Origin of the sequence: Pseudomonas sp. p21 (assembly GCF_001642705.1) — a bacterium.
In the GTDB taxonomy this organism is placed as follows: Bacteria; Pseudomonadota; Gammaproteobacteria; order Pseudomonadales; family Pseudomonadaceae; genus Aquipseudomonas.
In genome coordinates, this window is the sequence record NZ_LWBV01000007.1 from 286,232 (window position 1) to 342,697 (window position 56,466).

Here is a 56,466-nt window from a genome sequence, read left to right on the forward strand (position 1 = left end):
GGCTGCGCCAGCCACCCCGAACTGCGCCCCTACACCGCCGAAGAAACCCGTCAACTGCAACTGGAAGCGCTGCAACGCCGTGGCCTGTCGCTGGACGACTATGAGCAGCAACGCCGGGTGATCCAGCGTGCCGGCAACCTGCCTGTGGTGACCGAAGCCACCGACGCTGACCGTTCGACCAGAGGCTGAGTGAGTCGCCAGTGGTTGCCTCCCGTAACGGGCTCCGAGGTGAGGTTGATCCATTATAGTCAGCCATGCACTGCAGGCCTCGACAGGCATGCCCTGCCACGCCCCTCCCCCCTTCAACGGCGCGGCGCCAGCGCCAGGGCGATACCGCCCAGCACCACCACGCATGCCACCAGCAAGCGCAACGACAATGGCTCACCGATCAGGCCAACCCCGCCCAACGCCGCAATCACCGGGACGCTGAGCTGCAGGGTCGCCGCAGAAAACAGGAACGCGTACAGGAACAGGGCCAGGCCACCCCGCCAGCTGCCACCCATGGCGAGCGCAGGTTTGCGCAGGCGGAGCAACAGCAGCAGGAACAGCGCACCACTGGTCAGGCGAGTCAGGCGAACCACGGTGAAGGATGCCGGATCGATGGCCCCGTCCTTCAGCGCCAGCCGGCAGAACACCGAATTGGCAGCGAAGGCCACCAGGCTGAAAAGTGCAGGCCAGACCCAGGCCTTGCGGTCGGCGCGCGTGGTGGCGCCGGTGCTCATGGTGTGGTCACCTCTGAGATCAATTGTTGTTATAGCGGCCATGCTGATAGGGCCAGCACCGATATACAACACTGTGTTTAGCTGGCGCCACCACCGAATCGCCTACATCTACAGCGCTGCTACCGCCTCAATCTCCACCAGCATGCCGTCCAGCGCCAGCCGGGGTACCGGGATCAGCGTGCAGGTCGGTTTCATGGACGAGCCCCAGGCCTTGTCAGCCTCGATTACCCACTCACGCAGGCGCGTTTCGGAATGCTCGACGATCAGCAGGGTCAGCTTGAACACCTGGGCCAGGCTGGCGCCTTTCGAGGCCAGGGCAATCTCCAGGTTGGCCAGCGCCTGGCGCGCCTGCTCGGCGAACAGCGGCGACAGTTGCCCGTTGCGGTTCTCCCCGCCCTGACCGGCGATGAACAGCAGGCGGCTGTCGGCATGAACTTCGGCGACATGGGAATAGGCATTGCCGCTGGGGTCGTACAGGCCTTCGGGGTTGCTCAGCTGGAACGCGGTTGAATGACTCACGGTAAGCCCTCGATCAGTTGAAAGAACGACGGAGTATCGGACCTTGAGTTAACTTGAGGTCAAGCGCGAAAGAGACGGCTAACGCGAAGCGCGGCACCGCAGTGTAGGACGTTTCGCACAGCGCACTGGCTTTCGTGAACCACGCGTCTGTATGCGCAGTGGCCATCAGGCGCTAGATTACAAGACCCGGCATGGAGGCCTGCATGCAACAAGGAAAACACCATGAGCAAACATGAATTTCTACTCGCCTACACCATCAAGCCACGCGACCCGCAGCGGGACGAATACGATGCGGCACAGGCGCGCCAGCACCTGCGCGAGAACATCGGGCTGGACACCGTGGAACACATCGAAACCACCCTGCTCGGGCTGGTGCAGCTCGCCAGCATTTCAACGTCTGACAAGGCCCTCGAAGCCGAGAGGCTTGTCCGTGATCGCATCCACGAGGAGCTCAAGGGCCTGCGGGTATTGTCGAAAGTGAAGTTCTACGGCTGCCTGATGGTGGATGGGCTGGGGCCAGCAATCCGCTTCGACATTGCGTAGCGTATGTGCGGCATCAGGCCCACAGCCTGATGCCGCACACCGTCATTTTTCCTGCAGTACCGCCCTGCCCTTCACCGCGCGAGGCCCGCGCCAGGCCCAGAACAGCAAGCCGGGGAATGGCGCGTAGACCACGAAGACGATCCACAGCATCTTGCGCTCGGCGCGCCGGTCACTGCCGATGATGTGCCAGATGGCCCAGATTTCCAGCAGGACCACAAAGGCCGCGATGACGATCCAGATCGTTCCGATTTCCATGAGCGCTCTCCCATTTGACATGTAATGGGTTGGGTTGCAGAGGCTGCCGAGGGTTCAGATTGATTTGGCAGATCGTACGGCTCCAAGGCCGCTCCCACAGGTTGCGCACATGAGTGCCATCTCCACAGGACGCAACGCAGGGGCTTCACTCAATGCTGTGGTGCATTCTCCAGCGCCGCCTTCAACGCCGGCGCATCGGCAAACGCTCGCTGGTTCACCAGCTTGCCCTGCTCCAGTTGCAACCACTGCACCTGGCCATCCTGCCCGGGATAACGGCTGGCCACCCGCCCTTCACGGTCAAGCAGCACCCGGTAGTGGTAATCGCGCATGGCGGGGATGGCGAACAGCTTGCTGATCAGCGCCGGCATGCGCTGGATGTCGGCAACAAACACCGCATCGCGCGCTTCCAGGTAACCCTTGGGCTGTTCGGCCAGTGCCGCCTTCACCAGCTTGGCACCGTCCATGTCGCGCGCCACCAGCAGAATGTGTGTACCGGCGTCGAGGCTGTAGGCCTGGTCGTACTGGTCCAGCAGCGTCCACGGGGCGAGCTTGTCGCCGGGTTCCAGGGCACTGGCCAGCAATGGCATCAGACAAAGCAACAGGGCAGCGGCGTATTTCATCAGGGGCATCCTCAGTGACGGGAGCATCAGCATAGCGGCAACGTGCCAAGCCAGACAGGTTGCCTGAATACGACCTGGAATACGACATGGCCACCCGGGAGATTGTCTTTCCCCCGACCTCCCGCCACACTCTCCAGGCCAGCCAGGAAGCGGAGTCCAGAGTGCCCACGCCACGCCAGTTCAGCAAGAAGACCAGCACCAGCAACATGCTGCGGCTGAAGTCCACCAGCGCCAATGCCCAGGCCCCCTATCGGGTCGATTTCGTATTGCTCGAACACTTTTCGATGGCCAGCTTCACCGTGGCCATGGACGTACTGGTCACGGCCAACCTGCTGCGCGCCGACAGCTTCCAGTTCACCCCGCTATCGCTGGAAGGTGACCGCGTGCTCAGCGACCTGGGGCTGGAGCTGGTGGCTACCGAGTTGTCCGCCGAGGCGCTGAAGGAGCTGGACCTGCTGGTGATCTGCGGCGGCTTGCGCACGCCCTTGAAGTACCCGGAGCTTGACCGGCTGCTGGACGATTGCGCGGCCCACGGCATGGCCCTGGGAGGGTTGTGGAATGGCGCGTGGTTCCTCGGCCGCGCCGGGGTGCTGGACGACTATGGCTGCAGTATCCACCCCGAGCAGCGCGCCAGCCTGTCCGAGCGCAGCCCGCAAACGCGGATCACCCCGGCCAGCTTCACCCTCGACCGCGACCGCCTCAGCGCCGCCAGCCCCAATGGCGCCATGGAGCTGATGCTCGGCCTGGTGCGCCGGCTGTATGGCGACGGCCTGGCCGAAGGCGTCGAGGAGATCCTTTCGTTCTCCGGTGCCCGCTACCGCCAGGTCGGCCCGGGCGCGAAGAAGTCCATGAGCCTGCACCTGCGCACCATCGTCGAGCTGATGGAGAACAACCTCGAGGAAACCCTCAGCCTCGACCAACTGGCTGCCTACAGCGGGCGCTCGCGCCGGCAGATCGACCGCCTGTTCCAGGCTCAGCTGGGTACTTCGCCACGACGCTACTACATGGAGTTACGCATTACCAAAAGCCGCCGCCTGCTGCAGTATTCCGACCTGTCGGTGATGGAAGTGGCAGTGGCCTGCGGGTTTGTTTCGGTGTCGCACTTCAGCAAATGCTATGCGGCGTACTTTGGCTACCCGCCGTCGCGTGAGCAGCGCCTGGGTGAGTGAGGTTCAAGGCTTGTTGAGGTATCGCCTGGGCCGGCCCTTTCGCGGGTTTACCCGCGAAGAGGCCAGCCAGGCACTGGAAAACCTTCAGGGGCGGCGCTCGATCTGGATGTACCGCAGCACAGCATCACAAATCATGACCTTGTGACGCAGCTTGACCTGCTCATCGGACAGGTCGATCTGGAAGATCTCACCAAAGGTGTGGCGATTCGACACACGGTAGAAGCAGAACGAGCTCATCAGCATGTGCAGGTCGATGACCTCGATACCCGAGCGGAACACACCTTCCTGCACACCGCGGCGCAGGGTATTGCCCAAGGCCTGGAGCACCAGGCTGCTCATTTCGCGAATGGCCGGCGACTGCTTGACGTACTCGCCATAGTGGATGTTTTCGGTGCAGATGATCCGCACGAAATCGACGTTGCGGTCGTGGTGATCAAAGGTGAACTCCACCAGCCGGCGGATCGCCTGCTCGGCCGGCAGCGACTCCAGGTCCAGGCTTTGCTCGGTCTTGCGGATGTCGCCGTACAGCTTGATCAGGCACTCGCAGTACAGCTGCTCCTTGCTGCCGAAGTAGTAGTAGATCATGCGCTTGGAGGTGGCGGTGCGCTCGGCGATGGCGTCGACGCGGGCACCGGCCAGCCCTTGCTGGACGAACTCGTGGATGGCGGCCTGGAGGATGTCCTCGCGCGTTTTCTCGGGGTTGTTCTTGCGCGTCTTGCGCCCCCCTTCGGTTTCAGGCTGGCCGAGGCTGACTACGGAATCACTCATACCTACTCACAGGCTGTTTATTGGAATACGGGGATTATCCGCGAGCGCGGCCATGCAGGGAAGCGCGCTGTTGGTCGGGTAGCCATCACCCACGGCTGCTGGCCGGCCTTGAATTACTCGGCCACAACCCGCTAGCCTGCTTGCCTCCTGCCCTGGATGGACCCTGCCCCATGCAACCGCGCGACCTTGCCGCCTACCTGTTCCTGGCCATTGCCTGGGGCTTTTCCTTCCTGGTGGTGCTCAAGGTGGTGCATGCCTTTGGCTGGGTTGGCGCGGTCTGCCTGCGGGCACTAATTGCCGGTGGCACACTGGCCATCCTCGCCGCCCTGCTGGGCCGGGCGCTGCGCCTGCGCCCGTTGCTGGTCCCTTTGCTGGTAGTCGGTACCACCACCGTGGCCGGGCAGCTGATTGGCCTGTCATACGCCACTCCGCGCATCGGCACGGCAATGTCGGCAATTCTCGTCGCCACCATTCCACTGTTCTCGATGCTGATCGGGCGGGCCTGGGGGCTGGAGAAAATTACCACGCAAGGGCTGGCCGGGCTGCTGTTGGGCGTTGTCGGCATCGTCATCCTGGTGGGCTTCCCGGCCCGGCCGATCGATGACGACTTCATTCACGGCTGTATCGCCTCGCTACTCGGCTGCATCAGCGCTGCCTACGGCAGCAATTACGCCAGCCTGCACCTGCGCGGCCAGGACCCGTGGACGGTCACCGGCGGCGCGTTCCTGGCCGGCGGGCTGCTGACCCTGCCCCTGCTGCTGGTGGTGCCGGTACCCAGCGTGCCGCAAGCCAGCGACTGGCTTTACCTGCTGGTCAGCGGTGCGGTGATGAGCGCCACTACCTACGTGCTGTACTTCGGCCTGGTGGCACGCATCGGCGCCACCCGCGCCATCAGCGTGGAATTCGTGGTCACGCTGGTGGCCGTGCTGGTCGGCGCCTTGCTCCTCGATGAAGCCGTGAGCCTGTTGCAGGCCACCGGGGGCCTGGTGATCCTGCTTGGCTGCATGCTGGTACTGGGCCTGCTGCCCACCCGCAAACCGCGCCTGCCCAGCTAAGCGCAGGGTCAGTCGTGCTGGGCGGTATCGCGTTCCAGCGGCGGGCTCAGGTGCAGCACGCGGTTGCGCCCGCCTTCGGCTAGCAGGTATCCGCCTTTGCCATCAGCGACGATCGACTGGGGCGCCTTGAGGAACGACAGCATGGTCTGCCGCGTGCCGTCGGCGTCAATGCGCAGCAACCGGGCCCGGTGGGTGTTGTCTTCGCTGATCCACAAACCGCGCTGGTCGCAGAACAGGAACGTCGGGTTGCGCAGGCCATCGACCACCACCGGGTCCTGGCCATCGTCGGACAGGGCGCGGACCTTGCCGCTGGCCTTTTCGGTATACAGCAAACGCCCGTCACTGCAGCGGGTGAGGCCTTCGGTTTCGGTCAGGCCCGAGCGCAGCACATCGAGCTGGCCGCTGCGCCAGTCATAGCGCATCAAACGGCCATTGCCCTTGCGGTCCTCGATGGCGTACAGGTGCTCGCCGTCGTTCCACAGGCCCTGCACGCTCTCGCCGTCGAACAAGCGCGTGACCTGGCCATCACGGGCCAGGCTGACCGGGGCAAGCCCGCCTTCCTGGCTGAACACCCAGCCTCCCTGCGCTGCCACCATGCCGTCGGGCTTGGACAAATTGTCGATGACCACCACCCGATTGCCCTGGGCGGTAATCTTGAGGATGCTGCCACGGCCATCGTCCAGTTCGCGACTGACCAGCAGGCTGCCATCGGCTTGCAGCAACAGCGATGCGGCCTTGGTCACATCGCGGTGCAGCACCTCGACGCCCCAGCCGGAGGCGGCCTGGACCGGGTAGAAACTCTGCCAGGCGAAGAAGCCCAGGGTGGCTGTGAGCAGGCCGGCGGTGGCGGCCAGGGCGATGCGGGTGCTGCGCTTGCGCAGGATGTGCGGCATGTAGGGCTCCTCGGGAATGCCGGGGGAGCCTAGCAAGCGAATGTGAAAAAAATGTCGAAATGGACCAATCATTACAAAACAAAAGGATATAAAAATAACAAAACAATCTAACAAGCAGGAATATAAAAATTGAAAGCCAAACGCCACCTCCTTAGTCTGGGCACATCGCATCCCATCCGACTCAAGGAGCAATGCCCATGCCCACCCGTGCCTTCTCCCCCCTGCGCCGTCTGTTGATCGGCGGCTTGCTGGCCAGTGTCGCCAGTACCCTGCTGCCCTGGTCTCAAGCCCTGGCCGACGAAGCCAAAACCCTGCGCATCGGCTACCAGAAATTCAACAGCATCAACATCCTCAAGGGCAGTGGCGCCCTGGAGAAGGCACTGGCGCCGCAAGGCGTGAAAGTCAGCTGGCACGAGTTCGCCGCCGGCCCGCAACTACTCGAAGCCCTGAGCACTGGCGCCATCGACCTCGGCCATGCTGCCGACGCACCCTCGGTGTTCGCCCAGGCCGCAGGCAAGCCGGTGGTGTACCTGGCCGCCGAGCAACCCTACCCACGCGGCATCGGCCTGATAGTGCGCGAGCAGGACCACCTGGCCAGCGTGCAAGACCTCAAGGGCAAGCGCGTGGCCACCGGCCGCGGCTGGAACGCCCAGTACCTGCTGGCCGTTGCCCTGGAACAGGCCGGCCTCAGCTACCGGGACATCACCCCGGCCTACGTCAACAACGCCGCCGATGCCTTGGCGGCACTGCAATCGGGCAGCGTCCAGGCCGTGACCCTGTGGGACCCGTTCCTCGCCGCCGCAGAAAGCCAGCCAGGCCTGAAGAACCTGCGCGACGGCAGCGGCCTGTCCAACAACCGTACCTTCTACCTGTCCACCGCCAGCTTCGCCGACCAGCACCGCGCTTTGCTGAAGACCTTCTTCGCCGAACTGGGCAAGGTCAGCCAGTGGGCCAATGCCAAGCCTGCGGAAGTTGCCGCGCTGCTGGCCCCGCAGCTGGGGATCAACGCCAACGTGCTGCAAGTGGCCAGTGAGCGGCGCAACTACAACGCCGTGGCCATTACCCCGCAGATCGTTGCCGAGCAACAGAAGCTGGCCGATACCTTCCAGGGCCTGGGCCTGATTCCACGCAAGCTGCAGGTGGCCGACGCGGTCTACCCGGCTTCCGTGTTGCCTTGAGCGGAGCGCCCCCATGCCCCGCCCGATCCGCTTCAACGCCTTCAGCATGAACGCCGCCAGCCACCAGTCCCCCGGCCTGTGGCGCCACCCACGCAACACCAGCGTGGCCTTCAACCGCCTGGGCTATTGGACCGACCTGGCCCGCCTGCTCGAACGCGGCCTGTTCGACGCCCTGTTCATCGCCGATGTACTGGGCATCTACGACGTCTACCAGGGCGGCCCCGAAGCCGCTCTGCGCGGTGGCGTGCAGGTGCCGGTCAACGACCCGCTGCTGCTGGTGCCGGCCATGGCCGGGGTTACCGAGCACCTGGGCTTCGGCGTCACCTTCTCGCTCACCTACGAACACCCCTACCCGTTCGCCCGACGCATGTCCACGCTCGACCACCTGAGCAATGGCCGGGTCGGCTGGAACATCGTCACCGGCTACCTCGACAGCGCCGCGCGCAACCTGGGCCTGGCGCGCCAGCTGGGCCACGACCAGCGCTATGACCTGGCCGAGGAATACCTGCAGGTGCTTTACAAACTGTGGGAGAAAAGCTGGGACGACGACGCTGTGCTGCTGGAGCGTGACAGCGGGCGCTACATCGAACCCGCCCGGGTGCACCCCATCAACCATGTGGGCGAGCACTTCCAGGTGCCTGGCATGCACTTGTGCCAACCTTCGCCGCAACGCACGCCGGTGCTGTTCCAGGCCGGTGCTTCGGCACGCGGCCAGCAGTTCGCGGCACGGCACGCCGAATGCGTGTTCATCAGCGGGCCGACACCCACGGTACTGCGCCGCTACGCCGACGGCATCCGCGAGGCCAGCGAGGCGGCCGGGCGTGGCCGTGACGAGGTGCTGATCTACGCCCAGGCGCTGTTGATCGTCGCCCCCACCCGGGAAGAGGCCGAGGCGCGCTTCGCCGAGTACCGCCGCCATGTCGACCTGGACGCCGCCCTGGCGCTGCTGTCAGGCTGGACCGGCATCGACTTTGCCGACCTAGACCCCGATGCGCCCATCGAATACGTCGAGAACGATGCCGGTCGCGCAGCCCTGGCAGCCTTCACCGCTGCCGACCCGAACCGCCGCTGGACCGTGCGCGAAGCCGCCGAGTTCGTCGGCCTGGGCGGCCGTGGCCCGGTGCTGGTGGGTGCTGCCAGCGAGGTGGCCGACCAGCTGGAAAGCTGGCTGGACCAGACCGGCATCGATGGCTTCAACCTGACCTACGCGGTGCAACCGGACGACCTGGCCCAGGTGGTCGAGCTGCTGGTGCCCGAACTGCAACGCCGTGGCCGCTACCCGCTGAGCTATGCCGACGGCACCTTGCGCCACAAGCTGTTCGGCCAGGGCGACCGCTTGCAGGAAGGGCACGCTGGCCGTCAGGTTCGCATTCAGCCGGCAAATACCGGGTATTCCAACATTTAATTTGTAGATAGCGCGCGCTCGACCCTATTCTGTCGCCACATCCCCTGCGCCGCACCGGCCGGTGCGGTTCACGGCATGGGGAGAGAACAACAAGTCGAGATCGTCCATGTCGAACCATTCGTACTTCGCCCCCCACGGTGGGCACCCGGCTCAGACCGAGCTGCTGACTGACCGTGCCATGTTCACCGAAGCCTATGCCGTCATCCCCAAGGGCGTGATGCGTGACATCGTCACCAGCCACCTGCCGTTCTGGGACAAGATGCGCATGTGGGTCATCGCCCGCCCGCTGACCGGCTTTGCCGAAACCTTCTCCCAGTACATCGTCGAAGTGGCTCCGGAAGGCGGCAGCGAGCGCCCTGAGCTGGACCCGAACGCCGAAGCCGTGGTGTTCATCGTCGAAGGCGAACTGGACATCACCGTCGAAGGCAAGCACCACACCCTGGTACCGGGCGGCTACGCCTTCCTGGCCCCGGGCGCCGAGTGGAGCCTGCGCAACAACAGCAAGTCCAACGTCACCTTCCACTGGCTGCGCAAGCACTACCAGAAGGTCGAAGGCCTGGACGTTCCCGAGTCGTTCGTTACTCACCGTGACAACGCCACCGTCATCGAGATGCCGGGCACCGAAGGCCGCTGGGTCACCACCCGCTTCGTCGACATGGCCGACATGCGCCACGACATGCACGTGAACATCGTCACCTTCCAGCCGGGCGGGGTGATCCCGTTCGCCGAGACCCATGTGATGGAACACGGCCTGTACGTGCTGGAAGGCAAGGCGGTGTACCGCCTGAACCAGGACTGGGTCGAAGTGGAAGCCGGCGACTTCATGTGGCTGCGCGCCTTCTGCCCGCAAGCCTGCTACGCCGGCGGCCCAGGCAAGTTCAGCTACCTGCTGTACAAGGACGTGAACCGTCACGTGCACCTGACGCTCAACCCTAAGCGTTGATGCATTTGGGGGGCGCGAAGCCCCTCATCTTCGAAAGGCCGAGATGCACAGTTCGCTGTGGATGTCGGCCTTTCGGCATTTCACTGGCCATCACTTTAATAACCCCGCCAATATTTACCCTTCCAATCACGGCACATGGAACTTTATGTTTCGCCGCGCGATTAAACAGCCGGCCTATTAATAGGAAGTTTCTTACAGCACCTTCTGTTTTTACGCCCCACCGAATGAAATCGATTCTAAAGCGTATATTCTACAGCCTTATCTTGTTGTCCGACCTACAGCAAAACATGGACCGCGATACGATCAAGGGGATTTACACATGACCGTAAAAACCGATATCTCCTATAACAAGGACAAAGCAGACGCACGCGAATCGCCCCCACTCAGCGAACTGTTCCCTCATGTCGACGCGCTGGGGTTCGACACTCGCTCGAACACCACATTCCCCCTCTTCGACATCGCCTCTCCCCTGTTTGGCCTGGTCATTCGCCTGGAAGGCACCGAACACCATGACCACGTCGAGCAGTTGCATGCCCACGTCAAGAACATGATCCACGGCATGGTCGAGCAGGTACGTCAGCTTGAACACTGCGACGAAGGCGACCGCGTGGTGTTTTCCTACTGCTTGTGTTGCGTGGTCGATGAAGCCGTGATGACCACCCCCTGGGGGCGCGACTCGTCCTGGAAAGCCCAGTCCTTGCTCAGCGCCATCCATCAGGAAACCTGGGGTGGCGAGAAATTCTTCAGCGTGCTCGAACGCTTGCTGGACGCCCCCGAAAAACGCTACGACCTGTTTGTGTTCCTGTTCTGGTGCCTGGCACTGGGCTACCGCGGCAAGTACGCCAACCAGACCAATGGCGATGAGCAACTGGCCGCCTGGCTCAAGCGGGTCCATGACCGGATCGTTGAACTGCATGGCCCCGAAGCCGAATCGCAACGCCTGACCGATCCTCTCACCAATGTCGCGCCCCGGCATTACCGCATGAACCGCCAACTGCCCTGGTGGACGCCCTGGGCCGTAATGGGGGTGTTCTGCACGGGCCTGTATCTGTACTTCACCACCAAACTTGACGGCATTACCCAGCAAGTACTGGCGTCACTGCAGACGATGCTGCAGCAATAGATTCGGCAACGCCGAACTGACATGACTCAAGAGTCACTGTGCCGATGGGCGCAGCAAGTACGGCTTTGTCCAGAACAATATAGATACTGCATTTAGCGAAACTTCCTACAAGTTTTTAGGAAGCAGCTGTCACGACTAGGAATGGATTCCTCGCTACGGTCGTGAGTTCAACTTTCGCCTCGCGTTCTATAACGCATCCGCTTTATGAACCTGCCCGATGGGATGAACCGCAGGAGTACGCATGAGCAACTTGAATGATGTGCGCTTTACCTTCAGTACCCCAGCCGACGAAGCCATTCAGTTTGATGTCGTGTCGTTCAAGCTGACCGAGGGCGTCAGCCAGCTGTATCGCCTGGAAGTCGAACTGGTGAGCTTCGCTGACGATGCCGACTTCGCCACCCTGCTCGACCACCCCGCCGTGCTGACCATCTGGCAGCAGCAGCAACCGGTCCGTCACGTGCATGGCCTGATCAGCAGCTTTGAACAGGGCAGGACCGGCCACCGCCGCACCCGCTACCGCGCCATTGTCGAACCGCAGTTGGCCCGCGCCGGCCTGCAGTCGGACTGGCGCATCTTCCAGCACCGCCCCGTGCCGCAGTTGCTCGAGGAACTGTTCCGCGAGCGTCAGTGGGGAACGCTGACCCAGTATCTGGTCAAACCGGCTTCGACAAGGAGACCACTCACTACCTCTACGACAACGGCAGCAATCTGCCCACCCGCCGCGTGGATGGCGACCGGACCACGCACTTCGAATACGACCCCATGGGCCGGCTCATCCAGCGCAAGGCCGCTCGGCGTGGCGGTGACAAGTGGGAGGTTGAAACCTTTGCCTATGACGGCAATGGCAACCTGCTGGCGGCCAACAACGGTATCTGCCGGCTGCAATGGTTCTACGATGCTGCCGGCAACAACACGCGCGAGCATCAGTGGCTGGATTATCTGGTCAAGCCACAGGTTGCCGTGTTCAGGCATGAGTACGACGCCCTCAACCAACGCATCGCCACCACCCGCCCCGATGGGCACAAGGTCAGCTGGCTGACCTACGGCAGCGGCCACTTGCTCGCGCTCAAACTCGATGACCAGGAGCTGATCAGCTACGAACGAGATGATCTGCACCGGGAGATCGGCCGGGTGCAGGGCAATGGCCTAGTCCAGCGCCAGACCTGGAGCCCGAATGGCCAGTTGCTGGAACAGACGCTGGCTCGCCAAGGTGAATCCAGACGCATAGCGGCGCGCAGCTACCGTTATGACGAAGCCGGCCAGCTGTACCACATCAACGACCTCAACCGTGGCGACCTGCACTATCGCTACGACCCGGTTGGCCGTTTGCTTGAAGCCAGCCACAACTACGAGAAGGAAACCTTCGCCTTCGACCCGGCGAGCAACCTGCTGGACCCCGAGGCACCACCCAATCCTAATCCGCACTCGCCGCACAAGCTGATGGACAACGTGCTGCGCAGCTACTGCGGCACGCAGTATCGGTACGACGAGCGCGGCAACCTGCAGGAGCGGATTGAGAACGGCAAGACAGGCAAGTTTACCTGGGACCTGTATGACCGGCTGCGGCGCTACGAAGATGAGCGGCTGGTTGTCGAATTTGGCTATGACGCATTAGGCCGCCGTGTCTACAAGGATTCGCGCTCGAAGTACCGCAAACGGTTACAGGCTGGACCGGTCTGGAACGAGAATGCGCGGCGAGCGCTGGATGAAAAGCTGGGCTGTGATCTGACGCTGTTCATCTGGGACGGCGATACGCTGGCGTTCGAGCAGCGCGGGCGGGATGGGAAGGGGCGGACTACGCACTATGTGTTTGAACCGGGGACCTTTGTTCCGGTCGCGCAAGGGGTGATGAATCACATGGAGGAGATGCTGCATCAGCCGCACTACGACTTCCCATATACCATCGGCCGAGATCCGGTTTGGCAGCAGAAGCCAACACCGAAGCCGTTCGACTCATTTGCTTGGTATCAGTGCAATCACCTCGGTATTCCTCAGGAAATAACCAATTCAGTTGGTAGAATCGAGTGGTTGGGTGCCTACAAATCCTGGGGCTCACAACAAGCCCCTCAAATCATCCTCAACCCTCAGCCCCCTTCGCATTCCAAGGCCAATATATCGATACTGAAACAAAACTACACTACAATCGGTACAGGCATTATGAACCAACAACTGGGCGTTTCATAGGAAAAGACCCGCTTGGCTTCGCGGGTGGTCTAAACATATATAATTTCGCTCCAAACCCCATCGAATGGATAGACCCATACGGCCTACAGAGCTCTCTAAAGTGCCTGACACTAGCCGACTGCATAAATATCATAGCTGCATCGGGCCGAGACTCTGGGCCGTACAATCAAGTAGCGAAAGACTCCCACCACGTCATTCAGAAGGCGGCAATGCTAAATATTCCAGGGTACGGCAAAGGGGAGACTGCCTATTCTGTCCAATTAGAAGGACCGCCCAACATTCCAGGTACAGAGCACTATAATGCGACCCAGTCTCAGCGCCAGAAAGGAACAGGTGGAACCTACGGTTCTGAGCGAATAGTGGGATATCGAGCGCTTAGAAGGGCTGGCTTGAGCCCAGAGGAATCACGATGCCACATTATGTTTGCAGACGCCGACCTAACTAGACTTAACGTTAAACCAAATACACAAACCAGAATTCCTGGCAACCGAACCTCACGAGGTAGAAAAAAATGACAACGCCGCCCATCACGGAAGAAATAATTGAGACAATCATATATATTAACAAACTCATTGCACTCAATGAATTTGAAAGACTAGAGGAAGAAGAATTAATTACTCAAGTCAAACCAGAACACTTGAGAACAGCGCTCCGCGATTATTTTAACAGCAGCAATTGGCCATCCGACCTCTCCCACATATCACCACCAACCAAGGGATACATACTAACCGATTCAATCACGATATTCACAAACCCCAAAACACCATCCATATCATCCTGGATGATAGAGCTTGACATAATTATCGACAACAAACCAAGTGATCTAACCGCCATTTACAGCATCAGCACAACCGGCACAACGTCAAAAATAGATCTTTATGCAATTATCACTCAATAACTACCAATATTCCTGGCAAGACATGATCAAGGCCAAATAACATCAAACATATCATATAAAGCATTGCCCGGAGGAGAAATCGAAAATGAGTAACGTAGTTCGTTTAGGCGACACAACCAATCACGGTGGGCGGGTGCTCGAGTTCATCCCTCACACCAACCTCAACGGCAAACCCATGGCAGGTAAGGGTAACTTAGTGTTTTGCCCCCTATGCAAAGGAGAATTTCCAATCATCGAGGGCAGTGATACCTACCGCGTCAACGGAGTTCCTGTCGCGCTGGATGGCATGAAGACCGCGTGCGGCGCCAGCTTGATCGCCAGCGCATCACGCGGCAGCGTGCATCGCTGAGTCAGCCAGGCCAAGTGGAGCTGGCGAACAAGAGACATCCCAGCAGTATGTCTGTTGCCGCCGCTCCCGACCTAAAATTGAGAGCTGATACCTACAACAGCGACAACCTGCCTATCGCCATCAACGACGCCAACGCCAACGGCGGTGAGAAGAAGTAACCTATAACCCTGATGACTAGCGGATCTTGGGAGGGTCAAAAAAAAGCAGCAACCGATATAACAACAGGCACTCTCGAAATCCCATCCAGTCCCGAAAGGCGGCAACAATGAATGCGACTTTTGATGACCTCATTTTAATACTGAGCACTGATGGCTTTTGTAGCGAAATACTTGACACAACGACAAAGCACGAATCTCTAAAAATCAGAGAAATAGCGCGAAAAATCGTCAAAACAATCATTAACGGTGGCGACAATTATTACATGTGCGCGGACTTTTCCTGCCACCGTATAAAGAAAACTGAAAAAGATTTTTTTGAACTCGCCCAAAAAAGCAACATCCCCAAGCAAACGCTAGAAAAGATAGATAACCTTCACAAAGTCCTTAAGAGTAATTCCGACGAGACAAACACCGCCTCATATGCCATCAACTCAATAGCAAGCCGACTCTACTGGCTTGTGATCGACGAATTCAACACACCGATCACACCAGAGCTTTTGGAGCTAATTCCTGAAATCGAACCACTCGGATTGGACGTAAAACATTCCGCATGTGAATGGCGAGATGTTTGGTTAGAAAGCCAGTCCGATTGGGATAAGTATATAATGTCACTAATGGACGGCATAGACGAAGCCCCATACCTTACCTTCACAAAATTGAAGAGCAATTTAGCTCCGCTAGATTTTCTCCGCAAATGGAACACCCATCTCGGCCCGAAGAAATTTTCACACATCAAGAATTTCATTAACACCGAGGCGCATCATGAACTTGACAAAAAAATGCACGCGCAGCCGAAAAGATAGACACACTAATTAACTCACTCTAAACAAAGGACCGAATCAAACAACACGCCAACAATACATAGACCTCAACCACAATGAAGAAAATAGTTCGACTTTACGACAAAACCGACCATAGAGGTATCGTGATTGGCTCCATAGACAGTACAGGCCTTAACGGCAAACCGATGGCCGGCAAACGTAACATGGTTTTTTTCCTCAATGCGAAGGCGAGTTGCCAATCATCGAGGGCAGCGACTCCTACCGCGTCAATAGCACTCCTGTCGCGCTTGACGGAATGAAGACCGGCCAGCGCATCACACGGTAGCGTCCATCGCTGAGTCAGCCAGGCTAAGTGGAGCAGGCGAACAAGGGACATTCCAGGAGTGTGCCTGCTGTCGCCGCTCCGGACCTAGCATTCAATGCACCCAGGGCTGCAGGCCTTAGTGCCCCTGCGTCCAAATGCGCAGTCCTAAAGGCGAGAGGGTATTTGTCTGGTTTAGGCGCGGGATCGGCAACCTCAACCTCAGTCCCTTCAAAACGAAAAGGGTACAAATAATGAAAAAACAGAATCAAGAACCACTACTTGCTGCTCACAAGTTGATTACTCGATTTCTAGAACCGCTCTGCAAAAACGACTCAGATAAACTCTCCGAAGAGCTCAATGTAACTATGAAAATCATGATAGAAACAAGGAAATACCTAGATGACTACTTTGACCAACCATACCAAACACTTACCCCCGCCCCACTAGAAGAAATTACCAACAAAAAAATCAATGACGAATTATTTTTTATGCCCAACCTTGAAGAAGAAACTCACACATGGAGAATTTCATGCAGAATTTTCAGCGAACGCGGCGAAGAAGAAATTTCGGGAAATTTTGACTTAACTTTAGACACCAATAAATACACATTAGATTACCTTAATTCTTCCTGCTGAAGTTAATACATCAAAATTAGCACACCACAGCTCATCAACTTAAAGGAAGGCAAGCAAATATGAAAACTATAGTTCGCCTAAACGACACAACCACTCATGGAGAACAGATGCTAGGCTCCATCTCCCACACTAAGTGAGACCGTAGTAGCCTTCAGCGCACTGAGAGCAGCAGGGCTAAGCGCCCGCCCGCGGTCAATTATCACATTTTGGCGCCCACACAGGTACACCCACGCTAACCCTAAGATCTAGGAGAAAATGAAAATGCCAGCAAGTCTAGACACCAATAAGCACGCTTTATTGAGCGAATTCATTAAGGCCATCTCCGAGTTTGACACAAAAACTTTGTCCACTAAGTTCAGCCTACCGCATGCAGTCATTTTAGAGATTAACGACCTCCTACCAATCTATTTCCATGCAGGAGCAACACTGTCCGCACCACCATTAGGCAACCAGGACACTCAAGCTAACAAAGCACCATTAATAACCGTGTACGACACCGGTGATGGAGATATCGCAGTGGAATGTTTCATCCTAGAAAATAACGAACCTAGCGAAGCTATCCTTCATGTAAGCTTTTCCGCCTCCAATTCAAATACATTGAGCTATGAATTCATAGACTCGTAAAACTTAACACAGTAGAAGATACGAAAAACCATCATGAGAATATAATACGACTTGGAAATACCACTGATCACGGCGGAACCGTAATCATTCCGCATACCAATCTCAACAGCAACCCTATGGCCGGTAAAGGCAACATGGTTTTCTGTCCTCTATGCAAAGGAGAATTCCCAATCATCGAGGGCAGTGACACCTACCGCGTCAACGGAATTCCTGTCGCGCTGGATGGCATGAAAACCGCGTGCGGCGCCAGCTTGATCGCCAGCGCATCACACGGCAGCGTCCACCGCTGAGTCTGCCAGACCAAGTAGATCAGGCGAACAACAGGCACCCCAGCAGTATGTCTGTTGCCGCCCCTCCCGCCCCAAAGTTGAGAGCTGGTCAGGCTGTTCTCCAACACCCGCGACGCACTACACAATTATGTTCAGCCAGGCGATCGCCCACCCGCGACATGACACAGCCCTATCGCCCCGTGGCACATCGTCCTTCCGTCGCGCATACTGAAACACCCCCCCCCGCGCGGTACCAGCCATGAACCGCTGCCTGCTGCTCGCCACCCTGCTGCTCTGCACCCCCGCCCCAGCCGCCGATGACTGGAACCTGGCCTACGACCGCGAAGGCATCCGCGTTTACCTGAGCGCCGCCCCCGACTCGCCCTACCAGCAATTCCGTGGTGTCAGCACCATGAAAGCCAGCATTCGTACGCTCACCGACCTGCAGGAAAACCTGCGGGTGGCCTGCAAGTGGCTGTACGCCTGCGCCGAGATGCGCTTGCTGGATGTGCAAGGCGAAAACACCTGGGTGTACCTGACCACCAACCTGCCGTGGCCGACGATGCCGCGGGACATCGTGCTGAAGGTCACGACCGAACGCCTGGACGACGGCACGCTGCTGCGCCACCTGAGCGCCGAGCCCGGCAGGATCCCCAAGATAAAGGGGCTAATCCGGGTACAGCACCTCAGCGGCGAGTGGCGGATGAAACCACTGGGGGAGCGCAAGACCGAAGTGACCTACCAACTGCAGGCCGACCCTGCCGGAGATGTGCCGGGGTGGCTGGCCAACCGGTTTGTGGTGGATGCGCCAGTGGTGACGTTGCGTACCTTGCGGGCGGTGGCCGAGCGCCAGCCCTAGAGGGTATTGAAATGCCTGCGCCGGCCCGCGGTCCACCGCAAGTGAAAGTTTGCGCAATGCACCTGCCAGAAGGCTTGCCCCAGCGGTCACATCTTGTAGGTCGAGAGCAGGATACTGGTCTCGGTGTTTTCGATGTGCGGTATCGAGCGGATGGTGTTCAACGCCCGATCGAAGGCCTCCAGGGTGTCTGCACGCAGCTCTGCCATCAGGTCCCAGCGGCCATTGGTGCTATGGATGGCCACCACGTTGGGATGCCCGCGCAGCGCGTGCTTGACCTCTGCGGCGTGGTGGCCGCTGATGCCGATGCTGGTGATTGCCCGCACGCCCTGCTCCAGCGCATCGGCGCGCAGGCGTACCGTGTAGCCGATGATCACGCCCTGCTCTTCGAGCCGGGTGATGCGGTTTTGCACGGTTGCCCTGGCCACCTTGAGCTTCTTCGCCAGGGTCAGCACGGGGATGCGTGCGTTGTCGCGCAACAGCGCAATCAATTCCCGATCGATAGTATCCATGGATGCCTGCCAGATAATCAGATTGCCATGCTTGGGTGACAAATTGTCTAGAAAGCTGATGAAACTGGCAACCTGCTCTCTTCATCTTGACGCAGCCTGTCATCAAAATGCTCACGTCACTCCAACAATCTCAGGCGTTCGTCCTCCAGGTCAGCGGGGTGAGAGCGCAATAACAAGGTGCAAGAGCATGACGTATTTCATTGATGTTCCAACCATGTCGGACCTGGTACATGACATTGGCGTAGCACCCTTCATTGGCGAACTGGCCGCAGCCATTCGTGAAGATTACAAACGCTGGCAGGAGTTTGATAAATCCGCACGTGTTGCCAGCCATTCGGAAGTCGGCGTGATCGAACTGATGCCGGTCGCCGACAACTGCCGCTACGCCTTCAAATACGTCAACGGCCACCCGGCCAACACCGCCCGCGACCTGCATACGGTGATGGCCTTCGGCGTGCTGGCCGATGTCGACACCGGCTACCCGGTGTTGCTGTCGGAACTGACCATCGCCACCGCGCTGCGCACTGCAGCCACCTCGCTGATGGCAGCCCAGGCGCTGGCCCGGCCAAACTCACGCAGGATGGCGCTGATCGGCAACGGCGCGCAAAGCGAATTCCAGGCACTGGCCTTCCACAAGCACCTGGGCATCGAAGAAATCGTCGCCTACGACACCGACCCGCTGGCCACCGCCAAGCTGATCGCCAACCTCAAGGAGTACAGCGGCCTCACCATCCGCCGCGCCAGCTCGGTGGCAGAAGCGGTGAAAGGCGTGGACATCATCACCACGGTGACCGCCGACAAGGCCTACGCCACCATCATCACCCCCGACATGCTCGAACCCGGCATGCACCTGAATGCCGTGGGTGGCGACTGCCCGGGCAAGACCGAGCTGCATGCCGATGTGCTGCGCAACGCCCGGGTGTTCGTCGAGTACGAGCCGCAAACCCGCATCGAAGGTGACATCCAGCAGTTGCCGGCGGACTTCCCGGTGGTCGACCTGTGGCGCGTGCTGCGTGGTGAAGCCGAGGGCCGCCAGGGCGACAACCAGGTCACCGTGTTCGACTCGGTGGGCTTCGCCCTGGAAGACTACACCGTACTACGGTACGTACTACAGCAAGCCGAAAAACGCGGCATGGGTAGCAAGATCGACCTGGTGCCATGGGTGGAAGACGATCCGAAGGACCTGTTCAGCCATACCCGCGGCCGCGCTGCCAAAAGCCGCATCCGACGCGTTGCCTGACCCTGCACACGCCGATCTGCGATGGGCCGCCAAGCGGCCCCAACCATGTCAGATCCCGCCGCCTGCAAGCAATTGCGTCATCACCTCGGCCAGCGCCTTGACCATCACATCCGCCGTCGGCCGGTGGACGATGACGATTTCATAGCTGTCTACCTCCGGCAGCCCCTGTTCGGCCCCCAGTACCCGGTGCTCGCCAGTGGCCGCCCGTGGCGGCAGCAGGCTGACGCCCATGCCATCGGCGACTGCAGCCTGGATACCGCTGAGGCTGGAACTGGTGAAGCTGATACGCCAGCGCCGGCCGATACCTTCGATGGCCGTTATCATGTCGTCGCGGTACAGGCCGCGAGGCGGGAAGGTCACCAGCGGGATCGGGTCCAGCTCGAAGGCGGGCGTGCGCGCACTGTCGATCCACTGCAGGCGCTCGGGCCAGCAGGCCACACCTTCGCGGCTGTTGCGCCGCTGCTTGAGCAACACCAGGTCGAGCTCACCGTTGTCGTAGGCCTGGCTGAGGTCGCGGCACAGGCCGCTGGTTACTTCCAGCTTCACTTGCGGGTGCAGCCGACTGAACGCCGACAGCGCATTGGTGGTACGCCCGCCCACGAAGTCCTCGGGCACGCCAAGGCGCACGGTCACGCCAACCATCGCCCCGGCCAAGGCTTCGAGCATCTGGTCGTTGAGCGCCAGCATGTGCCGGGCATAGCCGAGCAGGGTCTGCCCGGCGTCGGTCGGCAGCACATCGCGATTGCCACGCACCAGCAGGCGGTGGCCAACCATATCCTCAAGGCGGCGCACCTTCTGGCTGATGGTCGATTGAGTGGAGTGCAGGCGGGCCGCAGCCGTGGTGAAGCTGCCGCAGTCGGCCACCACGACAATGGCGCGCAGCAAGTCGAGGTCGAACAGGGCCCTATTCGATTTCACGCTGATGGACATCTTGGTATTCGACTTCTGAATGACAAGACTGACTTCTATCACGCCACCTGCTGCACCGCAATGCGCCGGCTAGTCGCCGAGTGCCACACCTTCGCGCCGAGGATCGGCACCGCCCGACCAGCCCTCGCCACTGCGCTGGATGATCTGCATGCCACTGGTCATGGTCATCGGCGTCACCTCATGCCCCCAGGCCGCCAACTGCCGGATCAGCGTCGGGCTGGTCAACCCCGCCTCTACTTCGGTGCCGGCATTGCGGCTGCCGAAGTTGGGCAGGCCGGCGGCCTGCTGCGGGTCAAGCTGCCAGTCCAGCAGGCCGATCAGTGCCTTGTTCACGTAGCCGATGATCTGCGAGCCGCCGGGCGAGCCAAGGCTGGCCACCAGCTCGCCGGAAGCTCGCGAGAACACCAGGGTCGGTGCCATGGCCGACAGCGGCCGCTTGCCCGGTTGCAACCGGTTGGCCACGGGCTTGCCCTGCTCCTGAGGGATGAACGAGAAGTCGGTCAGGTGGTTGTTGAGCAAAAAGCCCTTGACCATCAGGTGCGAGCCGAACGCTGCTTCCACCGAGGTGGTCATGGCCAGGGCCTGGCCGCGGTCATCCACCGCGCTGAGGTGCGAGGTGGAAATGCGCAGTGGCGAGCGGTCAGGCGCCAGGGCCAGGTCGGCGCCCTGCGGCTGGCCCGGGCGGGCGCGCTTCATGCTGTACTCGCCAATCTGCGCGGCACGGCTGGCCAGGTACGCAGAGTCGGTCAGGGCCTTGAGCGGAACCGGCACGTAATCGCTGTCGGCCAGGTACTGAGCGCGGTCGGCATAGGCCAGGCGCTCGGCCTCGGCAACCAGGTGCACGGCCAGCGGCGGGGCCTCCAGCCCGGCCACGGACGAAGTGCGCAGCGGTCGCATGACGGCAAGGTCGCGTTGTGGCGAAGCCTGCTGCAGTGCTTCCAGGATGCCCAGGGTCTGCAGCACCGCCACCCCGCCCGACGACGGCGGCGGCATGCCACAGATGCGCCAGGCCTTGTAAGGGCCGCACAGCGGCTCGCGCGCCTTGGCCTGGTACTGCTGCATATCCTGCAACGACAGATAGCCGGCATTGGCATGGCTGCGCACCTTGGCGACGATGGCTGCGGCGATCTCGCCGCTGTAGAACACCTCGGGACCCTGCGCGGCAATCTGCTCTAAGGTTTGCGCAAGCTCAGGGTTGCGCAAGGTAGCCCCCACCGCCAGCGGTTTGCCCTGTTCATCCAGAAAGTAGCGGGCCATGGCCGGTGAACTGGCAATGAACGGGTCGCCCGCCACCAGGGTGTGAAGGCGTTCGGAAACCGGAAAACCGTTACGTGCCAGCGCAATGGCCGGGGCGAACAAGTCGCGCCAGGGCAGCTTGCCGTGCTGCTCATGGGCCAGCTTCAGGGCACGTAGAACGCCCGGTACGCCCACCGAACGCCCGCCAATCTGCGCCGCCCTGAACGGCATCGGTGAACCATCGGCTTGCAGGAACAGGTTTTCCGTCACAGCCGCCGGGGCTGCCTCGCGGCCGTCGAACGCCTGCACGCGCTGGCCATCCCAGTAGAGGATGAACGCCCCGCCGCCAATGCCGCTGGATTGCGGTTCGACCAGAGTCAGCACCATCTGCATGGCGATGGCCGCGTCGATGGCGCTGCCACCGGCACGCAGCATCGCCCGCCCCGCTTCGCTGGCCAGCGGGTTGGCGGCGGCTGCCATGTGCCGGCTGGCATGCACCGGCTGCAGGCCACTGCGGTAGCCGGAGGCCAGTTCCGGTGGCGCGGGCAGCACCTGGTCGGCACAGGCCCAGCCACTGGCAGCTACCAGGCACAAGGCGCCCATCAGGGGTGTGGAGAATGTCATCGTTGTGCTTCCTGCCATTACCTATACAGCTAGGCACTGTCGGTCATGCGCAAACTTGACTTCAAGCCCTGGCGTGTTTTTCCAGGATGCCTGCGCTGTACCGCGTCGCGAAAGGGCCGCAAAGCGGCCCCAGCAATTTGGCAGGAATGCGAAGATCCTGGGGGCGCTTCGCCCCCCTTTCGCGACACAAGGCCGCTCCTGCAGGTATTGCGCGTTGGCCAGGCTTTCACGTGCAGGTCAGGCAACTTCTTCGAACGGCAGCCCTACGTAATTCTCGGCAATGTTCACCAGCCCCGCCGGCGAGGTCAGGAAGTACTCGCGGTCGGCCTCCTGCATCTTCTGGTCCCAGGCGTCCTTGTGGCTGCCGAAATCATGCAGCAGCTGGGTCATGAACCAGCTGAAGCGCTCGCCTTTCCACACCCGGCGCAGGGCCAGCGGCGAATACTGCTGCAGCAGGTCGGTGCGCCCTTCGCGGAACACCTTGACCAGGATGCGGTACAGGTAATTGACGTCCGATGCCGCCAGGTTCAGGCCCTTGGCGCCGGTCGGCGGGACGATGTGCGCGGCGTCACCGACCAGGAACAGGTGGCCATACTGCATCGGCTCGACCACCAGGCTGCGCAGCGGCGCGATGCTCTTTTCCAAAGCCGGGCCGGTGACCAGACGCGCAGCCACGTCTTCCGGCAAGCGTGCCTTCAGCTCCTGCCAGAAGCGCTCGTCGGACCACGCCTCCACCTGCTCTTCCAGCGGTACCTGCAAGTAGTAGCGGCTACGGGTGTGCGAACGCTGGCTGCACAGCACGAAGCCGCGCTCGTGGTGTGCGTAGATCAGTTCGTGGTTGACCGGTGGCGTATCTGACAGCATGCCCAGCCAGCCAAACGGGTAGACCCGCTCATACTGCTTGAGGATACCTTCGGGAATGCTCTGCCGCGAAACACCGTGGAAGCCGTCACAGCCGGCGATGTAGTCGCAGTCCACCCGGTGCACCTGGCCGTCTTTTTCATAAGTCAGGTAAGGCCGTTCGCCCTTGAGCTCGTGCGGCTGGACATTGCTGGCCGAATAGATGATCGGCGCGCCGCTGGCTTCACGTGCCTGCATCAGGTCACGGGTGACTTCGGTCTGGCCGTATACCATCACCGTCTTGCCGCCGGTCAGAGCCTTGAGGTCCAGGCGTTGGCGGCGCCCGCCAACCAGCAGCTCGACACCTTCGTGGACCAGGCCTTCACGGTCCATGCGCTCGGCCACACCGGCTTCACGCAGCAGGTCGACGGTGCCTTGCTCCAGCACCCCGGCACGGATGCGCCCGAGCACGTACTCGGGCGTCTGCCGCTCGACGATGACCGTATCGATACCGGCCTTGTGCAGCAGTTGGCCCAGCAGCAGGCCAGACGGACCTGCACCAATAATTGCGACCTGAGTTTTCATTGTTTTTGTCTCTGTGCGGACGATGCCGCCCCTGGACTGGCAGTGGGGCGACATCTGCTGTTAGGGTTTGCCCTTGCATTTTTACTGGCAAAAACAGCCATTGAAGTGTGCTATTCCATGCATAACCTGCACTTTTACAAAAAACGTTCGATTAACGGACAGGTCAACCCGCATGAAATCCACTCTCCCCGGCGTCCCTTTGTTCAAGCTGTATGGCGAAAACCAAGCCTGGCCCGGCACCGACCTGCTGCACTGCGAGTCGATCCCGGCGCGTAGCCGCCTGCACCACTGGGAGATCAAGCCGCACCAGCATGCCGAGCTGTTCCAGTTGCTGTACGTGCAGCGCGGCCGGGCCGAGGTGGAGATCGAAGGGGTGCGCAGCGCCATCAGCGAGGCGGCGATCCAGGTGGTGCCACCGATGACCGTGCATGGCTTTCGCTTCAGCGCCGATATCCAGGGGCATGTGCTGACCTTCGGTACGGCACTGGTGGCGAACCTGGAGCAGCGCCTGGGCGCGCCGCTTGCAGTGCTGGCAAAAGCCGCGTGTTACCCGCTGGGCCAGGACCGGGTGCGCCTGCGCAACCTGATCGATACTCTGCACCAGGAGTACCAGGGTAACGCCCCGGCGCGTGCAGCCTTGCTCGAGGCACTGGTGACGGCGCTGATGGTGTGGATCAGCCGCCGCCAGCAGCTGGGGCAGGCGCCGCGCAACCGCGATGAGCGTGACCGCCAGTTGCTGGGGCAGTACCTGCGCCTGGTCGAGGCGCATTACCGTGAGCACCTGTCGGTGGAGGAGTTTGCCGCGCGGCTGAATATTCCGAGTTTGCAGCTGAACCAGCTGTGCCGGGCGCTGAGTGGGCAGACTGCGCTGCAGGTGGTGCACCAGCGGTTGCTGCTGGAGGCGCGGCGCAACCTGATTTATACGCGGATGAGTATCGGGCAGTTGTCGGATAGCCTGGGGTTTACCGACCCGACGTACTTTGCCCGGTGGTTCAAGCGGCTGAACGGGCAGACGCCGAATGGGTATCGGCGGGCAGTGCAGCCAGACTGATGTCTGGTTGCCAGTGCCGGCCTCTTCGCGGGCTCGCCCGCTCCCACAGGGACCGCGCCAGCCTAGAAATCGGTGCAGCTCTCAAGGCTCATGCAATACCTGTGGGAGCGGGCAAGCCCGCGAAGAGGCCAGTACAGACGACACACATTTCCACCCCTTGCTTGACGTATACGTCAACCTGCCCTCAGGATACCCGCATACCCCACGCCGAGCCCCAGCATGAGCACCCAGACCTACAGCATCTCCGACCTGTCCCGCGAGCTGGACATCACCACCCGCGCCATCCGCTTCTATGAGGAACAGGGCCTGCTGAGCCCCGAGCGCCGCGGCCTGGAGCGCATCTATTCGGCGCGTGACAAGGTCAGCCTGAAGCTCATCCTGCGCGGCAAGCGCATCGGCTTTTCACTGGCCGAATGCCGCGAGCTGATCGAGCTGTACGACCCCTCCAGCGGCAACCTCAAGCAGCTCAACAGCATGCTGGCGAAAATCGCCGAGCGCCGCGCCCAGCTGGAACAGCAGATGCTCGACATCCACCAGATGCAGCTGGAGCTGGACACCGCCCAGGAGCGCTGCGAACAAGCCCTGGCCGCCACCCTGAACAACAAAGACAACCGCTGAACGCCACAGGAAACCCGCCATGCCCTTGCCCAAACACGTCCGTCTGGTCGAAGTAGGCCCCCGCGACGGCCTGCAGAACGAAGCCCAGCCCATCAACGTCGCCGACAAGGTGCGCCTGGTGGACGACCTCACCGAGGCGGGCCTGTCCTATATCGAAGTGGGCAGTTTCGTCTCACCCAAGTGGGTGCCGCAGATGGCCGGCTCCGCCGAAGTGTTCGCCGGCATCCACCAGCGCCCGGGTGTTACCTATGCGGCGCTGGCACCCAACCTGCGCGGTTTCGAGGACGCCCTGGCCGCAGGGGTGAAGGAAGTGGCGGTATTCGCGGCCGCCTCCGAAGCCTTCTCGCAACGCAACATCAACTGCTCGATCAGCGACAGCCTCAAGCGCTTCGAGCCGATCATGGAAGCCGCGCGCAACCACGGAGTGCGTGTACGCGGCTATGTGTCGTGCGTGCTCGGCTGCCCCTATGAAGGCAAGGTCAGCGCCGAGCAGGTCGCCCCGGTGGCCCGCGCCCTGCACGACATGGGCTGCTACGAGGTATCGCTGGGCGACACCATTGGCACCGGTACCGCCGGCGATACCCGGCGCCTGTTCGAGGTGGTGTCGGCACAGGTGCCGCGCGAACAACTGGCCGGGCACTTCCACGATACCTATGGCCAGGCCTTGGCCAACGTGTATGCCAGCCTGCTCGAAGGCATCAGCGTATTCGACAGCTCGGTGGCCGGGCTGGGCGGCTGCCCTTACGCCAAAGGGGCTACCGGCAATATCGCCAGCGAAGACGTGGTGTACCTGCTGCAGGGGCTGGGCATTGAAACCGGTATCGACCTGGACCGGCTGATCGCCGCCGGCCGCCGCATCAGCAGCGTGCTGGGCCGCGACAACGGGTCGCGGGTAGCGCGGGCGCGCAGCGCGCAATAAGTCATACGGGTGTCACATACGTGTGGGTGGAGTGTTACCGCCCCCACGTTTCACAGTAAAAAATCGGGTAACAGGGAAACAAATCGGCAGAATTTCAGGCCAGGCGGTTTTGACGAAAAACTCCAAGTGCTTGTTTTTAAAGGATTTGCAAAAGTTGGCACGCACCCTGCTATATCTCTGGTACAACAACAAAAAAAATGTGACACCCAATAAAAACAACAGGTAACGGCTCTGACATAACAAGAACAACACGGCAGAGGCGTAGCAAGCAGATTTTTTTGGAGTCGACACGCTTTTCAGGGGCACGCCCCGCGGTCTGGCACAGAACAATAAAACTACCTCAAGGTAGCGGCAGCCAGGTTCGGATCAGCAATGATGAAGGCAGGTCAGCGCTCAAAAAAATACGTTTGCTCTTGACCCCGCATGGGGGTCGCCCGCAACACCAGGACAGGCTGACAAAAACAACAAAAGGCCGGTCCCAATAATAAAAAAAGAGCAGGCAACAACGCTTTGAGGGGAGCTTCGGCTCCCCTCAGTGCTTCCTGCCCTCTTCCTCCTTCTGCTTTCCCTCATCCTGCCCTTCGAGCTTGTCCACCAGCAACGGCATCGTGCCCAGCACCAGCAGGGCCAGTACCGTGCTGATCAACGCCGTGGCTTCGCGACCCATGCCGGCTGCCGTACCGATGGCGGCGGTCATCCACAGCCCGGCGGCGGTGGTCAGGCCCTTCACATGGCTGGCATCCTGGCCGTTCCCCTTGAGAATAGTGCCTGCACCAAGAAAACCGACTCCGGCGACAATGCCCTGGATCACCCGGCTCAGCGCCTGCTCATCGGCCCCAGCCATGCTCGGTGCCAGCACGAATAACGCTGCGCCCAGCGAAACCAGCATATGCGTGCGCACCCCGGCGGCCTTGCCCTTGTGCTCGCGCTCGAAGCCCAGCACAGCGCCGAGCAGGGCTGCCATCAGCAGGCGTACGAGGATTTGCGTGACCTCGCGCTCATCGGTGATGTCGGCGAATTCGGCCTGGATGGCTTGCCAGATGAGGTCCATGGCGTTATTCCCATGCTGAGCATTGTGTTGGCTGGGCCGGCCTCTTCGCGGGTAAACCCGCTCCCACAGGGTTTGCACAAGTTTCAATGCAATGCAGTACCTGTGGGAGCGGGTTTACCCGCGAAAAGGCCGGGCCTGCCATCTGCAAGGGTTGACCTCCAAGCAAATGACAAAGTGCCGCTCAGCTTCCGGATGCAGCAACCCGCCCCGCCCTGTGGTCCACCCTGTAACCCCCAGGAGGACCGCCCCATGCCCATTGAAATCGACGAAACCACTCGCCGCTGCACCCTGCTCGGCGAAGACCTGCGCATCGAGGGTGATGGCCCGTCCATCGAAATCGTCACCGACGAACAGCTGCGCATGTCCGTGGCCGTGCTCGCCGGCCAGCGTGTACCCATCACCGAAGCCGAGGCCGATGCCCTGACCGTGGCGGGTGCGGTGGATAGCCGCAGGCATCTCAAGGCCAGCACGCCAGGCTCGGTAATCTGAGGGCTGGCGGGGCCTACCCGAAAATCTGATACGGTTTTTATCGCAAAATCTGAGCCTGTGCTGATAACAGTCTCAGGGCCATAGTGCTCATGCCTGATCGAGGCCTGATGAGCACCGAGCCATGAACGATAGAATCCCTTTCACAGAGATCGCCACTGCCCCAGCCAGCCCCCAACCACGACGCGCCGACAATGGCATCCATACCCGTAGTTTCACCGGGCTGTACCGCAACCTGCGCGTTGGCTTCGCCGGCGCTCTGTTCGTGCTGTTCTTCGGCACCGCCTGGCTGAACTGGAACGGCCGCCAGGCCGTGCTGTGGGACCTGGGCAACAGCAAATTCCACATCTTCGGCGCCACCTTCTGGCCGCAGGACTTCATCCTGCTGTCGGCGCTGCTGATCATCTGCGCCTTCGGCCTGTTTGCCATCACCGTGTATGCCGGCCGTGTGTGGTGCGGCTATAGCTGCCCGCAGAGCACCTGGACCTGGCTGTTCATGTGGTGCGAAAAGGTCACCGAGGGTGACCGTAACCAGCGCATCAAGCTGGCCGCCGCGCCCTGGAGCCTGAACAAACTGGCCCGTCGAACACTGAAGCACAGCCTGTGGCTGGCCATCGGCGTGCTCACCGGTCTGACCTTCGTCGGCTACTTCACCCCGATCCGCCCACTGGCCGCAGAACTGTTCACCTTGCAACTGGGCGGCGTGGCGCTGTTCTGGGTGCTGTTCTTCACCGCCGCCACCTACATCAATGCCGGCCTGCTGCGCGAAGCGGTGTGCCTGCACATGTGCCCCTATGCGCGCTTCCAGAGCGTGATGTTCGACAAGGACACCCTGGCGGTCGCCTATGACCCGCGTCGCGGCGAAGCCCGTGGCCCGCGCAAGAAAGGCAGCGACGCCCGCGCCCAGGGCCTGGGCGATTGCATCGACTGCACCTTGTGCGTGCAGGTGTGCCCCACCGGCATCGATATCCGCGATGGCCTGCAAATGGCCTGCATCGGTTGTGCGGCGTGCATCGATGCCTGTGACGGGGTAATGGACAAGATGGGCTACGCCCGTGGCCTGATCGGCTACAAGTCCGAACACAGCCTGCAAGGTGGCACCACCCATTGGCTACGCCCGCGCCTGCTGGGCTACGCCGCCGCGCTGGGGGTAATGATCGCGGCGCTGGTGATAGCCTTGCAACTGCGTCCGATGGTGTCGCTGGACGTGATCAAGGACCGCGGCCTGTTCCGCGAGAATGCCCAGGGCCAGATCGAGAACATCTACCTGCTCAAAGTCATCAACAAGACCGAACGCACCCAGCACTACGAGCTGCGCCTGCTGGACGCCGACGGTTTCAGCTTGCAGGGCAAGACATCATTCATGATCCCGGCCGGTGAAATGAGTGAACTGCCGGTGTCGGTGGCGATGCTCGCCGAGCGCCCGGCCAGCAGCTCGCAGACGCTGAGCTTCGAAATCAGCGAACGCGACGACCCCGCCATCCGCAGCGTGGCCAACAGCCGCTTCGTCGCGCCGATGAATCGTTGATCCCTTACACTGACTCCACCTTGCCTGCCAGGCTTCAACAGAAGGCCAGAATGAAACGCTACGAACGCTTTGCCGACGATATTGCCGAACTGATCCGCTCCGGGGTGCTGGGCCCCGGCCAGCGGGTGCCCTCGGTGCGCTATGCCAGCCAGACCCACGGGGTCAGCCCGTCCACCGTGTTCCAGGCCTACTACCTGCTGGAACGGCGCGGGCTGATCCGCGCCCGGCCGCGCTCGGGCTACTTCGTCAACGCCCACGCCCCGCGCCAGTTCAGCGAGCCGCAAGCATTGCAGCCGGTCAGCGAGTCCACCGATGTAGACGTCAGCGCGCTGGTGTTCTCGATCCTCGACTCGATCAAGGACCCCAACACCGTGCCGTTCGGCTCGGCCTTCCCCAGCCCCGAACTGTTCCCGCTGCAACGCCTGTCACGCTCGCTGGCCAGCGCCAGCCGCAGCATGGACCCGCGCATGGTGGTAACCGACCTGTCACCCGGCAACCCGCAGCTGCGCCGGCAGATTGCCCTGCGCTATATGGTCGGCGGGCTGATGCTGCCAATGGAGGAGCTGCTGATCACCAACGGCGCGCTGGAAGCCCTGAACCTGTGCCTGCAGGCTGTCACCCAGCCCGGTGACCTGGTGGCCATCGAAGCCCCCGCCTTCTATGCCTGCCTGCAGGTGCTGGAGCGGCTCAAGCTCAAGGCGGTGGAAATCCCTGTGCACCCACGCGAAGGCATGGACCTGGGCGTGCTGGCGCAGACCCTGGAAAAGCACCCGGTCAAAGCCGTGTGGTGCATGACCAACTTCCAGAACCCGGTGGGCGCCAGCATGCCGGAGGCAAAAAAGCAGGCACTGGTGGAGCTGCTGGCGCGTCATCAGGTGCCATTGATCGAAGACGACGTATACGCCGAACTGTACTACGCGCAGCAGGCCCCCAAGCCGGCCAAGGCCTTCGACACCCAGGGCCTGGTGATGCACTGCGGCTCGTTCGCCAAGAGCCTGGCACCAGGCTACCGCATCGGTTGGGTGGCGGCCGGGCGCTTTGCGCAGAAGATCGAGCGGCTCAAGCTGATGACCTCGCTGTGTGCCTCGATGCCGGCGCAGGCGGCGATCGCCGACTACCTGCAGCACGGCGGCTACGACCGCCACCTGCGCAAGCTGCGCTATGCCCTGGAAGGCCAGCAGGCCAACATGCTGGCGGCCATCGCCCGGCATTTTCCGGCACAGACGAGGGTCAGCCAACCGTCCGGCGGCTACTTCCTGTGGCTGGAACTGCCCGAGCAGATGGACGCCCTCAAATTGTTCCATATGGCCCTGGCCCAAGGCATCAGCATCGCCCCCGGGCCGATCTTCTCGCCCACCCGGCGTTTCGGCAACTGCATTCGCCTGAACTACGGCAGCCCCTGGCATGAGGATGCCGAACGGGCCATGGAAACCCTGGGGCGGATCATCCGCTCGTTCTGATGGCTGATGACCCGGTGGGCGACTATAGTTGCCCGATCCTCTCACCGGGGCCTCGCCATGCAAGCAGATTCGCTCCCGTCATTGGCACAGCTGCAAGCGCGTGTCGCAGAACTGGAAGCTCGCCTGGCCGAGCGCGAAGACACTGCACAGGCCCATAACCAACTGCTGGGCGAACTGCTCGACAACAGCCTGGCCAACGTGTTTGCCGCAGACCGCAAGATGCGCCTGGTGGCGATCAACCGCATGGCCAGGGAAACCTTTGAGCGTTACCGTGGTTTCGTACCGCAGATCGGCGATTACGTGCCGCAGTTCCTGGTCAACCAGCCTGACATCATGGGCCGCCTGGCACCGGTGTGGCCACGCGTGCTGGCCGGCGAAGCCTTCATCGACACCATCACCTTCGGCCCGCCTGACGCACCTCGCCATTACGAGATCCGCTACCACCCGCTGCGCGATGCGCAGCAGCGGATCCAGGGCGGGTACATGTTCGCCTATGACATCACCGAGCGCATGGCCGAGCAGGAACGCCTGCGCCAGGCCGAAGAGGCCCTGCGCCAATCACAGAAAATGGAGGCGGTAGGCCAGCTGACCGGTGGCATCGCCCACGACTTCAACAACCTGCTGGGCAGCCTGCTTGGCGCGCTGGAGCTGGCAGAGCAACGCCTGGGCCAGCAACGCTTTGCCGAAACCGCCCGCATGCTCGAACTCAGCCGCAGCAACGCACTGCGTGCCGCTGCCCTGGTGCAGCGGTTGCTGGCCTTTTCACGCCAGCAGACACTGGTACCACAAGCGGTCGATGTGCAGCACCTGGTGGCCGACATGCATGACCTGATCCGCAGTTCGACCGGCCCGCACATTGACTTCCAGGACCAGACCCTGGCCGCGCAATGGTCGATCCTCATCGACCCGCAACAGCTGGAAAACGCCTTGCTCAACCTGTGCATCAATGCCCGTGACGCCATGCCGCTGGGCGGCACCCTGCGCATCGGCTGTGAAAACGCCGATCTCGCGGCAGCCGATGCCAAGCACCTGGGCCTGCCGACGGGCCGCTATCTGCACATTCGTGTCGAGGACACCGGCCTGGGCATGTCCAGTGCGGTGCTGGAGCGCGCCCTCGAACCCTTTTTCACCACCAAACCGCTGGGCCAGGGCACCGGCCTGGGGTTGTCCATGGCCTATGGCTTTGTTCGCCAGTCCGGGGGGCAGTTGCTGATCGACAGCGTTGTCGGGCAAGGCACTTGCGTTCACCTGTACCTGCCCCAGAACAAGATCGCTACCGCAACATGCCACGACGAGCCAGCCACATCCCCCACCGAGCCCGTGCAGCCGCGCGTGCACCGGATCATGCTGGTGGAGGACCAACCGGCCCTGCGCCTGGTACTGGTTGAAGTGCTGACGGAACTGGGCCATCAGGTGCAGGCTTTCGAGGGTGGCCGCCCGGCGCTTGAAGCGCTGCAGGAAGGGCCGCCACCGGACCTGTTGATCACCGATGTCGGCTTGCCTGGGCGGGTCGACGGCTACCAGCTTGCAGAGGCCTACCAGGGCCTTGTGGAGCATGCCCCGGTATTACTGATCACCGGCTATGACACTACCGCTACGGTGCCCTGTGCCCGGCCCGACAGGCGCACGGCACTGCTGCATAAACCCTTCGACCTGAACACCCTCGGCGAACGGGTCGAGCGGCTGCTGGGCCTTGCCCCCCACCCGCTTTGACTGGCTATTCGCCTGCTGGCGAACACGTTAAAGTCTGGGCCTCCTCTTTTGTCGGACCTCGGCATGCCTTCTCGCGACCTGCTTTCACTGCGCCAACAAGTCGAAGCCCTGCAGCGGCAGAACGCGCTGCTGGAGGCCCGCCTGGCAAGCCATCAGGAACACGACCAGGACTTCTACCGCTCGCTCTTCGACACCATGGACGAAGGTTTCTGCATCATCGAGTTCTTCGACGGCCCGCACGGCCCGCTGAGTGACTATGTGCATGTGCTGGCCAATGCTGCCTATGCCAAGCACGCCGGCATCCCCAACGTGGTCGGGCAGAAACTGCGCGAGATGGTGCCCGATGAGGCCGATGACTGGGTCGCCCGTTATGGCGCGGTGCTGCGCACGGGCGAGCCCCTGCATTTCGAGCAGGAGCTGGTTGCCACCGGCCATGTGTTGTCGGTGACCACCTTCCGGGTAGAGCCTGCCGAAAAGCGCCAGGTGGCAGTACTGTTCAAGGACGTTACCGCACGCCGGCAAGCAGAGCTGGCCCTGCAACGCCTGAACGAGGAGTTGGAACAACGGGTGAATGCGGCATTGGCAGAACGGGCCAAGGCCGAGGAGGCCCTGCGCCAGGCACAGAAGATGGAAGCGGTCGGCCAGCTCAGTGGCGGCATCGCTCACGACTTCAACAACCTGCTGGGCGCCATCCTGAGTGCCCAGGAGCTGATGCGCCAACGCCTGGAGCAATCCCGTTTCGACAGCCTGGAACCCTTGCTGGAACTGTCCAGCGGCTCGGCGCAGCGGGCCTCTGCGCTGGTACACCGGCTGCTGGCATTCTCCCGTCAGCAGACCCTGCAGCCCTGCTCCACGCAGGTGGCCACGCTGGTGGGCGGCATGGAAGAGCTGCTGCGCCGTACCATTGGTCCTTCCATCACCCTGACCAGCCAGTTCCCCTACCAGCTGTGGCCGACCTTCATCGACCCGCCGCAACTGGAAAGCGCCCTGCTCAACGTGTGCATCAATGCCCGCGATGCCATGCCTGCTGGCGGTGCGATCGATATCCTCGGTGACAACCTGCTGCTCGACGACGAGCAAGCCCGCGCACTGGGACTGCCAGCTGGTGAATACGTAAGGCTGAGCATCATCGACAACGGCAATGGCATGTCGGCGGAGGTGGCCGAGCGCGCAGTCGACCCGTTCTTCACCACCAAACCGATGGGCCAGGGCACGGGCCTGGGTTTGTCGATGACCTACGGTTTCGTGCGCCAGTCGGGCGGGCAGCTACGGGTGTTGTCGACGCTTGGCAAAGGCACCCGCATCGAGCTACTGCTCCCCCGCCACCACGAGCTCCCCGAAGCCCCGGCACCCAGGCCGCGGCGCACACTGCTGGAAAGTGGCAGCACGGCCGCACAGCGTATCCTGCTGATCGAAGACCAGATTGCCTTGCGCGTGGTCGTCTGCGAGGTGCTGGAAGAACTGGGTTACCTGGTCGACGCATTCGAGAATGGCCCGGCCGCCCTTGCCCACCTGCAAAATGGCGAGCGGCCAGACCTGCTGCTGAGCGATATCGGCCTGCCCGGCGGCCTGAATGGCCGCCAGTTGGCTGAGCGTTGCCGCGAGCGCTACCCCGACCTCAAGGTGCTGTTCATCACCGGCTACGACGAAAGCGCGGCGCTCAGTGACGGCCAGTTATTGCAAGGCACACAGGTGCTCACCAAGCCGTTCGAGCTGGAAGTGCTGGCTGAACGGGTACGCTCGCTGCTGGATGATTGACGGGCGCGCTCAGCGCCCGCCGCCCAGGTCGATGAAGCTGCCGGTGGAGTACGAGGCTTTGTCCGAGAGCAGCCAGAGGATGGCCTCTGCCACTTCCTCGGGGCGCCCGCCGCGGCCCATGGGCAAGCCGGGCTCAAGCTTGCTGACCCGGTCGGGGTCGCCGGACAGCGCATGGAACCCGGTATGGATGTAGCCTGGCCGTACGCCATTGACCCGCACGCCCTCGCCTGCCACTTCCTTTGCCAGGCCAACGGTGAAGGTGTCGAGGGCACCCTTGGAAGCGGCATAGTCCACGTATTCGTTGGGTGACCCCAGGCGTGCAGCCACCGACGACACGTTGACGATGGCCCCGCCCTGCCCACCGTGCCGGTGTGCCATGCGCAGCAGGGCGTGCTTGGCGCAGAGCATGGGGCCGACGATGTTGCTCTTCATGATCTTGAGCAGGCGAAATTCGGACATGTCCTCGACCCGGCTTTGCTGGCCAATGGTGCCGGCGTTGTTGACCAGTGCGGTGACCGGGCCCAGCTCTTCATCCACACGCTGGAACAGCTGGATGATCTCATCCTCGACGCTGGCGTCGGCGCGTACGGTGATGGCCTCGGCGCCCAGGGCGCGGACCTGATCGAGGATGTTCTCGGCGGCCTGGTCGTCGGTGTGGTAGTTGATGCAGATGCGGTAGCCCTGGCGGGCGGCCAGCAGCGCCGTGGCGGCGCCGATGCCACGGCTGGCACCGGTGATCACGATGACTTTCTCCATGAATTTGCCAATCGTTTGGGAAGGGAGCATCGACAATAGGGGAAAAGGCTGCGCATGGGAATGACCAAGGTCAGCACAGCCACCCCATCTGCTCTTGCCCCTGAGCGATGTGTTTTCCGTCAATTACTGCCTGGTCTTGCCCTGCCGGGGAAACAATGCCTCGAATCGCGGCGTCGCCCGCGCAACGAACCCCAGCCCCTTGTGCATGATGAAATAGGCGGCGATGTCATGCCGCTCGGCAAAGGCATAGCCCTCCTCCGGGCCGAGCACCATCAACAATGTATCCAGGGCATCGGCACGCAGCACCGAAGGGTCGACCACCGATACTGCCGCCAGCGCATGGCTGACCGGCCTGCCGACACGTGGATCGAAGGTGTGCGAATAGCGCTGGCCACCTTCTTCGAAATAGTTACGGTAATCGCCGGCGGTGGCAACACCGTAGCCATCCAGGGCGATGGCGCGCTCCACTTGCTGCTCGTCCCCGCCACTCGGTACCTCGAGGGCGATGCGCCAGGGCGAGCCATCCGGCTTGCGACCGACCCCCTTGAGTTCGCCGGTGATCTCGACCAGATAGGCCTGGATACCCAGGGCCGAAAGCCTGTCGCCGACCCGATCCACGGCATAACCGGCGAGCATGCTGTCGAAATCCAGCTGCGCCGCCACATCCTTGCACAGTTTTTCGCCCTCCAGGTGCAAGTGCTGTAGCCCTACCCGCGCCTGTTCCCGAGCCAGCGCACCGGTATCCGGCACCTGCCTCCCTCGTGACTGCGGGCCGAAGCCCCAGAGGTTCATCAATGGCAGCACCGTCAGGTCGAAAGCCCCGCCACTCTCGCGGAACAGCGACTCACCGTACACCAGCAAGTGCCGCATCTCTTCCGGTACCGCCTGACAGGCGCCGGCCGGCAGAGCGTTGAAGCGGGAAACCACAGAGTCGCCGCGCCAGTTGGAAAACTGCCTGTCGAGCGCCTCGAGCATCATCTCGACTTCGGCCTTTACCTGCTGCGCACCGGGCGTGTGCGCGGTGGGTACATACTGGATCGAGTATGTGCTCCCCATGGTCGGCCCGGAAAAGCGCTCGATCCTGTCGCCGCAGCCATACAGCAATGTCAACAGCATCACCAGCAGGCTTGCGCGCATCATTCGACACCTCGCAGACTCTGGCCGCCCTTCGCGGCGCAGGCTATTTCACCAGAAATTGCAAGATGGCAATTGGCCTACCGTTCATCAGCAAATCTGGTTAAAAACCGAACAAATTCCTCGTTTTACACTCAGATGTGCGCGGGTGATCAACCATCCCCCTCCCTTTCCGCTAAACGTCCCGGAAGCAATAAAACCATTGTGCGCATAAGCGCACACGGGCGTTCTTTGCCCAAAAATTGGAGGACAGAATATGTCTAGCCATTCGTTGCAGAGCGTCGAACGCCTGCAGAGCCGCATCCGCGCCCAGCGTCAGCCGCAACAGAAACCTTTCTGGCGGCGCCTGCTGGCCATCGCCTCATCCTCTCAGCGTAGTTGGCATGGAGGGATCGAGCTCAAGGGATACAAGGAACTGTCCAACGCCACGCCGGTTGCCCCGGTCGCGGTCGAAAAAGTCCAGCTGGCGATTCCACTCGGGCGGGGTCGCCGGTTTGTCCAGCCTTGCGTGCAGCCCGGACAGCATGTGCGCAAGGGCGAAGTGATCGGTATTGGTGATGACACCACCGCTTGGGTGCATGCCAGCACCTCCGGCATCGTGGATCGGATTGATCTCGCCTTCGCGGCCGACTCGGCCGAGCCAGTCATGGCCGTCATTCTGAACGCAGATGGCCTGGATGAGTGGGTCGAACGACCGGTGCAGGGTCTGCCGCAAACGCCAGAGGCGTTGGTCGAACGCGCATTGCAGATGGGCATAGTCGGCCTTGGTGGGGCGGGTTTCCCGACGGCCCTCAAGCTGGCCGACGCCCGGCAGCCCGACCTGCTGCTGATTAACGGTGCCGAATGCGAGCCCTTCCTTACCTGCGATGATCGCCTCATGCGCGAGAATGCCGAAGCGTTGATCGAGGCCGCCGACTATGTCGCCGCGCTGCTGGGAATAACGACGACCCGCTTTGGCATCGAAACCAACAAACCGGAGGCGATGGCCACGTTACGTGCCGCCGCTCGCCAGGCACGTACCCGGGTCGAGATTTGTCCGCTACCGGAGCGTTACCCGGCAGGTGGGCAGCCGTTGATGATCAAGAGCCTCAGTGGCCGCAACCTGGCGCCAGGGAGCCGGCCTGCCGATATAGGCGTCCTGGCGCTGAATGTCGCAACGCTTTACGCACTGGGCCAGGCCGTCTTCCAGGGTGAACCACTGATAAGCCGGGTGCTGACGCTGACCGGTGACTGCGAGCGCCCCGGTAATGTCCGGGTGCCAGTGGGTTACCCGGTCAGCGAACTGCGCGCAATTGCTGGCGCGGCCCCCGCAGGCCAGTTGACCCAGGTCGGCGGCCCGATGATGGGGCAGCCGCTACCGGACGCCACCGCCATCGTCAGCAAGACCAGTAGTTGCCTGATATTCGGCGCTGAACGCTACCTGCCGGCAACCCGCCCCGCAAGCAGTTGCATTCGTTGTACGCGTTGCGTGGATGTCTGCCCGATGTCGCTCAGGCCGCTGGATCTCTACGCTGCCGCCGAACGCCTGGACAAGGCCAGCCTGCAGGAACTACGCCTGGATGCCTGTATCGAATGCGGCAGTTGCAGCAGCATCTGCCCGAGCAGTATCCCGCTGCGCGAACGCTTCCGCCAGAGCAAGACGGAGGTCCGCGCATGAGCCTGATACGCCATCCCATTCCGCAGCGGCTGCGCACGGTGATGCTGCTGGTCATCTTGTGCCTCCTGCCGGGCACCGTCCTGTATGCCTGGCAATTTGGCGTTGTGGTCTGGTTGCAGACCTTCTGGTGCGTGCTGCTCGCCCTGGGCTTCGAAGCTGCCCTGCTGCGCCTGCGCGGGCGTAATGTCCGCGAGGGTTTGAGCGACCTCAGCTGGCTGGTGCTAGGCCTGATCCTGGCTCGGGCATTACCGCTGCTGGTGCCGCTGTGGATGATTGCCCTGGCCAGCTTTGCCGCTCTCGCGCTATGCAAGCATGCCAGTGGAGGCCTCGGTCGCAACCGTCTCAACCCTGCCATGGTTGGTCTGGGGATCGTTGCCATCTGCTTCTACCAGCAGTTGTACCCTGCACCCTCGAACCATACCCCCTGGACCGCAACCCTGGGCGCCAAGGCGGTTCTTCTACAACAGCTACAGTTGGTGCCACGCCTTGATCTCGATGCGTTCGCCGGCGCCACCCAGTTGGCGCAGAACGAATTCACCCATATCACCCACAACCTGTCGGGGTACGGCTACATCGCCGGCGGCCTGATACTGGCTTCGCTACGGGTGATCCGAATCGAGATTCCGCTGGCGATGCTCGCGAGCACCGTATTGCTGTGCATGGCCGCCGGCCATAGCCTGCAGGAAGCCGTGTACAACCTCAGTCTCGGTGGCTACCTCTTCACCGCCTTCTTCATCGCCACCGATCCGGTCACCAGCCCCAATACGCGCGCCGGTCGCATGCTCTTCGGCGTGACCGTTGGCACGCTCACCGAACTGATTCGCGAATTCGGGCTTTATGCCGACGGCCTCTGCTTCGCCGTGCTGGCCGCCAACCTGCTGGTGCCGCAAATCGACCGGTTGGTGCTGCGCATACAGCGTCCCTGGTACGCAGCGAGTACCTGACGCGGGATTTGCCGGGCCTGCTTCTGGCCCGGCTCAATGCCCTGCCGACGCTGGCCCCGCCTTGGCGGTAAAGGGCGGTTTGGCGAACCACACCAGCAGGATCAACCCGGCAAACACCCAGGTCATCAGGGTGAAGTAGTCCACCGTCGACATCATGTACGCCTGCCCGTTGAGTATCTGCTCCAGCTGCGCATAGCCCCGCGGGTTGGCCCCGCCCAGTTGCTCCAGGGCATGCCGCGTGGCCGGGTCGAACTGGCTGATGTGCTCGCTCAGGTAGGCATGGTGCTGGTCCGCCCGGCGAATCCAGATCCAGGTCGTCAGCGACGCCGCAAAACTGCCGCCCAAGGTACGCAGGAATGTCGCCAGCCCGGAGCCGTCGGCAATCTGCTGCGGTGGCAGGTCGGACAGCAGGATGCTCAAGGTCGGCATGAAGAACAGCGCCACGCCAATACCCATGAACAGCTGCACCAGCGCCACATGCTGGAAGTCCACCTCGCTGGTGAACCCGGCACGCATGTAGCAACTGCTGCCGATCGCCAGAAACGCCAGCCCGGCCAGCACACGCAAGTCGAAGCGGTGCGCGTACTTGCCCACGAACGGCGACATGAGCACCGGCAACAGGCCGATTGGCGCCACCGCCAGGCCAGCCCACGTCGCGGTATAGCCCATCTGTGTCTGTAACCACTGCGGCAGGATCAGGTTGATGCCGAAGAACCCCGCATAGCCCCCGACCAGCACGATGGTGCCGACGCGGAAGTTGCGGTGCGCGAACAGGCGCAGGTTGACAACCGGGTGACGGTCAGTCAGTTCCCAGATCACGAATACCGCCAGGAACACCACCGAGATCAGGCTACCGACGATGATGAACGACGACTCGAACCAGTCCAGGTCATTGCCCTTGTCCAGCACCACCTGCAAGGCGCCGACACCGATGACCAGCGTCAGCAGGCCGATGTAGTCCATCGGCTGGCGGCTGGTGACCACCGGCCGGGTGCGCATCTGCTGACGCACCACGGCGGCGGCGAACAGACCGATGGGCACGTTGATGAAGAAGATCCACGGCCAGCTGTAGCTGTCGGTGATCCAGCCCCCGAGGATCGGCCCGGCAATCGGCGCCACCACCGTGACCATTGCCAGCAACGCCAGGGCCATGCCGCGCTTGGCCGGCGGGTAGACAGCGATCAGCAAAGTCTGGGTCATCGGGTACAACGGCCCGGCTACCACGCCCTGCAACACGCGAAAACCGACCAGCTCCGGCATTGACTGGGCAATACCGCACAGGAACGAGGCCAGTACGAACAGCAGCGTGGCCCAGATGAACAGTTTCACCTCGCCAAACCGCCGGCTGAGCCAGCCGGTTAGCGGCAAGGCGATGGCGTTGCTCACCGCGAACGAGGTGATGACCCAGGTGCCCTGCTCGTAGCTCACCCCCAGGTTGCCGGAAATGGTCGGCAAGGCCACGTTGGCGATGGTGGTGTCGAGCACCTGCATGAACGTCGCCAGCGACAGGCCGATGGTGGTCAGCAACAGGCTCGGCGGCGTGAACTGGGCAGCAGCACTGTTGCTCATCGCTGAACCGTCTTGCCGGGTGCGCTGTTTTCGTGGATCAGCCGGGCGATCAGGTTGTCGGCTTCGACCAGCTGGCGGTCATACACCTGGGTGGTGTAGCTGGCCTGCTGCGGTGGTTGCTGGGCCAAGGCCGGCCCGCTCTGGTCGTGCAGGTCGACCTCGACCACGGTGGACAGGCCGATACGCAGCGGGTGGTCCTTGAGCTGTTCGGGGCTGAGGTGTATGCGCACCGGCACACGCTGGACGATCTTGATCCAGTTACCGGTGGCATTCTGCGCCGGCAACAGGGCGAAAGCGCTGCCGGTGCCAGCGCCGAGGCTGTCGACCGTACCGCTGTACCTGACCTCGCTGCCGTACAGGTCGGCGCTGATTTGCACCGGCTGGCCGATACGCATGTCGCGCAGCTGGGTTTCCTTGAAGTTGGCGTCGATCCACACCTGGTCCAGCGGGATCACTGCCATGGTCGCGGTGCCCGGCTGCAGGCGTTGGCCCAGTTGCACGGTACGCTTGGCGACGTAGCCGGTGACCGGCGCCACCAGGGTGGTGCGGGCGTGGTCGAGGTAGGCCTGGCGCAGGTCGGCGGCGGCAGCCATCACCTCAGGGTGCGAGGACACCACGGTGTCGTCGACCAGCGCGCTGCTGGTGCTGAGTTGCTGGCGAGCACTGTTGACGGCAGCCTCGGCCACGCTCAGGTCATCGCGGGCATGGGACAATTCTTCCGCAGCAATCGCACCACTGTCGGCCAGCACCTTGCGCCGGTTGAAGTCTTGCCGGGCCTTGCGCAGTTCGGCCTGGCGGGTTTCCAGCTGGGCCTTGAGCGAGTCGACGTTGCTATACAACCCGCGTACCTGACGCACGCTGCGCGCCAGCTTGGCTTCGGCGGACTGCAAGGCCACCTCGCTGTCAGCCGGGTCGAATTGCAGCAATACCTGGCCGGCATGGACCAGGTCGCCGTCATCGGCGCCGATGCTGGTGACGGTGCCGGTAACCAGCGGGGTGATCTCTACCACGTTGCCGTTGACGTAGGCATCGTCGGTGCTTTCGTGCCAGCGCCCGACCAGGCTGTACCAGGCCCAGGCGCCGACACCGGCAAGAATCAGCAGCAACAGCAGGCCAAGCAGCCAGGCCTTGCGCTTGCGCGACGGCTCGGGCGCGGCGGAGGAAGTCGGGGTGTCTGCGGGAGTGGCCATGACAATACCTTGGATAATTCGTGACAGGGATCAACGATCGCCGAAGCGGCGGATCGTCAACGGGTCGCCGGCAGCAAGCAGGACCTTGGCCAGCAGGCCTTCCAGGGTCTTGAGCTCTTCGGGTGCCAGCGCACCGCACAACTCGTTCATGGCCGCCGCGCCGATATCCGGCAGGCGGTCAGCCAGGCGCTGGCCATCAGCGGTAAGGGCCAGGCGCACCTGGCGGCGGTCGTCGGCGCAGCGGTTGCGCACGATCAGCTCCTTCTGCTCGAGGCGGTCGAGCATGCGGGTCATCGACCCACTGTCCAGGCCCAGGTAGCGACACAGCTCGGCCGGGGTATCCACCTGGTACTGGGTGACGATGATCAGCACCTTGAACTGCGCGGCGGTGACGCCTTCGGATTCGAGATGCCAGTCGAGAATGCGGTCCTTGAGGATCGCTGCGCGGCCGAGCAGCATGCCGATGGCGCAGGTCTGGAAGTTTTCGGGGGAGAAATGGGCCATCGGAGAATGCTCAATCAATTGTGTGAAAATATTACTGCCTAGGCAGTGAATGTCAAAGCTTTGATTAGGTTGCTATTGAAAATTTCATGATTTTCCTCTTTTCTCGCCTGCCGAGGGAGGCTCTTGTGGGAGCGGCTGTAGCCGCGAACACCGGCGCAGCCGGTGCCATGCACCGCGTTGGATTCTTCGCGGCTAAAGCGGCTCCCACAGGGTACGCGGACTGCTTGCGATTTCAGTTATCTACGCGACAGCGCAGCCCAAAGGGCTGGGTCATCTCCCACAGGGAACTGCGACTGCTGTCACTGTCGCGCTTGCAGGCCCAATGCTTCCACCGCCCCGCAGGCAATGGCCATGCCTACCAGCTCGGCCAGGCTATCCGCCTGCAGCCGCTTCATCACCCGCCCCCGGTACAGGTCCACAGTCTTCACGCTGACGCCCAGCCGTTCGGCAATCTCGCGGTTGCTCAACCCCTGGGCCAACGGCACGAACACGTCACGCTCGCGCGGTGTCAGGCCATCGATGCGCACCTGCACCTGGGCCAGCGCCTGGTCGCCCTGGCGTGCCCGCCCGGCGTGCTCCAGCGCGGCCTGTACGCTGTCGAGCAGCAACTGGTCGCTGTAGGGTTTTTCAATGAAGTCGCAGGCGCCGGCCTTGAACGCCCGCACCACTATCGGTACATCGGCATGGCCGCTGACGAAGATCACCGGCAACCCCAGGCCACGCTCGCGCATCGCCTGCTGCACCGCCAGCCCGCCCAACCCCGGCATGCGCACATCCAGCAGTACACAGGCCGGCCCATCGTCAACGCAGGCGTCGAGAAACGCCTGCCCGCTGGCGAACGGCAAGGCCTGCAAGCCGACCGACTGCAGCAGCCACACCGTCGAATCCCGCATACCCTGGTCGTCATCGACCACATACACTTTCGCTTGCACCGCCATTTCCCCTTATCCCCTGCTGACCGCCAGGCGACAGCACAGTACCAGACCGCCGTTGTCACCGGCCCGCGCCCACAGGCTGCCGCCAAAGCCTTCAATCAGGCTGCGGCTCATGCTCAGGCCCAGGCCCAGGCCGTCGGCCTTGCTGGTGGTGAACGGCGTGAAGATTTCATCCAGGCACTCGGGCGCCACGCCCGGGCCCTGGTCGGCCACCTCGACCAGCACGCCGTCGCCATCGCGCGCGGCGCCGAGCAGGATACGTGACGGCCGCTCGCCATGCTGCTCACGGTTGGCATCGATGGCGTTGCGCAGCAGGTTCAACAGCACCTGCTCCAGCAGTACCCGGTCGGCATACACCGAGGGCAGTTGCGCGCTCATGCGCAGCTCGACCAGCACTTGGTCCCGCGCGGCCTCCCAGGCGCACAGGCGCATGGCTTCGCCCGCCACCTCGGCCACGTCCAGCGCCTGCAGGCGGCGCGGCCCTTTGCGCAGAAAGGCGCGCAGACGCCGGATCACTTCGGCGGCATGGGTGGCCTGTTCGCTGATGCGCTGCAGGCCCTTCCCTACCCGCTCTCGGGCCTGCGGGTCGCGCTCCAGACCCTGCAGGTAGCGCTGGCTGGCGTTGGCGTAGTTGACCACTGCGGCCAACGGCTGGTTGATCTCGTGGGCGATGCCCGAAGCCAGCTCGCCCAAGGTGGCCAACCGGGCACTGTGCGCCAGGCTTTCCTGGGCTTCGATGCGCAAGGTGATGTCACGGGACACGCTGACCACCTCCACCACCGCGCCTGTGTAGGTTTCGCGGATGGCCCGGCTGGCGATTTCGAACCAGCGGTAACCGCCTGCGGCCTGACGCACCCGGCAGGTCATGGTGTGGTAGCCATCCTGGTCCAGGGCGGCAGCGGCCTGGCGCAACGCCTGGCGGCGCTCGCGCGGGTGCAGCAGGGTATGCACGGCCATGCCACGCAACTGCTCGGGCCACAGGCCAAGCAGGCGGAACGCCGCCGGCGAAGCATCAAGGAAACGGCCATCGGGGCTGTGCCGGGAGATCAGGTCGGTGGTGTTCTCGATGATCAGCCGGTACAGGCGCCGGGCGCGGCTGGCCTCGCGTGCATCGCGGCGCTCGTCACTGGCGTCGCGGCAACGCGCCAATACCTGCTGGCGCTGGTCGTCCGGGATGAAGCTCCACAGCACGATGCGTTCGCCGACCTGCACTTCGACATCGGCAATCGCCCGGTGCTGGCGCAGGCAGGCACGCACCAGGGCGGCACAGTTGCCCGGCAGCCAGCTGGCCAGTGCCGGGCCTTCATCGACCCAGGCCTGCAGCGCCGGGTTGAGTGCCAGCGGCCTGGCGTCGCCGGCCAGCATCAGGCTGGGTTGTGGGTCCTTGGCGAGCAAGGGGTAGGCAGCGTTGTCCACGGTAGGCGGCTCGTTGTTATAGTAGTTTTACTATATTGCTATAGTCGATATTCCTAATACCATAGCGACTCGCGTAAAACAGCGACAAGGGGGGGCGGCCCATCGTCCGCCTCCCTGCACCCTGAACAGAGCTAACAATCAGCCACCGGGGGTCAAGCGCACAGGTTGTGCCTGCCTCCCTTACAGGATTACCGCATGTCGATCTATGCCCAGGGCCTGATGCCCGCTGCCGTCAACCATGTCGCCCTCACCCCGCTGAGTTTCATCGAACGCACCGCTGCCGTGTACGGTAACTATCCGGCGGTGATCCACGGTGCCATCCGCCGCAACTGGCAGCAAACCTACCAACGCTGCCGGCGCCTGGCCAGCGCCCTGGTGGGCCGGGGCATCGGCCGTGGCGACACCGTGGCGGTGATGTTGCCCAACATTCCGGCCATGCTCGAAGCCCACTTTGGCGTGCCCATGACCGGCGCCGTGCTCAACACCCTGAACGTACGCCTGGACGCCGAGGCCATCGCCTTCATGCTGCAGCATGGCGAGGCCAAGGTGCTGATTACCGACCGCGAGTTCCATACCGTCATCGAGGCGGCCCTGGCCTTGCTCGAACACCCGCCATTGGTGGTGGATGTGGATGACCCGGAGTACGGCGAAGGCCGTGCGGTCAGCGAACTGGACTATGAGGCGTTCCTCGCCGAAGGTGACCCGGACTTTGCCTGGGAATGGCCCGATGACGAGTGGCAGGCGATCTCGCTCAACTACACCTCTGGCACCACCGGCAACCCCAAGGGCGTGGTCTACCACCACCGTGGTGCCTACCTGAACGCCCTGGGCAACCAGATGGTCTGGGCCATGGGCCATCGCCCGGTGTACCTGTGGACCCTGCCGATGTTCCACTGCAACGGCTGGTGCTACCCGTGGACCATCACCGCGCTGGCGGGCACCCATGTGTTCCTGCGCCGGGTCGACCCGCAGAAGATCCTGAACCTGATCCGCGAACACCGGGTCAGCCACCTGTGCGGGGCGCCGATCGTGCTCAACGCCCTGGTCAACATGCCCGAGGCGGCCAAGGCGGCCATCGAGCACCCGGTGCAGGCCATGGTCGCCGGTGCCGCGCCACCTGCCAAGGTCATCGGCGCCGTGGAAGAAATGGGTATCCAGGTCACCCACACCTACGGCCTGACCGAAGTCTACGGCCCGGTGACCGTGTGTGCCTGGCATGACGAATGGGATGAACTGTCGCTGGAAGACCGCGCGCGGATCAAGTCTCGTCAGGGCGTGCGCTACCCGACCCTGGACGGCCTGATGGTCGCCGACCCGCAATCCCTCGAGCCGGTGCCGCGCGACGGCAACACCCTGGGCGAGATTTTCATGCGCGGCAACACGGTGATGAAGGGCTACCTGAAGAATCCCGAGGCCACCGCCGAAGCCTTCCGTGGCGGCTGGTTCCACACCGGCGACCTGGCCGTGTGGCACGCCGACGGCTATGTCGAGATCAAGGACCGGCTCAAGGACATCATCATTTCCGGTGGCGAGAACATCTCCACCATCGAGGTCGAGGACGCCCTGTACAAGCACCCGGCAGTGCTGGAAGCCGCGGTGGTGGCGCGCCCGGATGAAAAATGGGGAGAAACCCCGTGCGCCTTCGTTGCCCTCAAGCCAGGCCGCGAAGACACCCGCGAAACCGACATCACCAGTTGGTGCCGCGAGCACCTGGCCGGGTTCAAGGTGCCGAAGACCGTGGTCTTCGGCGAACTACCCAAGACCTCCACCGGCAAGATCCAGAAGTACGTGCTGCGCGACCGGGCCAAAGCCCTCTGATCCCGTAGTGGCCTCTTCGCGGGCACGCCCGCTCCCACAGTTACAGCAACAGGCTCAGGTTTGGTGCGATCCCTGTGGGAGCGGGTTCACCCGCGAAGAGGCCAGCCCGGATTTCCCACTTTTCAAGAGCTACCGATGACCACCTACTCCGCCCCCCTGCGCGACATGCGCTTCGTCCTGCATGACCTGTTCAACGCCCCGGCCCTGTGGGCCCGCCTGCCTGCCCTGGCCGAGCGCATCGACGCCGAAACCGCCGACGCTATCCTCGAGGAGGCAGCCAAAGTCACCGGCCAGCTGATTGCCCCGCTCAGCCGCAACGGTGACGAGCAGGGTGTGCGCTTCGACGCAGGCGAAGTCACCACCCCTGACGGTTTCCGCGAGGCCTGGCACACCTACCGCGAAGGCGGTTGGGTCGGCCTGGGCGGCAACCCCGAACATGGCGGCATGGGCATGCCGAAAATGCTCGGTGTATTGTTCGAGGAAATGCTCTACGCCGCCGATTGCAGCTTCAGCCTGTATTCGGCCTTGAGCGCCGGCAGTTGCCTGGCGATCGATGCCCACGCCAGCGAAACGCTCAAGGCCACCTACCTGCCGCCCCTGTACGAAGGCCGCTGGGCCGGCACCATGTGCCTCACCGAGCCCCATGCCGGCACTGACCTGGGGCTGATCCGCAGCCGCGCCGAACCCCAGGCCGACGGCAGCTATCGCATCAGCGGCAGCAAGATCTTCATCACCGGCGGCGAACAGGACCTGACCGAGAACATCGTCCATCTGGTGCTGGCCAAGCTGCCGGATGCGCCCAACGGCGCCAAGGGCATCTCACTGTTCCTGGTGCCCAAGTACCTGGTCGAGGCCGATGGCCGCCTGGGTGCGCGCAACGCCGCCCATTGCGGCTCGATCGAACACAAGATGGGCATCAAGGCCTCGGCGACCTGCGTGATGAACTTCGATGGTGCCGTCGGCTACCTGGTGGGTGAGCCGAACAAGGGCCTGGCGGCGATGTTCACCATGATGAACTACGAACGCCTGTCCATCGGCATCCAGGGCATCGGCTGTGCCGAGGCGTCCTACCAAAGCGCCGCCCGCTATGCCAACGAGCGCCTGCAAAGCCGCGCCGCCGGCGGCCCGCAGGCACAAGACAAGGCTGCCGACCCGATCATCCACCACGGCGATGTGCGGCGCATGCTGCTGACCATGCGCACCCTCACCGAAGGCGGCCGGGCCTTTGCCGCCTACGTTGGCCAGCAGCTGGACCTGGCGCGCTACGCCGAAGATGCCGGCGAGCGCGAGCATGCGCAGCGCCTGGTGGCGCTGCTGACGCCGGTTGCCAAGGCGTTCTTCACCGACAACGGCCTGGAAAGCTGCGTGCTCGGCCAGCAGGTGTATGGCGGCCATGGCTACATCCGCGAATGGGGCCAGGAGCAGCGGGTGCGCGACGTACGCATCGCGCAGATCTACGAAGGCACCAACGGCATTCAGGCCCTCGACCTGCTCGGGCGCAAGGTGCTGGCCGACGGTGGCCAGGCGCTGGCCAGCTTTGCCGCCGAGGTGAGGGCCTTCAGCGTGGATGCACCGTTGCACCGCGAGGCCCTGCAAGCGAGCCTGGCGCGGTTGGAGGCCACCAGCGCCTGGCTGCGCGCGCGTGCCGGCGAGGATGCCAACCTGGTCAGCGCGGTGGCGGTGGAATACCTGCAGCTGTTCGGGCTGACTGCGTATGCCTATATGTGGGCGCGGATGGCGGCGGTGGCATTGGCCAAGCGTGACGAGGATGCCACGTTTCATGGGGCGAAGCTTGCATGTGCGGAGTTCTTCTTCCAGCGGGTCTTGCCGCGGGGGTTGGGGCTGGAGGCGAGTATTCGGGCGGGAAGTGGCAGCCTTTATGGTTTGGAGGCGGCGCAGTTCTGATGAGCCGCTGGGGGCGCTGTGCGCCCCTTTCGCGACACAAGGCCGCTCCCACAGGTACAGCGCTGCCCGTTGGGTTGATGCGATACCTGTGGGAGCGGCCTTTTGTCGCGCTGGGCTGCGCAGCAACCCCAACGATTTCAGCCTGAATTTGCGTGCGCGAAGGGTTCTCAAACGCTGGAAAACCATTGCCAATCCGACGAAAAACCGGCACAACTGATAGTCATTCGCCATTACCTCGGTTCTCGGGAGCCCTCCTGCAAGGGTAGAATGCGCAAAACCCGGAGCCGCAATGAACCACGACCGCCTCAATCCCAGCCCAGACGATGCCATCACCGACGCCGCCGCGCACTGGTGCATGCGCCTGCACGCCGAAGATTGCACGGCGGCCGAGCGCGAGGCGTTCGCCCGCTGGCTGGCGGCCGACCCGCGGCATATCGAGGAATACCAGGCGATGCTGGAAATCTGGCAAACCGCCGACCTGCTGCCGCGCAACGCCACCGTCATCGACTTCAACCCGCCCGTGCACCCGGCTGCGCGCCCGCGCAACTGGCGGCCGCTGGCGTCTGCTGCCGCCATCGCCCTGGCGGTGTTGCCGCTGGCCGGCTGGGTGGGCTGGGAACAAGGCTGGCTGCCCAATCACTACCAGCACTTCGAAGCCGGCGCGCACATGCAGACCGTGCAACTGAGCGACGGCAGCACGGTACAGCTCAACCTGAACTCCGAGCTCACCTACCTCAACTACAAGGACCAACGCCAGGTCACGCTCAAGCGTGGCGAGGCATTCTTCAAGGTAAAGCACGACAGCAGCCACCCGTTCATCGTGCATGCCGGTCGTGGCCAGACCCGCGTCACCGGCACCCAGTTCAACGTGTGGAAATACCAGGACCAGGTCAAGGTCACCCTGGTAGAAGGTTCGGTACTGGTGTCCAGCGGCGGCAGCGCCGGTGGCTACCGCCTGGGCCCAGGGATGCAGGCCAGCTATCACAAGGGCGACTTCGAGCCGCAACTGGAGCAGAGCGACGACTACAGCAACAGCCTGGCCTGGCGCGACGGCAAGCTGGTCCTCGACAACCTGAGCCTGGAACAGGCGCTGCCAATGATCAACCGCTACCTCGATGCGCCATTGCTGCTGGCCGATGCCAGCACCGGCCGCATCCGCATCAGCGGCATCTACAACACCCGAGAGGTGGGGCGACTGGTCAACAACCTGCCCAAGGTGCTGCCGGTCTACCTGACCCGCAGCAAGGACGGCAGCACCGTGCTCAACCGCATCTCGCCGCCGCCTGACAAAGGCTGACGCCCTCCCCGCCTTACAGCGTCATCGCCGCCAACCAGCCGAACGCCAGTAGTGGCAGGTTATAGTGGATGAAGGTGGGCACCACGGTGTCCCAGATATGGTGGTGCTGGCCATCCACATTCAGCCCCGAGGTCGGGCCCAACGTCGAGTCCGAGGCCGGCGAGCCTGCGTCGCCCAGGGCACCGGCGGTACCAACGATGCACACTGTGGCCAGCGGGTCGAAGCCCAACTGCACGCACAGCGGCACGAAAATCGCGGCCAGGATCGGCACGGTGGAGAACGACGAGCCGATGCCCATGGTCACCAGCAGGCCCACCAGCAGCATCAGCAAGGCACCAATGCCCTTGCTGTGATCGATCCACTGCGCCGAAGCTTCCACCAGGCTCTTCACCTCACCGGTGGCCTTCATCACGTCGGCAAAGCCAGAGGCGGCAATCATGATGAAGCCGATCATGGCCATCATCTTCATGCCTTCGGTGAACAGGTCGTCAGTGTCTTTCCAGCGCACGATGCCCGATAGCGAAAAGATCAGGAAGCCGACCATGGCGCCGATGATCATCGAGTCCAGCCACAACTGGACGATGAACGCCGAGGCAATCGCCAGCCCGGCCACCAGCAGGGTCAGCGGGTTGTACTGCACGCTCACCTGCTCCACCTGTTCGATGCGCGCCAGGTCGTAGTCACGCTTCTTGCGGTAGCTGATGAATACCGCCAGCAACAGGCCGGCCAACATGCCAGCGGCCGGGATGGCCATGGCGTGGGTGACATTCACACCACTCACGTCGACACCCGCGCGGGCAACGTTGGCCAGCAGGATTTCGTTGAGGAAGATGTTGCCAAAGCCCACCGGCAAGAACATGTAAGGGGTGATCAGGCCGAAGGTGATCACGCAGGCGATCAGCCGGCGGTCGATGCGCAGGCGGGTCAGCACGTACAGCAATGGCGGCACCAGCAACGGGATGAAAGCGATGTGGATAGGCAGGATGTTCTGCGACGACACCGCCACCACCAGCATCAGGCCGACCAGCAACCATTTGACCTTGCCGCCATTGGCATGGCCCTGGCGGTCGATCATGGCCAGGGCGCGGTCTGCCAGGGCATGGGCCAGGCCGGACTTGGCAATGGCCACGGCGAAGGCACCCAGCAGTGCATAGGACAAGGCCACCGTGGCCCCGCCGCCGAGGCCGCCGTTGAAGGCCTTGAGCGTACCCTCGATGCCCAGGCCGCCCACCAGACCACCGGCCAGGGCCCCGATGATCAGGGCGATGACCACGTGCACGCGGGACAGGCTGAGTATCAGCATGATGCCGACCGCGGCGATCACTGCATTCATGGTTGGCTTACCTCATTGCGACAGAAAAAAAGCGCGCACTCTGAAGCAGTGGGCGGCAGATGTCAAAAGTGCCATGTTGCGGCGCATTACGCGGAGGGCCGAGATTTAAATTGAATGTTTGAATAAAGAAAAAATTGTGCGGGCCGATATAGCAAGGAGGCTGGGAGGTGCCTGGCTGGGGATGTGTGTCGCCTGGGAGATCGAGCGCCGCGCGGGCGGCGCTCGATCTCCCAGGCGACACACATCCCCAGCCAAGCCCCAGCCCAACCCAGATCCAAAGCCATAACCCTTACTGTCCAAAAAAGGGATACGCCCCCATGCCTTTGCGACAACTTTCCATCCAGTGGAAGATCACCCTGCTCGCCGGTCTCTGCCTGGCCGGTATCGTCACCCTGCTCGTCGGCCTGTCGCTGTACCGCATGGACCACAGCTCGGACCTGGTCAAGGCCAGCAGCATGCAGATGCTGACCGAGTCGGCGCAGTCGCGCATCGAGTCGCAGGGCGAGGTGCAGGCGCTGAACATCCGCCGTCAGTTCATGGACGCCTACCAATACGGCGCCGGTTTCGCCCGTCAGGTGCTGTTCCTGCGCGAGCAGGCAGAAAAGCGCTTTCTCGATGCCTTCGACCTGCGCGAGGACCTGACCCGCCAGGTGCGCGCCGCCTTGCAGGCCAACCCTGACCTGCTCGGCCTGTCGCTGGTATTCGAGCCCAACGCCCTGGACAGCAAGGACAGCCTGTTCGCCGGCAAGGCGGAGCTGGGCAGCAATGAAACCGGGCGCTTCGCCCTGTACTGGTCGCAACCGCGCGTCGGCCAGCTGACGGCCATGGCCCTGCCCGAGCATGACATGGCCAATACCGAGATCGGCCCCAGCGGCCAGCCCGCCAACACCTGGTGGGTGTGCCCGCGCACGTCCGGCAAGGTGTGCGTGGTGGAGCCGTACTTCTATGAAATCGATGGCCAGCAGGTGCTGATGACCAGCATCGTCTTCCCGCTGACGGTCGACGGCAAAGTGATCGCCACCCTGTCCATCGACATTAACCTCAACAGCCTGCAGGCCCTGAGCCAAGAGGCCAGCCGCAGCCTGTACGAAGGCCGCACCACGGTCGGCATCCTCAGCCCGGTCGGCCTGCTGGCCGGCTACAGCGCCGATGCCAGCAAGCTGGCCCAGCGCTTCGACCAGGTCGACACAGCCAAAGGTGCCGAGCTGGTGCGCAAGCTGGCCGACGGCAAGCTGACCATCGTGCACGACCAGCAGCGCCTGAAGGTGCTGGCAGCGTTCCGGCCGATCCCGGACGCCCAGCCCTGGGGCGTGCTGCTGGACGTGCCGGAAAACGCCCTGACCGGGCCGGCCGATGCGCTGAAACAGGAACTGGACGCGCTGAACACCAGCGGCACCCTGCTGGAACTGGGCCTGGGCCTGGCGGCGGCGATTGCCGGCCTGCTGATGGTGTGGCTGATGGCCCGCGGCGTTACCCGGCCGATCCTCGGCGTGGCAAGCATGCTCAAGGACATCGCCAGTGGCGAAGGTGACCTGACCCGCCGCCTGACCTACCAGAAGCAGGACGAACTGGGCGAACTGGCCGGCTGGTTCAACCGTTTCCTCGACAAGCTGCAGCCGACCATCGCCGAGGTCAAACGCTCGGTGCAGGCCGCCCGAGGCACCGCCGACCAGTCTTCGGCAATTGCCACGCAGACCAGCGCCGGCATGGAGCAGCAGTACCGTCAGGTCGACCAGGTGGCCACCGCCTCGCACGAGATGAGCGCCACCGCCCAGGATGTCGCCCGCAGCGCAGCGCAGGCAGCGCAGGCCGCCCGCGACGCCGACCAGGCCACCCGCGAAGGCCTGGCGGTGATCGACCGCACCACCCACAGCATCGATGCCCTGGCCGCCGACATGAGTAATGCCATGGCCGAAGTCCAGGGCCTGGCGCAGAACAGCGAGAAGATCGGTTCGGTACTGGAGGTGATCCGCTCGATTGCGGAACAGACCAACCTGCTGGCGCTCAACGCTGCCATCGAGGCGGCCCGCGCCGGTGAAGCCGGCCGTGGTTTTGCCGTGGTGGCAGATGAAGTGCGCAACCTGGCCCAGCGTACCCAGGAGTCGGTGGAAGAAACCCGCCAGGTGATCGAAGCGCTGCAGAACGGCACCCGCGAAGTGGTCGGTGCCATGGACAACAGCCACCGCCAGGCCCAGGGCGGCGTGCAACAGGTTGGCCAGGCCGTGACCGCGCTGCAGCGCATCGGCCAGGCAGTGACGGTAATCACCGACATGAACCTGCAAATCGCTTCGGCTGCCGAGGAACAGAGCGCGGTGGCCGAGGAAATCAACAGCAACGTGGCGACCATCCGTGATGTCACCGAGTCGCTGTCGGGGCAGGCCAACGAGTCGGCGCGGGTCAGCCAGTCGCTGAACAGCCTGGCCAACCAGCAGCAGGCGCTGATGGACCAGTTCCGCGTGTGAATGGATCAGGGCCGGCGCCTGCCGGCCCTGGCTCAGGCCGCGAACCTGCCACCGCCGAGGATGTGGTCCAGCAGCACCAGCGCGCCATGCACATTGGGCCTGGCGCCCATCGGCAGCACATCGGTGCCGGGTAGCGTGGCATCGTGATAACCGGAGGCCATGACCAACTGGTGCATCTGGTTGCCATTGAGATAGACGTGGTGCTGCTCCATGGCGTAGGACTGGATCAGGCTCAGTGTGCCGCACACCATCGGCGTCGCACTGGAAGTGCCGGCATAGCTGTCTGTGTAGTCCCGGTCCTCACCAGGCAGATCCTGCAATCCCCCATAGGAAAGCGTGACTACGCTGTCGCCCCATGCATTGAGCATGCGGTAAGGGTAATGGTGGTTGGAGTAGGCGTGGGGCTTGCCGTCATACGAGTGGCTGGCACCCACCAGAATGGTCCCCGAATCACCATGGTCATTGAAGTAGCGCCAATTGGCCAGGTCTACGCCCTGCCCTGCGTGGGTGCCTCGTTCTGCAAGGGTCTCACTGCTGCCATTGGCCGCGGCATTGACCACCACTGCACCGCGCTGGCTCAACTGCTGCATGACGGTCCACCAGGCCTTGTCGTGCAAGGACGGTAGCAACGTGCTCAACACGCCGATATTTGCAGTCTGGCGGTTGATGCCGACGATGTCCCCGGGTTCTACATTGCGCAGCAACTCCGTGAGCGCCTGGAAATTGCCCTGGGCGTCTACCCCGCGGTTGTTGTACAGGTACAGCTCGCTGTCATGGCTGATCCCGGTAACGCCAACCCCGTTGCGCCTTGCCAGAATGATACCCACTGAAGCAGTGCCATGGCGCGGATCATGGTTTGGCTCGAGCGACACGATTTTCAAGGCCGGGTTGCCATGCAGGTCTTCATGTCCAACATGCAAACCACCGTCGCTGAAGTGAATCCGCGCGCCCTTGCCCGTCACCTTGTTGGCCCAGGCCTTGCGCACATTCAGGCCCTTCCATCGGGGGCCAGGTGCGTCGAGGTAGTTCTGGCGTGGCTCGAAGTCGGGCGTGGGTTGAGCATCTTCATAAGCCCTGTTGCCTGCCACCACTGCAGTACCTGTCAGCAAGGTTGCCAACAGCCCCGCCAGCACGAATGCGGCGGGGTGTGGTTCCGAAGGTGCCGACGCCATCTGCATGGATGTTACGTAATCCAGCGCGGCCAACGACTTGAGCAATGCCAGATAGGTGTCATTGAGCATGCTGGCAGGCTGGTCGAGGTAATAGTACTGACGTAGCGCCTGGAGCCTGTCATCGTCCAGATCCTGTTGGTCCAGGACCGGCCTGGGCGCGATCACCGACTTCAGGTTCGGCCAGTAACGCGACAGGGCAGAGCCCGAGGCAGGCTCCAGGTCTTGAAGGAAGTGCTCATACCCCCCGGCACTGAACTCGATGACCAGTGTCGGGTACGAGGTACCTGGCGCCAATGCGGGGAACGCTTGCGACGCATGATCGGCCATGCCCACGGGGTCCACAGCCCGCTTGCTTCGTCCGTAAGCAGAAGGCAACGTAACCTTGTCAAGCACGCTGCGGTTGATTTCCTCGGCCTTGATGTCGAGTACCAGTGGCGGCATGTCGATGACACCGGCCCCTCCGACAGGCCGGTTCATCGCCCGCGCATGCTCATCCAGCAGTACCACCCTTGGCCGAATGGTGTAGACCCCTGCCTCCTCCTCGGCGAGCAGTGTGGCTGGGCAACCATGGTCCTTCGGTTTGCCGGTGTAGGCCTGGGAATAGGCCGAAACTCCTCTGAACGACACCGGGCCATCAGGGCCGGCCCGTTCCAGTTCGTAGCGAATGCGGCTGACCTTGTGCAGGTCTGCGCCACTGCAACGAACGTGCAGCTTTCCATCAAAACGGAAGTTGCGGTAGTAGACGAAATTCAAGTCCAGCGTCATCAGGAATGCCTCGCAAAATGTGCTTGCCAAACGGCACCGCGCACCTTTGCAAACCGCTGCCCCCGCTGGCAGCAGGAGCCCGTTCCCTGTCGCCGTCGGCAACGCGCGGGAGGGGTCGTCTACACTTGCCCGCACCTCCCCCACGGCAACCGACGAGGGCCCTGATGAAGAAAATTCCAACGCTGCTGGTCGGCCTGCTGCTCGCCGTAGGCCTGGCCAGCACCGACAGCGCCGCCTCGGCAGAGCGCAGCGAGCCCATCCACTTTGGCGCCATCGGCTGGGAAAGCGGCGCACTCACCACCGAAATCCTGCGCCTGATCGTCGAGCGTGGGTATGGCTACCCCACCGACACCCTGCCCGGCAGCACGGTCAGCATGGAAGTGGCGCTGGCACGCAACGACCTGCAAGTGATCGCCGAGGAATGGGCCGGGCGCAGCCCTGCCTGGGTCAAGGCAGAAGCGGCCGGACAGGTGTTCGCGCTGGGCGACACGGTCAAGCATGCCGAAGAAGGCTGGTGGGTACCGGCCTATGTGGTCGAGGGCGATACCACGCGCAAGCTCAAGCCCATGGCACCCGACCTGCGCAGCGTCGACGACCTCAAGCGTTACCCGCAGGTGTTCCGTGACCCCGAGTCGCCCGACAAGGGGCGTTTTCTCAATAGCCCCAGCGGCTGGACATCCGAGACCGTCAACAGTCAGAAACTCAAGGCTTACGGGCTGAGCGACCTGTATACCAACTTCCGCAGCGGTTCCGGGGCCGCGATGGATGCCGAAATCGGCTCGGCCATCCGCCGGGGCCAACCGGTG

The 56,466-nt window shown here is 62.6% G+C and carries 52 protein-coding genes and 2 pseudogenes (2 of these 54 only partly in view); 34 read left to right on the forward strand and 20 right to left on the reverse strand.

The window, feature by feature from the left end:
* Positions 1–189: the 3' portion of a hypothetical protein gene (locus A4C63_RS20450; protein ID WP_063914304.1), read on the forward strand. The gene continues 63 nt to the left of window position 1, outside the view; the window shows 189 of its 252 coding nt (coding positions 64–252); its start codon lies beyond the left edge, outside the window; its stop codon occupies positions 187–189.
* Between the two features lie 113 nt (positions 190–302).
* Here the strand turns inward: A4C63_RS20450 and A4C63_RS20455 are convergent, their stop codons facing one another.
* Entirely contained in the window at positions 303–722 is a 420-nt protein-coding gene (locus A4C63_RS20455) for a hypothetical protein (protein ID WP_063914305.1), read from the reverse strand.
* A gap of 108 nt (positions 723–830) precedes the next feature.
* Positions 831–1,241: a RidA family protein gene (locus A4C63_RS20460; RefSeq protein WP_063914306.1), complete on the reverse strand. Its 411-nt coding sequence runs from the start codon at positions 1,239–1,241 to the stop codon at positions 831–833.
* A gap of 222 nt (positions 1,242–1,463) precedes the next feature.
* Between A4C63_RS20460 and A4C63_RS20465 the strand changes: the two genes are divergently transcribed.
* Positions 1,464–1,784, forward strand: coding sequence for a hypothetical protein (locus A4C63_RS20465; RefSeq protein WP_063914307.1), 321 nt, complete (start codon positions 1,464–1,466; stop codon positions 1,782–1,784).
* Between the two features lie 42 nt (positions 1,785–1,826).
* Here A4C63_RS20465 and A4C63_RS20470 read toward each other — a convergent pair whose 3' ends face one another.
* On the reverse strand, positions 1,827–2,039 hold the full coding sequence (locus A4C63_RS20470) for a PLDc N-terminal domain-containing protein (protein ID WP_063914308.1): 213 nt from the start codon (positions 2,037–2,039) through the stop codon (positions 1,827–1,829).
* 149 nt (positions 2,040–2,188) lie between these two features.
* The gene (locus A4C63_RS20475) at positions 2,189–2,659 is read right to left on the reverse strand and encodes a hypothetical protein (RefSeq protein ID WP_063914309.1); all 471 of its coding nucleotides are present in this window, start codon (positions 2,657–2,659) and stop codon (positions 2,189–2,191) included.
* Between the two features lie 161 nt (positions 2,660–2,820).
* Here A4C63_RS20475 and A4C63_RS20480 point away from each other — a divergent pair, with 161 nt between their 5' ends.
* The gene (locus A4C63_RS20480; RefSeq protein WP_063914310.1) at positions 2,821–3,828 is read left to right on the forward strand and encodes a GlxA family transcriptional regulator; all 1,008 of its coding nucleotides are present in this window, start codon (positions 2,821–2,823) and stop codon (positions 3,826–3,828) included.
* 84 nt (positions 3,829–3,912) lie between these two features.
* Here A4C63_RS20480 and A4C63_RS20485 read toward each other — a convergent pair whose 3' ends face one another.
* Positions 3,913–4,596, reverse strand: a complete 684-nt coding sequence (locus A4C63_RS20485; protein ID WP_063914311.1) for a TetR/AcrR family transcriptional regulator — start codon at positions 4,594–4,596, stop codon at positions 3,913–3,915.
* Between the two features lie 170 nt (positions 4,597–4,766).
* On the opposite strand from A4C63_RS20485, the gene A4C63_RS20490 reads away from it, so the two are divergent.
* A complete protein-coding gene (locus A4C63_RS20490) occupies positions 4,767–5,651 on the forward strand; it encodes a DMT family transporter (RefSeq protein ID WP_063914312.1) in 885 nt (294 codons plus the stop codon).
* An 8-nt stretch (positions 5,652–5,659) separates the two neighbouring features.
* On the opposite strand, the gene A4C63_RS20495 is transcribed toward A4C63_RS20490, so the two are convergent.
* On the reverse strand, positions 5,660–6,544 hold the full coding sequence (locus A4C63_RS20495) for a hypothetical protein (protein ID WP_063914313.1): 885 nt from the start codon (positions 6,542–6,544) through the stop codon (positions 5,660–5,662).
* 197 nt (positions 6,545–6,741) lie between these two features.
* Between A4C63_RS20495 and A4C63_RS20500 the strand changes: the two genes are divergently transcribed.
* The 13 genes and pseudogenes from A4C63_RS20500 (at position 6,742) to A4C63_RS20540 (ending at position 18,255) form a co-directional block, all read left to right on the forward strand.
* Positions 6,742–7,722 (forward strand): aliphatic sulfonate ABC transporter substrate-binding protein, encoded by a 981-nt coding sequence (locus A4C63_RS20500; protein WP_063914314.1) that lies wholly within the window; start codon positions 6,742–6,744, stop codon positions 7,720–7,722.
* A gap of 13 nt (positions 7,723–7,735) precedes the next feature.
* Positions 7,736–9,127 (forward strand): LLM class flavin-dependent oxidoreductase, encoded by a 1,392-nt coding sequence (locus tag A4C63_RS20505; RefSeq protein WP_063914315.1) that lies wholly within the window; start codon positions 7,736–7,738, stop codon positions 9,125–9,127.
* Between the two features lie 106 nt (positions 9,128–9,233).
* Positions 9,234–10,070, forward strand: coding sequence for a bifunctional allantoicase/(S)-ureidoglycine aminohydrolase (locus tag A4C63_RS20510; protein WP_013972924.1), 837 nt, complete (start codon positions 9,234–9,236; stop codon positions 10,068–10,070).
* 319 nt (positions 10,071–10,389) lie between these two features.
* Positions 10,390–11,193 (forward strand): type IVB secretion system protein IcmH/DotU, encoded by an 804-nt coding sequence (icmH, locus tag A4C63_RS20515; RefSeq protein ID WP_082888381.1) that lies wholly within the window; start codon positions 10,390–10,392, stop codon positions 11,191–11,193.
* A gap of 241 nt (positions 11,194–11,434) precedes the next feature.
* Positions 11,435–11,767, forward strand: a pseudogene (locus tag A4C63_RS27110) (contractile injection system protein, VgrG/Pvc8 family); the annotation flags it as partial.
* 53 nt (positions 11,768–11,820) lie between these two features.
* Complete coding sequence (locus tag A4C63_RS26945; protein WP_063914317.1) at positions 11,821–13,377, forward strand: RHS domain-containing protein; 1,557 nt, start codon at positions 11,821–11,823, stop codon at positions 13,375–13,377.
* Complete coding sequence (locus A4C63_RS27115) at positions 13,308–13,892, forward strand: RHS repeat-associated core domain-containing protein (RefSeq protein WP_371106117.1); 585 nt, start codon at positions 13,308–13,310, stop codon at positions 13,890–13,892. Before A4C63_RS26945 ends, A4C63_RS27115 begins: the two co-directional genes overlap by 70 nt.
* On the forward strand, positions 13,889–14,275 hold the full coding sequence (locus A4C63_RS26385) for a hypothetical protein (protein ID WP_156510899.1): 387 nt from the start codon (positions 13,889–13,891) through the stop codon (positions 14,273–14,275). The genes A4C63_RS27115 and A4C63_RS26385 overlap by 4 nt, the downstream gene beginning before the upstream one ends.
* Before the next feature lie 85 nt (positions 14,276–14,360).
* Positions 14,361–14,624, forward strand: a complete 264-nt coding sequence (locus A4C63_RS25970) for a PAAR domain-containing protein (protein WP_082888382.1) — start codon at positions 14,361–14,363, stop codon at positions 14,622–14,624.
* 265 nt (positions 14,625–14,889) lie between these two features.
* Positions 14,890–15,585, forward strand: a complete 696-nt coding sequence (locus tag A4C63_RS20535) for a hypothetical protein (RefSeq protein ID WP_063914319.1) — start codon at positions 14,890–14,892, stop codon at positions 15,583–15,585.
* A 534-nt stretch (positions 15,586–16,119) separates the two neighbouring features.
* Entirely contained in the window at positions 16,120–16,503 is a 384-nt protein-coding gene (locus A4C63_RS26390; protein WP_156510900.1) for a hypothetical protein, read from the forward strand.
* Between the two features lie 608 nt (positions 16,504–17,111).
* The gene (locus A4C63_RS25980) at positions 17,112–17,417 is read left to right on the forward strand and encodes a PAAR domain-containing protein (RefSeq protein ID WP_256202960.1); all 306 of its coding nucleotides are present in this window, start codon (positions 17,112–17,114) and stop codon (positions 17,415–17,417) included.
* A gap of 238 nt (positions 17,418–17,655) precedes the next feature.
* Complete coding sequence (locus tag A4C63_RS20540; protein WP_063914320.1) at positions 17,656–18,255, forward strand: START domain-containing protein; 600 nt, start codon at positions 17,656–17,658, stop codon at positions 18,253–18,255.
* A gap of 86 nt (positions 18,256–18,341) precedes the next feature.
* Here A4C63_RS20540 and A4C63_RS20545 read toward each other — a convergent pair whose 3' ends face one another.
* The gene (locus A4C63_RS20545) at positions 18,342–18,764 is read right to left on the reverse strand and encodes an Lrp/AsnC family transcriptional regulator (protein WP_063914321.1); all 423 of its coding nucleotides are present in this window, start codon (positions 18,762–18,764) and stop codon (positions 18,342–18,344) included.
* Between the two features lie 187 nt (positions 18,765–18,951).
* Between A4C63_RS20545 and A4C63_RS20550 the strand changes: the two genes are divergently transcribed.
* Positions 18,952–20,004: an ornithine cyclodeaminase gene (locus tag A4C63_RS20550; RefSeq protein ID WP_063914322.1), complete on the forward strand. Its 1,053-nt coding sequence runs from the start codon at positions 18,952–18,954 to the stop codon at positions 20,002–20,004.
* A gap of 48 nt (positions 20,005–20,052) precedes the next feature.
* Here A4C63_RS20550 and A4C63_RS20555 read toward each other — a convergent pair whose 3' ends face one another.
* The 3 genes from A4C63_RS20555 to pobA all read right to left on the reverse strand — a co-directional run bounded on the left by A4C63_RS20555 (position 20,053) and on the right by pobA (position 24,219).
* Positions 20,053–20,934, reverse strand: a complete 882-nt coding sequence (locus A4C63_RS20555; RefSeq protein WP_063914323.1) for a LysR substrate-binding domain-containing protein — start codon at positions 20,932–20,934, stop codon at positions 20,053–20,055.
* A gap of 69 nt (positions 20,935–21,003) precedes the next feature.
* Positions 21,004–22,794, reverse strand: coding sequence for a gamma-glutamyltransferase (ggt, locus tag A4C63_RS20560; RefSeq protein ID WP_063914324.1), 1,791 nt, complete (start codon positions 22,792–22,794; stop codon positions 21,004–21,006).
* A 237-nt stretch (positions 22,795–23,031) separates the two neighbouring features.
* A complete protein-coding gene (gene pobA, locus A4C63_RS20565; protein ID WP_063914325.1) occupies positions 23,032–24,219 on the reverse strand; it encodes a 4-hydroxybenzoate 3-monooxygenase in 1,188 nt (395 codons plus the stop codon).
* Positions 24,220–24,391: 172 nt separating this feature from the next.
* On the opposite strand from pobA, the gene A4C63_RS20570 reads away from it, so the two are divergent.
* From A4C63_RS20570 to A4C63_RS20580, 3 genes are all read left to right on the forward strand, one after another.
* The gene (locus A4C63_RS20570) at positions 24,392–25,270 is read left to right on the forward strand and encodes a helix-turn-helix domain-containing protein (protein ID WP_063914326.1); all 879 of its coding nucleotides are present in this window, start codon (positions 24,392–24,394) and stop codon (positions 25,268–25,270) included.
* A gap of 219 nt (positions 25,271–25,489) precedes the next feature.
* A complete protein-coding gene (locus A4C63_RS20575; RefSeq protein ID WP_013972930.1) occupies positions 25,490–25,888 on the forward strand; it encodes a MerR family DNA-binding transcriptional regulator in 399 nt (132 codons plus the stop codon).
* 19 nt (positions 25,889–25,907) lie between these two features.
* Positions 25,908–26,807: a hydroxymethylglutaryl-CoA lyase gene (locus tag A4C63_RS20580; RefSeq protein ID WP_063914327.1), complete on the forward strand. Its 900-nt coding sequence runs from the start codon at positions 25,908–25,910 to the stop codon at positions 26,805–26,807.
* Positions 26,808–27,339: 532 nt separating this feature from the next.
* On the opposite strand, the gene A4C63_RS20585 is transcribed toward A4C63_RS20580, so the two are convergent.
* Positions 27,340–27,858: an MgtC/SapB family protein gene (locus tag A4C63_RS20585; RefSeq protein ID WP_063914328.1), complete on the reverse strand. Its 519-nt coding sequence runs from the start codon at positions 27,856–27,858 to the stop codon at positions 27,340–27,342.
* Between the two features lie 249 nt (positions 27,859–28,107).
* On the opposite strand from A4C63_RS20585, the gene A4C63_RS20590 reads away from it, so the two are divergent.
* From A4C63_RS20590 to A4C63_RS20610, 5 genes are all read left to right on the forward strand, one after another.
* Positions 28,108–28,347 carry a DUF3203 family protein gene (locus tag A4C63_RS20590; RefSeq protein ID WP_063914329.1) on the forward strand — a complete coding sequence of 80 codons (240 nt, stop codon included), beginning with the start codon at positions 28,108–28,110 and terminating at the stop codon, positions 28,345–28,347.
* 121 nt (positions 28,348–28,468) lie between these two features.
* Positions 28,469–29,872 carry a cytochrome c oxidase accessory protein CcoG gene (gene ccoG / locus A4C63_RS20595; RefSeq protein WP_063914330.1) on the forward strand — a complete coding sequence of 468 codons (1,404 nt, stop codon included), beginning with the start codon at positions 28,469–28,471 and terminating at the stop codon, positions 29,870–29,872.
* 50 nt (positions 29,873–29,922) lie between these two features.
* Positions 29,923–31,332 carry a GntR family transcriptional regulator MpaR gene (gene mapR, locus A4C63_RS20600; RefSeq protein ID WP_013972935.1) on the forward strand — a complete coding sequence of 470 codons (1,410 nt, stop codon included), beginning with the start codon at positions 29,923–29,925 and terminating at the stop codon, positions 31,330–31,332.
* Between the two features lie 57 nt (positions 31,333–31,389).
* Positions 31,390–33,045 (forward strand): PAS domain-containing sensor histidine kinase, encoded by a 1,656-nt coding sequence (locus A4C63_RS20605; protein ID WP_063914331.1) that lies wholly within the window; start codon positions 31,390–31,392, stop codon positions 33,043–33,045.
* A gap of 63 nt (positions 33,046–33,108) precedes the next feature.
* A complete protein-coding gene (locus A4C63_RS20610; protein ID WP_063914332.1) occupies positions 33,109–34,803 on the forward strand; it encodes a response regulator in 1,695 nt (564 codons plus the stop codon).
* A gap of 9 nt (positions 34,804–34,812) precedes the next feature.
* On the opposite strand, the gene A4C63_RS20615 is transcribed toward A4C63_RS20610, so the two are convergent.
* Both A4C63_RS20615 and A4C63_RS20620 read right to left on the reverse strand, forming a co-directional pair.
* Positions 34,813–35,559, reverse strand: a complete 747-nt coding sequence (locus A4C63_RS20615) for an SDR family oxidoreductase (RefSeq protein ID WP_063914333.1) — start codon at positions 35,557–35,559, stop codon at positions 34,813–34,815.
* Between the two features lie 123 nt (positions 35,560–35,682).
* Complete coding sequence (locus A4C63_RS20620) at positions 35,683–36,699, reverse strand: FAD:protein FMN transferase (protein ID WP_063914334.1); 1,017 nt, start codon at positions 36,697–36,699, stop codon at positions 35,683–35,685.
* Positions 36,700–36,949: 250 nt separating this feature from the next.
* Here A4C63_RS20620 and rsxC point away from each other — a divergent pair, with 250 nt between their 5' ends.
* A complete protein-coding gene (gene rsxC / locus A4C63_RS20625) occupies positions 36,950–38,350 on the forward strand; it encodes an electron transport complex subunit RsxC (protein ID WP_063914335.1) in 1,401 nt (466 codons plus the stop codon).
* The gene (locus A4C63_RS20630; RefSeq protein ID WP_063914336.1) at positions 38,347–39,294 is read left to right on the forward strand and encodes an RnfABCDGE type electron transport complex subunit D; all 948 of its coding nucleotides are present in this window, start codon (positions 38,347–38,349) and stop codon (positions 39,292–39,294) included. The genes rsxC and A4C63_RS20630 overlap by 4 nt, the downstream gene beginning before the upstream one ends.
* Before the next feature lie 33 nt (positions 39,295–39,327).
* On the opposite strand, the gene A4C63_RS20635 is transcribed toward A4C63_RS20630, so the two are convergent.
* The 5 genes from A4C63_RS20635 to A4C63_RS20655 all read right to left on the reverse strand — a co-directional run bounded on the left by A4C63_RS20635 (position 39,328) and on the right by A4C63_RS20655 (position 44,908).
* Complete coding sequence (locus tag A4C63_RS20635; protein WP_063914337.1) at positions 39,328–40,863, reverse strand: DHA2 family efflux MFS transporter permease subunit; 1,536 nt, start codon at positions 40,861–40,863, stop codon at positions 39,328–39,330.
* Complete coding sequence (locus A4C63_RS20640; RefSeq protein ID WP_063914338.1) at positions 40,860–42,053, reverse strand: HlyD family efflux transporter periplasmic adaptor subunit; 1,194 nt, start codon at positions 42,051–42,053, stop codon at positions 40,860–40,862. The genes A4C63_RS20635 and A4C63_RS20640 overlap by 4 nt, the downstream gene beginning before the upstream one ends.
* 30 nt (positions 42,054–42,083) lie before the next feature.
* Positions 42,084–42,557 (reverse strand): MarR family winged helix-turn-helix transcriptional regulator, encoded by a 474-nt coding sequence (locus tag A4C63_RS20645; RefSeq protein ID WP_063914339.1) that lies wholly within the window; start codon positions 42,555–42,557, stop codon positions 42,084–42,086.
* A gap of 299 nt (positions 42,558–42,856) precedes the next feature.
* On the reverse strand, positions 42,857–43,495 hold the full coding sequence (locus A4C63_RS20650) for a response regulator transcription factor (protein ID WP_063914340.1): 639 nt from the start codon (positions 43,493–43,495) through the stop codon (positions 42,857–42,859).
* A 6-nt stretch (positions 43,496–43,501) separates the two neighbouring features.
* Positions 43,502–44,908 (reverse strand): sensor histidine kinase, encoded by a 1,407-nt coding sequence (locus A4C63_RS20655; RefSeq protein WP_063914341.1) that lies wholly within the window; start codon positions 44,906–44,908, stop codon positions 43,502–43,504.
* 195 nt (positions 44,909–45,103) lie between these two features.
* On the opposite strand from A4C63_RS20655, the gene A4C63_RS20660 reads away from it, so the two are divergent.
* The 3 genes from A4C63_RS20660 to A4C63_RS20670 all read left to right on the forward strand — a co-directional run bounded on the left by A4C63_RS20660 (position 45,104) and on the right by A4C63_RS20670 (position 49,928).
* The gene (locus A4C63_RS20660; RefSeq protein WP_063914342.1) at positions 45,104–46,726 is read left to right on the forward strand and encodes an acyl-CoA synthetase; all 1,623 of its coding nucleotides are present in this window, start codon (positions 45,104–45,106) and stop codon (positions 46,724–46,726) included.
* A gap of 135 nt (positions 46,727–46,861) precedes the next feature.
* Complete coding sequence (locus A4C63_RS20665; protein ID WP_063914343.1) at positions 46,862–48,631, forward strand: acyl-CoA dehydrogenase C-terminal domain-containing protein; 1,770 nt, start codon at positions 46,862–46,864, stop codon at positions 48,629–48,631.
* A 289-nt stretch (positions 48,632–48,920) separates the two neighbouring features.
* Positions 48,921–49,928, forward strand: a complete 1,008-nt coding sequence (locus tag A4C63_RS20670; RefSeq protein WP_063914344.1) for a FecR family protein — start codon at positions 48,921–48,923, stop codon at positions 49,926–49,928.
* Between the two features lie 13 nt (positions 49,929–49,941).
* Here the strand turns inward: A4C63_RS20670 and A4C63_RS20675 are convergent, their stop codons facing one another.
* Positions 49,942–51,261 carry a Na+/H+ antiporter family protein gene (locus A4C63_RS20675; RefSeq protein ID WP_063914345.1) on the reverse strand — a complete coding sequence of 440 codons (1,320 nt, stop codon included), beginning with the start codon at positions 51,259–51,261 and terminating at the stop codon, positions 49,942–49,944.
* 536 nt (positions 51,262–51,797) lie between these two features.
* Between A4C63_RS20675 and A4C63_RS27120 the strand changes: the two are divergent.
* Both A4C63_RS27120 and A4C63_RS27125 read left to right on the forward strand, forming a co-directional pair.
* Positions 51,798–52,865: pseudogene (locus A4C63_RS27120) on the forward strand (HAMP domain-containing protein); the annotation flags it as partial.
* A gap of 102 nt (positions 52,866–52,967) precedes the next feature.
* The gene (locus A4C63_RS27125) at positions 52,968–53,723 is read left to right on the forward strand and encodes a methyl-accepting chemotaxis protein (protein ID WP_370464244.1); all 756 of its coding nucleotides are present in this window, start codon (positions 52,968–52,970) and stop codon (positions 53,721–53,723) included.
* A 32-nt stretch (positions 53,724–53,755) separates the two neighbouring features.
* Here the strand turns inward: A4C63_RS27125 and A4C63_RS20685 are convergent, their stop codons facing one another.
* Positions 53,756–55,660 (reverse strand): S8 family peptidase, encoded by a 1,905-nt coding sequence (locus tag A4C63_RS20685; RefSeq protein ID WP_063914347.1) that lies wholly within the window; start codon positions 55,658–55,660, stop codon positions 53,756–53,758.
* Between the two features lie 164 nt (positions 55,661–55,824).
* Here A4C63_RS20685 and A4C63_RS20690 point away from each other — a divergent pair, with 164 nt between their 5' ends.
* Positions 55,825–56,466 carry the 5' portion of an ABC transporter substrate-binding protein gene (locus A4C63_RS20690; protein WP_063914348.1) on the forward strand. 375 nt of this gene lie beyond the right edge of the window, so 642 of the gene's 1,017 nt are visible here — the first part of the coding sequence; it begins with the start codon at positions 55,825–55,827; the stop codon falls past the right edge of the window.

Excerpts from the sequence above, each read along its gene's own strand:
- rsxC (WP_063914335.1), top strand. The coding sequence starts at position 36,950 with ATGTCTAGCCATTCGTTGCAGAGCGTCGAACGCCTGCAGAGCCGCATC.
- A4C63_RS20630 (WP_063914336.1), top strand. The coding sequence starts at position 38,347 with ATGAGCCTGATACGCCATCCCATTCCGCAGCGGCTGCGCACGGTGATG.
- ggt (WP_063914324.1), bottom strand. The coding sequence starts at position 22,794 with ATGACATTCTCCACACCCCTGATGGGCGCCTTGTGCCTGGTAGCTGCC.
- A4C63_RS20545 (WP_063914321.1), bottom strand. The coding sequence starts at position 18,764 with ATGGATACTATCGATCGGGAATTGATTGCGCTGTTGCGCGACAACGCA.
- A4C63_RS20555 (WP_063914323.1), bottom strand. The coding sequence starts at position 20,934 with ATGTCCATCAGCGTGAAATCGAATAGGGCCCTGTTCGACCTCGACTTG.
- A4C63_RS27125 (WP_370464244.1), top strand. The coding sequence starts at position 52,968 with ATGGAGCAGCAGTACCGTCAGGTCGACCAGGTGGCCACCGCCTCGCAC.
- A4C63_RS20575 (WP_013972930.1), top strand. The coding sequence starts at position 25,490 with ATGAGCACCCAGACCTACAGCATCTCCGACCTGTCCCGCGAGCTGGAC.
- A4C63_RS20665 (WP_063914343.1), top strand. The coding sequence starts at position 46,862 with ATGACCACCTACTCCGCCCCCCTGCGCGACATGCGCTTCGTCCTGCAT.
- ccoG (WP_063914330.1), top strand. The coding sequence starts at position 28,469 with ATGAACGATAGAATCCCTTTCACAGAGATCGCCACTGCCCCAGCCAGC.
- A4C63_RS20470 (WP_063914308.1), bottom strand. The coding sequence starts at position 2,039 with ATGGAAATCGGAACGATCTGGATCGTCATCGCGGCCTTTGTGGTCCTG.
- A4C63_RS20570 (WP_063914326.1), top strand. The coding sequence starts at position 24,392 with ATGAAATCCACTCTCCCCGGCGTCCCTTTGTTCAAGCTGTATGGCGAA.
- A4C63_RS20540 (WP_063914320.1), top strand. The coding sequence starts at position 17,656 with ATGAACCGCTGCCTGCTGCTCGCCACCCTGCTGCTCTGCACCCCCGCC.
- A4C63_RS20535 (WP_063914319.1), top strand. The coding sequence starts at position 14,890 with ATGAATGCGACTTTTGATGACCTCATTTTAATACTGAGCACTGATGGC.
- A4C63_RS20500 (WP_063914314.1), top strand. The coding sequence starts at position 6,742 with ATGCCCACCCGTGCCTTCTCCCCCCTGCGCCGTCTGTTGATCGGCGGC.
- A4C63_RS20685 (WP_063914347.1), bottom strand. The coding sequence starts at position 55,660 with ATGACGCTGGACTTGAATTTCGTCTACTACCGCAACTTCCGTTTTGAT.
- A4C63_RS20660 (WP_063914342.1), top strand. The coding sequence starts at position 45,104 with ATGTCGATCTATGCCCAGGGCCTGATGCCCGCTGCCGTCAACCATGTC.
- A4C63_RS20465 (WP_063914307.1), top strand. The coding sequence starts at position 1,464 with ATGAGCAAACATGAATTTCTACTCGCCTACACCATCAAGCCACGCGAC.
- A4C63_RS20580 (WP_063914327.1), top strand. The coding sequence starts at position 25,908 with ATGCCCTTGCCCAAACACGTCCGTCTGGTCGAAGTAGGCCCCCGCGAC.
- A4C63_RS20645 (WP_063914339.1), bottom strand. The coding sequence starts at position 42,557 with ATGGCCCATTTCTCCCCCGAAAACTTCCAGACCTGCGCCATCGGCATG.
- icmH (WP_082888381.1), top strand. The coding sequence starts at position 10,390 with ATGACCGTAAAAACCGATATCTCCTATAACAAGGACAAAGCAGACGCA.
- A4C63_RS20635 (WP_063914337.1), bottom strand. The coding sequence starts at position 40,863 with ATGAGCAACAGTGCTGCTGCCCAGTTCACGCCGCCGAGCCTGTTGCTG.
- A4C63_RS20670 (WP_063914344.1), top strand. The coding sequence starts at position 48,921 with ATGAACCACGACCGCCTCAATCCCAGCCCAGACGATGCCATCACCGAC.
- A4C63_RS20475 (WP_063914309.1), bottom strand. The coding sequence starts at position 2,659 with ATGAAATACGCCGCTGCCCTGTTGCTTTGTCTGATGCCATTGCTGGCC.
- A4C63_RS20675 (WP_063914345.1), bottom strand. The coding sequence starts at position 51,261 with ATGAATGCAGTGATCGCCGCGGTCGGCATCATGCTGATACTCAGCCTG.
- A4C63_RS20590 (WP_063914329.1), top strand. The coding sequence starts at position 28,108 with ATGCCCATTGAAATCGACGAAACCACTCGCCGCTGCACCCTGCTCGGC.
- A4C63_RS20615 (WP_063914333.1), bottom strand. The coding sequence starts at position 35,559 with ATGGAGAAAGTCATCGTGATCACCGGTGCCAGCCGTGGCATCGGCGCC.
- pobA (WP_063914325.1), bottom strand. The coding sequence starts at position 24,219 with ATGAAAACTCAGGTCGCAATTATTGGTGCAGGTCCGTCTGGCCTGCTG.
- A4C63_RS20550 (WP_063914322.1), top strand. The coding sequence starts at position 18,952 with ATGACGTATTTCATTGATGTTCCAACCATGTCGGACCTGGTACATGAC.
- A4C63_RS20620 (WP_063914334.1), bottom strand. The coding sequence starts at position 36,699 with ATGATGCGCGCAAGCCTGCTGGTGATGCTGTTGACATTGCTGTATGGC.
- A4C63_RS20490 (WP_063914312.1), top strand. The coding sequence starts at position 4,767 with ATGCAACCGCGCGACCTTGCCGCCTACCTGTTCCTGGCCATTGCCTGG.
- A4C63_RS20455 (WP_063914305.1), bottom strand. The coding sequence starts at position 722 with ATGAGCACCGGCGCCACCACGCGCGCCGACCGCAAGGCCTGGGTCTGG.
- A4C63_RS26385 (WP_156510899.1), top strand. The coding sequence starts at position 13,889 with ATGACAACGCCGCCCATCACGGAAGAAATAATTGAGACAATCATATAT.
- A4C63_RS20495 (WP_063914313.1), bottom strand. The coding sequence starts at position 6,544 with ATGCCGCACATCCTGCGCAAGCGCAGCACCCGCATCGCCCTGGCCGCC.
- A4C63_RS20610 (WP_063914332.1), top strand. The coding sequence starts at position 33,109 with ATGCCTTCTCGCGACCTGCTTTCACTGCGCCAACAAGTCGAAGCCCTG.
- A4C63_RS20485 (WP_063914311.1), bottom strand. The coding sequence starts at position 4,596 with ATGAGTGATTCCGTAGTCAGCCTCGGCCAGCCTGAAACCGAAGGGGGG.
- A4C63_RS20640 (WP_063914338.1), bottom strand. The coding sequence starts at position 42,053 with ATGGCCACTCCCGCAGACACCCCGACTTCCTCCGCCGCGCCCGAGCCG.
- A4C63_RS20505 (WP_063914315.1), top strand. The coding sequence starts at position 7,736 with ATGCCCCGCCCGATCCGCTTCAACGCCTTCAGCATGAACGCCGCCAGC.
- A4C63_RS20510 (WP_013972924.1), top strand. The coding sequence starts at position 9,234 with ATGTCGAACCATTCGTACTTCGCCCCCCACGGTGGGCACCCGGCTCAG.
- A4C63_RS20605 (WP_063914331.1), top strand. The coding sequence starts at position 31,390 with ATGCAAGCAGATTCGCTCCCGTCATTGGCACAGCTGCAAGCGCGTGTC.
- A4C63_RS25970 (WP_082888382.1), top strand. The coding sequence starts at position 14,361 with ATGAGTAACGTAGTTCGTTTAGGCGACACAACCAATCACGGTGGGCGG.
- A4C63_RS20650 (WP_063914340.1), bottom strand. The coding sequence starts at position 43,495 with ATGGCGGTGCAAGCGAAAGTGTATGTGGTCGATGACGACCAGGGTATG.
- A4C63_RS26390 (WP_156510900.1), top strand. The coding sequence starts at position 16,120 with ATGAAAAAACAGAATCAAGAACCACTACTTGCTGCTCACAAGTTGATT.
- A4C63_RS20585 (WP_063914328.1), bottom strand. The coding sequence starts at position 27,858 with ATGGACCTCATCTGGCAAGCCATCCAGGCCGAATTCGCCGACATCACC.
- mapR (WP_013972935.1), top strand. The coding sequence starts at position 29,923 with ATGAAACGCTACGAACGCTTTGCCGACGATATTGCCGAACTGATCCGC.